The organism is Marinomonas sp. ABL3_031, from assembly GCF_056161265.1.
The window spans coordinates 1-57,671 of record NZ_JBSWYU010000015.1 but is presented as its reverse complement, the minus strand read 5'-3'; the positions used below and the strand labels follow the sequence as shown (position 1 = coordinate 57,671).

The 57,671-nt window shown below is 42.0% G+C and carries 56 protein-coding genes, 3 tRNA genes and 4 pseudogenes (1 of these 63 running past the window's edge); 17 read left to right on the top strand and 46 right to left on the bottom strand.

What is annotated here, in order from left to right; all coding sequences use genetic code 11:
• From ACXAH2_RS15155 to ffh, 18 genes are all read right to left on the bottom strand, one after another.
• Positions 1-1,430: the 5' portion of an ABC transporter permease gene (locus tag ACXAH2_RS15155; protein ID WP_475079666.1), read on the bottom strand. Its footprint begins 217 nt before the window's first position; only the first 1,430 of its 1,647 coding nucleotides appear in the window; its start codon is at positions 1,428-1,430; its stop codon lies off the left edge, out of view.
• A 38-nt stretch (positions 1,431-1,468) separates the two neighbouring features.
• Positions 1,469-2,530, bottom strand: coding sequence for a Fe(3+) ABC transporter substrate-binding protein (locus ACXAH2_RS15150; RefSeq protein WP_475079665.1), 1,062 nt, complete (start codon positions 2,528-2,530; stop codon positions 1,469-1,471).
• A gap of 190 nt (positions 2,531-2,720) precedes the next feature.
• Positions 2,721-3,548, bottom strand: coding sequence for an HDOD domain-containing protein (locus tag ACXAH2_RS15145; RefSeq protein ID WP_475079664.1), 828 nt, complete (start codon positions 3,546-3,548; stop codon positions 2,721-2,723).
• A gap of 107 nt (positions 3,549-3,655) precedes the next feature.
• On the bottom strand, positions 3,656-4,861 hold the full coding sequence (locus ACXAH2_RS15140) for a UbiH/UbiF/VisC/COQ6 family ubiquinone biosynthesis hydroxylase (RefSeq protein WP_475079663.1): 1,206 nt from the start codon (positions 4,859-4,861) through the stop codon (positions 3,656-3,658).
• Between the two features lie 29 nt (positions 4,862-4,890).
• Entirely contained in the window at positions 4,891-6,192 is a 1,302-nt protein-coding gene (locus ACXAH2_RS15135; RefSeq protein ID WP_475079662.1) for an aminopeptidase P N-terminal domain-containing protein, read from the bottom strand.
• A 32-nt stretch (positions 6,193-6,224) separates the two neighbouring features.
• The gene (locus tag ACXAH2_RS15130) at positions 6,225-6,815 is read right to left on the bottom strand and encodes a UPF0149 family protein (RefSeq protein WP_475079660.1); all 591 of its coding nucleotides are present in this window, start codon (positions 6,813-6,815) and stop codon (positions 6,225-6,227) included.
• A gap of 107 nt (positions 6,816-6,922) precedes the next feature.
• Entirely contained in the window at positions 6,923-7,765 is an 843-nt protein-coding gene (folD, locus tag ACXAH2_RS15125) for a bifunctional methylenetetrahydrofolate dehydrogenase/methenyltetrahydrofolate cyclohydrolase FolD (protein ID WP_475079658.1), read from the bottom strand.
• A gap of 93 nt (positions 7,766-7,858) precedes the next feature.
• Positions 7,859-9,583, bottom strand: coding sequence for a single-stranded-DNA-specific exonuclease RecJ (recJ, locus tag ACXAH2_RS15120; protein WP_475079656.1), 1,725 nt, complete (start codon positions 9,581-9,583; stop codon positions 7,859-7,861).
• A 74-nt stretch (positions 9,584-9,657) separates the two neighbouring features.
• Positions 9,658-10,752, bottom strand: coding sequence for a GGDEF domain-containing protein (locus ACXAH2_RS15115; RefSeq protein WP_475079654.1), 1,095 nt, complete (start codon positions 10,750-10,752; stop codon positions 9,658-9,660).
• 152 nt (positions 10,753-10,904) lie between these two features.
• Positions 10,905-11,624 (bottom strand): 16S rRNA (uracil(1498)-N(3))-methyltransferase, encoded by a 720-nt coding sequence (locus ACXAH2_RS15110; RefSeq protein ID WP_475079652.1) that lies wholly within the window; start codon positions 11,622-11,624, stop codon positions 10,905-10,907.
• Positions 11,625-11,712: 88 nt separating this feature from the next.
• Complete coding sequence (gene thrC / locus ACXAH2_RS15105; RefSeq protein ID WP_475079650.1) at positions 11,713-13,098, bottom strand: threonine synthase; 1,386 nt, start codon at positions 13,096-13,098, stop codon at positions 11,713-11,715.
• Positions 13,099-13,109: 11 nt separating this feature from the next.
• On the bottom strand, positions 13,110-14,411 hold the full coding sequence (locus ACXAH2_RS15100) for a homoserine dehydrogenase (RefSeq protein WP_475079721.1): 1,302 nt from the start codon (positions 14,409-14,411) through the stop codon (positions 13,110-13,112).
• A 137-nt stretch (positions 14,412-14,548) separates the two neighbouring features.
• On the bottom strand, positions 14,549-15,265 hold the full coding sequence (locus ACXAH2_RS15095; protein ID WP_475079648.1) for a thioredoxin fold domain-containing protein: 717 nt from the start codon (positions 15,263-15,265) through the stop codon (positions 14,549-14,551).
• Between the two features lie 102 nt (positions 15,266-15,367).
• Positions 15,368-15,730 (bottom strand): 50S ribosomal protein L19, encoded by a 363-nt coding sequence (gene rplS / locus ACXAH2_RS15090; protein WP_353669611.1) that lies wholly within the window; start codon positions 15,728-15,730, stop codon positions 15,368-15,370.
• A 69-nt stretch (positions 15,731-15,799) separates the two neighbouring features.
• Entirely contained in the window at positions 15,800-16,552 is a 753-nt protein-coding gene (gene trmD / locus ACXAH2_RS15085) for a tRNA (guanosine(37)-N1)-methyltransferase TrmD (protein WP_475079647.1), read from the bottom strand.
• 22 nt (positions 16,553-16,574) lie between these two features.
• Positions 16,575-17,120, bottom strand: coding sequence for a ribosome maturation factor RimM (rimM, locus tag ACXAH2_RS15080; protein WP_475079645.1), 546 nt, complete (start codon positions 17,118-17,120; stop codon positions 16,575-16,577).
• A 15-nt stretch (positions 17,121-17,135) separates the two neighbouring features.
• The gene (rpsP, locus tag ACXAH2_RS15075; RefSeq protein ID WP_475079643.1) at positions 17,136-17,384 is read right to left on the bottom strand and encodes a 30S ribosomal protein S16; all 249 of its coding nucleotides are present in this window, start codon (positions 17,382-17,384) and stop codon (positions 17,136-17,138) included.
• Positions 17,385-17,560: 176 nt separating this feature from the next.
• Entirely contained in the window at positions 17,561-18,937 is a 1,377-nt protein-coding gene (ffh, locus tag ACXAH2_RS15070; RefSeq protein WP_475079641.1) for a signal recognition particle protein, read from the bottom strand.
• A gap of 130 nt (positions 18,938-19,067) precedes the next feature.
• Between ffh and ACXAH2_RS15065 the strand changes: the two genes are divergently transcribed.
• The 3 genes from ACXAH2_RS15065 to ACXAH2_RS15055 all read left to right on the top strand — a co-directional run bounded on the left by ACXAH2_RS15065 (position 19,068) and on the right by ACXAH2_RS15055 (position 21,738).
• Positions 19,068-19,838, top strand: coding sequence for a cytochrome C assembly family protein (locus tag ACXAH2_RS15065; RefSeq protein ID WP_475079639.1), 771 nt, complete (start codon positions 19,068-19,070; stop codon positions 19,836-19,838).
• Positions 19,839-19,919: 81 nt separating this feature from the next.
• Positions 19,920-21,176: an HlyC/CorC family transporter gene (locus ACXAH2_RS15060; RefSeq protein ID WP_475079637.1), complete on the top strand. Its 1,257-nt coding sequence runs from the start codon at positions 19,920-19,922 to the stop codon at positions 21,174-21,176.
• Between the two features lie 10 nt (positions 21,177-21,186).
• Positions 21,187-21,738, top strand: coding sequence for an NUDIX hydrolase (locus ACXAH2_RS15055; RefSeq protein ID WP_475079636.1), 552 nt, complete (start codon positions 21,187-21,189; stop codon positions 21,736-21,738).
• Here the strand turns inward: ACXAH2_RS15055 and ACXAH2_RS15050 are convergent.
• The 4 genes and pseudogenes from ACXAH2_RS15050 to ACXAH2_RS15035 form a co-directional block, all read right to left on the bottom strand.
• Positions 21,735-22,043 carry a YqfO family protein gene (locus tag ACXAH2_RS15050; protein ID WP_475079634.1) on the bottom strand — a complete coding sequence of 103 codons (309 nt, stop codon included), beginning with the start codon at positions 22,041-22,043 and terminating at the stop codon, positions 21,735-21,737. The genes ACXAH2_RS15055 and ACXAH2_RS15050 overlap by 4 nt on opposite strands.
• A gap of 35 nt (positions 22,044-22,078) precedes the next feature.
• Positions 22,079-22,924, bottom strand: coding sequence for a DUF72 domain-containing protein (locus ACXAH2_RS15045; RefSeq protein WP_475079633.1), 846 nt, complete (start codon positions 22,922-22,924; stop codon positions 22,079-22,081).
• A gap of 14 nt (positions 22,925-22,938) precedes the next feature.
• Positions 22,939-23,280 (bottom strand): annotated as a pseudogene (locus tag ACXAH2_RS15040) (GreA/GreB family elongation factor); the annotation flags it as partial.
• 103 nt (positions 23,281-23,383) lie between these two features.
• Complete coding sequence (locus tag ACXAH2_RS15035) at positions 23,384-24,289, bottom strand: LysR substrate-binding domain-containing protein (RefSeq protein ID WP_475079632.1); 906 nt, start codon at positions 24,287-24,289, stop codon at positions 23,384-23,386.
• Positions 24,290-24,781: 492 nt separating this feature from the next.
• Between ACXAH2_RS15035 and ACXAH2_RS15030 the strand changes: the two are divergent.
• The 8 genes and pseudogenes from ACXAH2_RS15030 (at position 24,782) to ACXAH2_RS14995 (ending at position 34,219) form a co-directional block, all read left to right on the top strand.
• Positions 24,782-25,957: pseudogene (locus ACXAH2_RS15030) on the top strand (IS3 family transposase).
• Between the two features lie 517 nt (positions 25,958-26,474).
• Positions 26,475-27,761: a diaminobutyrate--2-oxoglutarate transaminase gene (ectB, locus tag ACXAH2_RS15025; protein ID WP_475079630.1), complete on the top strand. Its 1,287-nt coding sequence runs from the start codon at positions 26,475-26,477 to the stop codon at positions 27,759-27,761.
• A 21-nt stretch (positions 27,762-27,782) separates the two neighbouring features.
• Positions 27,783-28,529, top strand: coding sequence for a HalD/BesD family halogenase (locus ACXAH2_RS15020; RefSeq protein WP_475079629.1), 747 nt, complete (start codon positions 27,783-27,785; stop codon positions 28,527-28,529).
• Between the two features lie 16 nt (positions 28,530-28,545).
• Entirely contained in the window at positions 28,546-29,637 is a 1,092-nt protein-coding gene (locus ACXAH2_RS15015; protein WP_475079627.1) for a fatty acid desaturase, read from the top strand.
• Positions 29,616-30,524: a DMT family transporter gene (locus ACXAH2_RS15010; protein WP_475079625.1), complete on the top strand. Its 909-nt coding sequence runs from the start codon at positions 29,616-29,618 to the stop codon at positions 30,522-30,524. Before ACXAH2_RS15015 ends, ACXAH2_RS15010 begins: the two co-directional genes overlap by 22 nt.
• On the top strand, positions 30,517-31,875 hold the full coding sequence (locus ACXAH2_RS15005) for a phosphoribosylglycinamide synthetase C domain-containing protein (RefSeq protein WP_475079623.1): 1,359 nt from the start codon (positions 30,517-30,519) through the stop codon (positions 31,873-31,875). The genes ACXAH2_RS15010 and ACXAH2_RS15005 overlap by 8 nt, the downstream gene beginning before the upstream one ends.
• A 205-nt stretch (positions 31,876-32,080) precedes the next feature.
• Positions 32,081-33,014, top strand: a pseudogene (locus ACXAH2_RS15000) (IS30 family transposase).
• 74 nt (positions 33,015-33,088) lie between these two features.
• A pseudogene (locus ACXAH2_RS14995) lies at positions 33,089-34,219 on the top strand (IS3 family transposase).
• A gap of 483 nt (positions 34,220-34,702) precedes the next feature.
• On the opposite strand, the gene ACXAH2_RS14990 reads toward ACXAH2_RS14995, so the two are convergent.
• From ACXAH2_RS14990 to dinB, 22 genes are all read right to left on the bottom strand, one after another.
• Positions 34,703-34,831 (bottom strand): hypothetical protein, encoded by a 129-nt coding sequence (locus tag ACXAH2_RS14990; RefSeq protein WP_475079621.1) that lies wholly within the window; start codon positions 34,829-34,831, stop codon positions 34,703-34,705.
• Between the two features lie 14 nt (positions 34,832-34,845).
• Entirely contained in the window at positions 34,846-35,355 is a 510-nt protein-coding gene (gene greB, locus ACXAH2_RS14985; protein WP_475079619.1) for a transcription elongation factor GreB, read from the bottom strand.
• A 257-nt stretch (positions 35,356-35,612) separates the two neighbouring features.
• Positions 35,613-36,428 carry a prepilin peptidase gene (locus ACXAH2_RS14980; protein WP_475079617.1) on the bottom strand — a complete coding sequence of 272 codons (816 nt, stop codon included), beginning with the start codon at positions 36,426-36,428 and terminating at the stop codon, positions 35,613-35,615.
• A gap of 6 nt (positions 36,429-36,434) precedes the next feature.
• The gene (gspM, locus tag ACXAH2_RS14975) at positions 36,435-36,950 is read right to left on the bottom strand and encodes a type II secretion system protein GspM (RefSeq protein ID WP_475079616.1); all 516 of its coding nucleotides are present in this window, start codon (positions 36,948-36,950) and stop codon (positions 36,435-36,437) included.
• A complete protein-coding gene (gene gspL, locus ACXAH2_RS14970; RefSeq protein WP_475079614.1) occupies positions 36,947-38,110 on the bottom strand; it encodes a type II secretion system protein GspL in 1,164 nt (387 codons plus the stop codon). The genes gspM and gspL overlap by 4 nt, the downstream gene beginning before the upstream one ends.
• 25 nt (positions 38,111-38,135) lie before the next feature.
• Positions 38,136-39,062 carry a type II secretion system minor pseudopilin GspK gene (gspK, locus tag ACXAH2_RS14965; protein WP_475079613.1) on the bottom strand — a complete coding sequence of 309 codons (927 nt, stop codon included), beginning with the start codon at positions 39,060-39,062 and terminating at the stop codon, positions 38,136-38,138.
• The gene (gene gspJ / locus ACXAH2_RS14960) at positions 39,059-39,673 is read right to left on the bottom strand and encodes a type II secretion system minor pseudopilin GspJ (protein WP_475079611.1); all 615 of its coding nucleotides are present in this window, start codon (positions 39,671-39,673) and stop codon (positions 39,059-39,061) included. The genes gspK and gspJ overlap by 4 nt, the downstream gene beginning before the upstream one ends.
• Positions 39,670-40,074, bottom strand: a complete 405-nt coding sequence (gene gspI / locus ACXAH2_RS14955) for a type II secretion system minor pseudopilin GspI (protein ID WP_475079609.1) — start codon at positions 40,072-40,074, stop codon at positions 39,670-39,672. The genes gspJ and gspI overlap by 4 nt, the downstream gene beginning before the upstream one ends.
• Positions 40,055-40,570 carry a prepilin-type N-terminal cleavage/methylation domain-containing protein gene (locus ACXAH2_RS14950; RefSeq protein WP_475079607.1) on the bottom strand — a complete coding sequence of 172 codons (516 nt, stop codon included), beginning with the start codon at positions 40,568-40,570 and terminating at the stop codon, positions 40,055-40,057. The genes gspI and ACXAH2_RS14950 overlap by 20 nt, the downstream gene beginning before the upstream one ends.
• An 11-nt stretch (positions 40,571-40,581) precedes the next feature.
• Positions 40,582-41,037, bottom strand: coding sequence for a type II secretion system major pseudopilin GspG (gene gspG, locus ACXAH2_RS14945; protein ID WP_475079605.1), 456 nt, complete (start codon positions 41,035-41,037; stop codon positions 40,582-40,584).
• Between the two features lie 12 nt (positions 41,038-41,049).
• Positions 41,050-42,252: a type II secretion system inner membrane protein GspF gene (gene gspF / locus ACXAH2_RS14940; protein WP_475079604.1), complete on the bottom strand. Its 1,203-nt coding sequence runs from the start codon at positions 42,250-42,252 to the stop codon at positions 41,050-41,052.
• Between the two features lies 1 nt (position 42,253).
• Complete coding sequence (gene gspE, locus ACXAH2_RS14935; RefSeq protein ID WP_475079602.1) at positions 42,254-43,735, bottom strand: type II secretion system ATPase GspE; 1,482 nt, start codon at positions 43,733-43,735, stop codon at positions 42,254-42,256.
• 12 nt (positions 43,736-43,747) lie between these two features.
• Complete coding sequence (gspD, locus tag ACXAH2_RS14930) at positions 43,748-45,607, bottom strand: type II secretion system secretin GspD (protein WP_475079600.1); 1,860 nt, start codon at positions 45,605-45,607, stop codon at positions 43,748-43,750.
• A gap of 8 nt (positions 45,608-45,615) precedes the next feature.
• The gene (locus ACXAH2_RS14925; protein WP_475079598.1) at positions 45,616-46,479 is read right to left on the bottom strand and encodes a type II secretion system protein N; all 864 of its coding nucleotides are present in this window, start codon (positions 46,477-46,479) and stop codon (positions 45,616-45,618) included.
• A 9-nt stretch (positions 46,480-46,488) separates the two neighbouring features.
• A complete protein-coding gene (locus tag ACXAH2_RS14920) occupies positions 46,489-47,115 on the bottom strand; it encodes a hypothetical protein (protein WP_475079597.1) in 627 nt (208 codons plus the stop codon).
• A 277-nt stretch (positions 47,116-47,392) separates the two neighbouring features.
• Positions 47,393-48,223 (bottom strand): mechanosensitive ion channel family protein, encoded by an 831-nt coding sequence (locus ACXAH2_RS14915; RefSeq protein ID WP_475079596.1) that lies wholly within the window; start codon positions 48,221-48,223, stop codon positions 47,393-47,395.
• 29 nt (positions 48,224-48,252) lie between these two features.
• Entirely contained in the window at positions 48,253-48,567 is a 315-nt protein-coding gene (locus ACXAH2_RS14910) for a hypothetical protein (protein WP_475079594.1), read from the bottom strand.
• 53 nt (positions 48,568-48,620) lie between these two features.
• Positions 48,621-49,082, bottom strand: a complete 462-nt coding sequence (locus tag ACXAH2_RS14905; protein WP_475079593.1) for a DUF2489 domain-containing protein — start codon at positions 49,080-49,082, stop codon at positions 48,621-48,623.
• A gap of 79 nt (positions 49,083-49,161) precedes the next feature.
• Positions 49,162-49,962 (bottom strand): inositol monophosphatase family protein, encoded by an 801-nt coding sequence (locus ACXAH2_RS14900; protein WP_475079591.1) that lies wholly within the window; start codon positions 49,960-49,962, stop codon positions 49,162-49,164.
• A 28-nt stretch (positions 49,963-49,990) separates the two neighbouring features.
• A complete protein-coding gene (locus ACXAH2_RS14895; protein ID WP_475079589.1) occupies positions 49,991-50,659 on the bottom strand; it encodes an alpha/beta hydrolase in 669 nt (222 codons plus the stop codon).
• A gap of 106 nt (positions 50,660-50,765) precedes the next feature.
• Complete coding sequence (locus tag ACXAH2_RS14890) at positions 50,766-51,746, bottom strand: hypothetical protein (RefSeq protein WP_475079588.1); 981 nt, start codon at positions 51,744-51,746, stop codon at positions 50,766-50,768.
• A gap of 108 nt (positions 51,747-51,854) precedes the next feature.
• Positions 51,855-52,919 (bottom strand): DNA polymerase IV, encoded by a 1,065-nt coding sequence (gene dinB, locus ACXAH2_RS14885; protein ID WP_475079586.1) that lies wholly within the window; start codon positions 52,917-52,919, stop codon positions 51,855-51,857.
• Positions 52,920-53,306: 387 nt separating this feature from the next.
• On the opposite strand from dinB, the gene ACXAH2_RS14880 reads away from it, so the two are divergent.
• The 6 genes from ACXAH2_RS14880 (at position 53,307) to ACXAH2_RS14855 (ending at position 57,158) form a co-directional block, all read left to right on the top strand.
• A complete protein-coding gene (locus tag ACXAH2_RS14880; RefSeq protein ID WP_475079585.1) occupies positions 53,307-53,951 on the top strand; it encodes an LPP20 family lipoprotein in 645 nt (214 codons plus the stop codon).
• The gene (locus ACXAH2_RS14875; protein WP_475079584.1) at positions 53,951-55,144 is read left to right on the top strand and encodes a flagellar assembly protein T N-terminal domain-containing protein; all 1,194 of its coding nucleotides are present in this window, start codon (positions 53,951-53,953) and stop codon (positions 55,142-55,144) included. Before ACXAH2_RS14880 ends, ACXAH2_RS14875 begins: the two co-directional genes overlap by 1 nt.
• Before the next feature lie 49 nt (positions 55,145-55,193).
• Complete coding sequence (locus ACXAH2_RS14870) at positions 55,194-55,424, top strand: cell division protein ZapB (protein WP_353669670.1); 231 nt, start codon at positions 55,194-55,196, stop codon at positions 55,422-55,424.
• Positions 55,421-55,894, top strand: a complete 474-nt coding sequence (locus tag ACXAH2_RS14865) for a hypothetical protein (protein ID WP_475079582.1) — start codon at positions 55,421-55,423, stop codon at positions 55,892-55,894. The genes ACXAH2_RS14870 and ACXAH2_RS14865 overlap by 4 nt, the downstream gene beginning before the upstream one ends.
• Positions 55,895-56,078: 184 nt before the next feature.
• Positions 56,079-57,023 carry a ProQ/FINO family protein gene (locus ACXAH2_RS14860; protein ID WP_475079580.1) on the top strand — a complete coding sequence of 315 codons (945 nt, stop codon included), beginning with the start codon at positions 56,079-56,081 and terminating at the stop codon, positions 57,021-57,023.
• Between the two features lie 51 nt (positions 57,024-57,074).
• Positions 57,075-57,158 (top strand) — tRNA-Tyr (locus tag ACXAH2_RS14855).
• Between the two features lie 324 nt (positions 57,159-57,482).
• On the opposite strand, the gene ACXAH2_RS14850 is transcribed toward ACXAH2_RS14855, so the two are convergent.
• Together ACXAH2_RS14850 and ACXAH2_RS14845 are read right to left on the bottom strand one after the other, a co-directional pair.
• Positions 57,483-57,558 (bottom strand) — tRNA-Lys (locus ACXAH2_RS14850).
• Positions 57,559-57,581: 23 nt separating this feature from the next.
• A tRNA-Pro gene (locus ACXAH2_RS14845) sits at positions 57,582-57,658 on the bottom strand.
• Positions 57,659-57,671: the final 13 nt, after the last annotated feature.

Genomic DNA, 57,671 nt, shown 5'->3' with positions numbered 1-57,671 from the left:
ATAGCCGTCAGAATAGACCCTTTTAACAAAGGAAAATGGACGCGTCGTAACACCCCCCAATTATTCATACCCAAAGTACGCGCAGACATATCCATGCTCGGCTTTATTTTACCCAGACCATTTTGAACCGCGCCTAAAGAGACGGCCATAAAGCGTACAGAATAGGCAAAGAGTAAGGCAAACAAAGTGCCAGAAAACAGCAAGCCAAGTTTGTATCCTGTGAGGTCCAATGTCCAAGCAATCAACTTATGATCTAACCATGCTAAAGGCACTAACACTCCAATAGCGATAATGGTGCCGGGCAGAGCATAACCTAAACCAGACATACCAATTGATGCTTTGATCAAACTACCTTGATATAAGCGTCCAGCGTAGCTCAATAACAGAGCCATAGTGACTAATAACAAGGCGGCCATCGCGGCAAGGTAAAAAGAGTTCCAAGCCAATTGTACAAAACGCGCGCCCATAAAATCCGCTTTAAACACACTCCAATAAGCCAATACACCCGCCGGCAACAAAAAGCCCAATACAATAGGCAGGCTACAAAACAGCACAGCAAGGCAGGTCTGGGCAGAAGTCAGACGAATACGACGATTGCTGGCCTTTTTCATTCCAGAATTATGATAGCGAATACGATAACGGGAATAACGCTCTAGCAGAATCAACAGGCTAACAAACAACAATAGCACCCCCGCTAATTGGGAAGCGGCAGCAACATCACCAAAGCCATAAAAAGTACGTAAAATCCCCGTAGTAAAGGTATTTACACTAAAATACTGCACCGTACCATAGTCCGCTAGGGTTTCCATAAGCGCCAAGGTTAAACCAGTGACTATCGCTGGACGAGCCATTGGCAAGGCCAATTTAAAGAAGGCTCGACGGTTTGAGTAACCCAAGGTTTTTGCCACTTCTAAACTGTTCGCAGACTGTTCCAAAAACGCAGCACGACTCATTAGATAAACGTAGGGATACAAAACCAAAATCAGCATCGCCATAGCGCCGCCTAAGGAACGAATCTCAAAAAACCAATACTCTCCATAACGCCACCCCGTTAGATGACGAATGAAACTTTGTACCGGTCCAGCAAAATCCAATATGCCTGTATATGTGTAAGCAATGATGTACGCTGGAAAAGCCATTGGCAGTAATAAGGCCCATGACAAAAGACGGCGACCAGTAAATTCACACATACTGGTTAACCAAGCTGCTGGCACACCAATAAAAAGCACGCCAATACCAACCCCAACCATTAGCCAAAATGAGTTGCTTATGTATTCTCTAAGTACCGTATGGTAGAGATGATGCCAAACCTCACCATCACCAATCACGACATTAACCAGCACCACCAGAATTGGCAAAGAAAGAAGTGCGGCAATCAAGAATGCCGCACTAGGAAGAAAAGGAAAAGAAAAACCTTTAGAGGAGTTCAACGATGCACTAAAACCTTATTGTAAATAGTCTTCGACTGTTACTTCCAGCCACCAATGTCCATGAGTTCAACCGCTTGACGATTATTCTCGCCCAATTTGCTTAAGGACAAACTATCCGCATGGAACTGACCAAAAGGCGCTAACATTTCAGGGGCGCCAATACCTTCAACAACAGGATATTCATTATTCACATGCGCGTACCATTCTTGAGCTTTTTTACTGGTTAAGAACTCCAACAGTAATTTAGCATTGTCCAAGTTGGTCGCTGCTGCTGTAATACCAGCGCCACTCACATTCACATGGGCACCACGATCGCCTTTTGCCTGATTAGGCCAAAACGGTTTCACTTTTTGATACACTTCTCTATCACTAGCACGATCACTTTGTCCTAGACGACCATAATAGTAAGTGTTGGCTAAGGTGATATCACATACACCAGCGGCAACCGCTTTCAATAAATCCACATCCCCACCGAAAGGCGGACGAGCTAAATTTGCCATCAAGCCTTTGATCCAAACTTGTGTTTGCTCTGGACCATCCGCTTCTATCATAGACGCAACCAGTGATTGATTATAAATATTGGCAGAGGAACGTACACAAATTCGGCCTTTCCATTTATCATCAACGAGATCTTCATAGCGGCTTAGTTCACTTGCAGAAACCTTATCCGGGTTATAAAAAATGACTCGTGCACGTTGCGACAACCCAAACCAATAACTGTCTTTATCACGCAAGTGGGCTGGAATATTTTCCTCTAATACATCACTTTGTAACGGTTGCAAAACACCAGCGGCCTTAGCGCGGTGAAGACGTCCAGCGTCAACAGTAATAAAAACATCAGCAGGGCTTGCGCTGCCTTCAGCACGTAAACGACTTAACAAAGCATCGGCGGATCCTGTAATAAGATTAACCACCACATCATTTTCTTCAGAAAACGTATCCAAAATAGGAGCAATTAAAGATTCTTTACGCGCAGAATAAATATTCACTTCCCCTTTGGCGAAGCTAGCGACAGAAGTAAAAAGAGCGGAACAAATGAGAGCCAGGCTAAACCCTCGTTTCAAGCCTGCATGCTGAGTTTTTTTGTTTATTGATAGCATTCTAATCGCCATTATCTACCTTCCAAATTATTTAGCATTCTCTCGTACCTATGGATACGTCCATGCACCAAAAAAGAAAATAAGGTCGTTGAAAGAGTGATTTAGAAATTGACAATCGAAGTTAGCATAAGAAAACCATAAACACTAGCGATTCTCATTTCATAGGAAAAAGGATTATCACTTCGACAATCTAAGATATCAATTGGTTCAACTCATTACCAATCTGTAATGCTTCATCTAAATCAAACATCACACTCTCCCCCAAACCTGCCGCTTTCACCACAGCTCTTGGAAGACTCTCACGTACCAACTCAATCTCACGCTCACTGCGGATACAAGCATTCAGAAAGCAGGCAAAATTCAACACACACGCCAAAGGTTGCGGATCATCATTGATAAAAGGACGCTTATGTTCTTTTACCGCAATCCCTAAGTTGGCTGGAAATTTCCACTGTTCCATTAGGGCTTGTCCAGCTTGCTGAGTAGTAAATCCCAATAAATCCACTTCGGCTTTCATGCGACTGGCTTTACGATTATCTACTAAAGTCTGAATCTCTAATGCTGTTTCAGGTGCCGTTAAATGCAGTAATAACACGCCAATGTTATGCACTATCCCTACCGTGAAGGCTTCATCTTCATCAACCAAATTGCTACGTTTAGCAACCCATTTTGCCAACTCAGCAACACGAAAGGAGTCCGCCCAGAATTCGCCCAGATTAACGCCTTCAGCACTTTCCACTGACGCAGAAAAACCAGAAGCAATCACCAAGGTCTTTAATTTTGCCATACCGATCAATACTGTGGCTTCATCAATAGAAGAGATCTTACGCGATAAGCCAAAATAGGCTGAATTAACGATACGCAATACTTTCAGTGAAATGGTCTGATCATGAGCCACTTTGCTGCTGATATCAGAGTAATTTGCATCAGGATTACCCAACAATTGGATCAATTCACGAACCACATCGGGCACATTAGGCAGCCTATCCGTTTGCTTAATTAACTCTTCAATACGCATGTTATTTGCCTTATCAGTTAATAATCAACAGCTAAGCAGCATAAGTCAGCCGTTTTTTTTTACAACCGAAAATAAGTAGCGTTTTGAAAACGAAGAAAGGGCTTTGATTACAAAAAAGAAGACAGTCCAGCAGCACGAGCTACCACTTTGTTTTTTATCCATTGGCTATGATTAAATTGCTTCATCCCCATATTACGCATGCAGACCAATATAGGATGCTGGCTGGCAAACAGACGTTTAAAGCTTTCCATGCCAGCGGCCATAGCAATATTGTCCAGCATTCGAGCTCGCTGGTAGCGGCGCAATACCTGACAAGACCCCAAAGCCTCGCCACGTTGATGCGCTTTACTGAGCACTTCGACCAAGGCCTTTACATCACCAAATCCCAAATTAGCGCCCTGTCCGGCTAGCGGATGAATGGTATGCGCAGCGTCTCCTATTAAAGCAATACCCGCTTTTACGTACTGCTTGGCATGACGCTGACGTAATGGTATCGCTTGACGCTCACGGGTTAATGACAACACCTCAAAACGTTCATTAATGGCGTAGTTCAAACGACAACAAAAAGCCTCATCGGACAAAGCCATTAAGGCATCTACCTCAACTGGAGGAACAGACCAAACAATGGAAATGAAGTGACGCTCAGCCACACTTGGTAGAGGCAAGAAAGCCAAAATGCCTTCTTCACCAAAGCTTTGCCAAGCGGTATTTTGATGACTTTGATCTATTTCAATAGTGGCCACAATGGCGCTGTGACCATAATCCCACTCGACTGTGGCAAAATCATTCTGTTGGCGCAACAAAGACATAGCACCATCAGCACCTATCATGGTCTGTGCCAACAAAGAATAGCCGGATGTTAAGGTTGCGGAAACACCGGATTCCGCCAGCTGATAGGATTCCAATGTATCACCTAAATAAAGATCCACATTGGGCTCTTGTTTGATGCAATCCATAAGACTCTGATTAAGCACAGCGTTCTCAACAAGATGGCCTAATTCTGGCATTTTGTTGCGCTCAGCATTAAAGTCCACTAGCCCATCACCCAAGCCATCCCACACCACCATGTTGTCATAGCCTGCTAGACGCTCAATAGGAATTCGTTGCCAAACACCGGCACTTTCCAATAACTTTTTCGATTGTGCGGACAAGGCACTTACCCGGGCATCATAGGCTGGTGGCGTGGAGAGTGTGTATAACCCAGTATGCTTATCCACAAGCGCCACACGTAATGAGGATTTGGCAAGCAAAATGGCCGACAAGGAACCCACCATGCCAGCTCCCACCACAATCACGTCATACGCTTTCGCCATTAACTTGTCTCCAACTGCATTATCGAGTGTTATTGTGCCATCAAGGCTTCAATATCATGGATTTCTTTAGGCAATCCATGGGTTAATACATATGGCCCATCGGCTTTGATCAATACATCGTCTTCAATGCGAATACCAATACCGCGCCATTTTTCCGCCACTTTCGTGTTATCGGCAGAAACATACAATCCTGGTTCGATGGTTAATACCATACCTTCTTCTAGCAAACGGGATTGACCAGCCACTTTATAGGCACCGCAATCATGAACATCTAAACCTAGCCAGTGCCCAGTATTATGCATATAAAAATCGCGATAAGCTTTGCTCTCAATCAGTTCTTCAACCTTTCCTGTTAATAACCCCAGTTCAACCAAACCTTTTGTTAGGGTCTGCACTGCAGCATTGTGAAAGGCCTCATAAGGCTTGTTCACCTGCAACTCAAGCATGCCAGCCTGATAAGCATCTAATACCAGCTGGTACAAAGCCGCTTGCGGCTCCGAAAAACGACCGTTTGCCGGAAAAGTTCGTGTAATATCTGACGCATAACATGACAATTCAGCACCCGCGTCGATTAAGATAAGATCCCCATCCTGGATTTCAGCATCGTTTTTTATGTAATGTAAAACGCACGCATTTGCACCACTGGCAACAATGTTATTATACGCGGGTTGGCGCGCAGCGGATTTCATGAAGACATAGTTCAGTTCCGCTTCCAGCTGATATTCCATCATCCCTGGGTGCACACTGCGCATGGCTTGTTTATGAGCTTCTACACTAATCTGGGCAGCCGCTTCCATAATGGCGATTTCTTCCATGTCTTTACGCAAACGCATTTCAGCAATAGTCTGAGACAAGTCTAATTGACTTGCTGGTGGCTGCGCACCCATTCGTACTTTGGCAGCTAAGGCATTTCGGCAAGCCGCTAATTCTTCTCTTAAACGCGCATCGTCAAAAACATACACCAAATGATCAGCGCCATCCATGGATTCCTGTAAGGTTTCATTCAAGGCTGATAATGGATGCGCTTGAACAGCACCAAACTCGGTAATAGCACCCTCTATGCCATAGCGAAAACCATCCCACTGTTCTTTTTCAGGGTCTTTAGGCAAGGTCACTAGGGTTAAATCCCCTTGCCCATTAATGATGGCGTAAGCACTGGGTTCAGGAAAACCGGTTAGATAATAAAAATTGCTGTTGGGTCTAAATTCATAATCACAATCATTGTTGCGCACCGCCAATTCACCTGTACGAATGACCACCACGCTGTTGGCTGGTAAAGACGACATCAAACGCTCACGACGAGCTTGATAGGTTTGTAGAGAGATTTTCATTTAGACCTCGTTTGCTTATTCATCCATTGCCATTAATGCAAAGCGTTTTGTTGACTATTATCCGCGTCAGGATTCACATCATGATGCTCGGAATACATCATCATGGCAGACAAACGAACGTATTCGACCAATTCAGTTAAATCTGCTTCGTTATCATTATTGTCTTCCAAATGACGCATTTCTTCTTGCATTCCAGAGATATTGGCGAAATCGCGCAAAATTTGTTTGGTTTCTTCTGACAAGTCTTTTTTCTGCCCAGAAAGGCCATAGCCAGCTAAGAAACCGTGCGCCCATTGTGACAAGGTAACGCCTCGCTCACTCAATTCGGCATCATCATCGGCAATACTGGGTACCAAAGCGTATTCCCCGTTTTGAAATAACGTCAAAGTGGCGGTATAGAGCTCGATAATAGCCGCTCGACTGGCGTCTTCTTTCCAGCTTTCAATATCGCAAAACTCCACCACCATAGAAAGCCAGTCTTCTAATGGTAAAGTGACACCTGAAGCCAAATAGCCACATAATTGACCGTGTAACTCTGCAGGCGAAGCTGGGATGGATTCGCTGACAAACACATCGGCAATCAGATCAAAATCCAAAGCATCTTTTAGCATTTCGGTAGACATCTTCTGCCTCATATTATCTTCGTTTTTATACAAATAAAGAGCGGCTATGCAAATAAAGAAGCCGCACCAAAAACTGTGCGGCTTGTTCATTGCGTCCTATTAAGACCTTAACTTAGCTGCTTCAAGCCAGATTCTAACGTCTGTAAAATCAGTGTATTAATGGTCATTGGTCCCACACCTCCTGGAACAGGTGTGTAAGCTGATACACGCTCTGTTAATGGCGCTAATTCGATATCACCCACGCCACCTGGGTGGTAGCCAGCATCGACCACAACCGCACCATCTTTGATCCACTGCGCTTTGATAAACTCAGGTTTACCAACCGCACCAACGACCACATCCGCTTGTTTAATTAAATCCACTAGATTTTGCGTGCGTGAGTGACAAATGGTCACAGTAGCGTTAGCGTTCAACATCATCATGGCCATTGGCTTACCCAAAATTGGACTACGCCCCACCACCACTACATGCTTACCTTCTAAAGGAATCTCATATTCCGCTAGCAGACGCATGATACCAGCCGGTGTTGCAGCACCGTACGCGGGTTCTTGCATCGCCATACGACCAAAACCAAGACAGGTCACCCCATCCACGTCTTTGTGCGCAGCGATGGCGTCAAAACACACTCGCTCATCAATTTGCTCAGGTACAGGGTGTTGCAGCAAAATACCGTGAACATCTGGATTATCATTCAAATCATGAATTTTATTAAGCAACTGTTCTGTGGTTGTGCTTTCAGGCAATTCAATCGCCAAGGAGTCCATACCCACGCGGCGACAAGCATTGCCTTTCATTTTTACGTAGGTTGCCGAAGCGGGATCCGCACCGACTAGAATGGTTGCTAAAATCGGTGTGCCACCAGTGCGTTCTTTAAGCTCCGCCACTTGAGCTTGCAAACGAGTTTCGGTTTCTTTGGCGCATAATTTGCCATCAAGAACCAATGCAGTCATGAATGAACTCCAAAATATTTCGGTGATGTTTGAGGGAGGCACATTGTACCCCATGTTTACATATGATGGGCACTCAATGCTGAGATTAATCACTTACGCAGGCTCTAAATAATCCACCAGCAACTGCAAATTACGCTGACCACGAAACTCGTTAATATCCAGCTTATAGACTAATCGTAGACGCTTGGCAGATTCGTTAGGCCATTTATCCAAATCAACAAAAAAGCTAATGGCGTCTAGCAACAAGCCACTCTCTGGTTCTCTAAGCAAAAGCTTTAGATGCTTTTCTCCCACTAGCCGTTGTTGCAGCACATCAAATACACCATCAAAACTGGGTTCTGGAAAAGCTTGGCCCCAAGGTCCTGACATGCGCACTAATTCGGCAAAGCTGAGACTGAAATCCTCAGACGCCAAAGGCCCATCTGTTTCTATGCAAGCTTCTAATGCCTGTGGTGTCACCCATTCGGTAATAATGGCATCAAACGCCAATCGAAATGCCTCATAATGAGACTCCTTAATTGACATGCCTGCCGCCATAGCGTGCCCACCAAATTTGCTCAATAATTGTGGATAACGCTTAGCCAATAAATCCAAGGCATCACGAATGTGCACCCCAGGAATGGAACGGGCAGAGCCTTTTAACTCATCTTCCCCCACGCGGGCAAACGCAATCACAGGTCGATGGCATTTTTCCTTCATTCGTGAAGCCAATATACCAATAACGCCTTGATGCCATTCTGCATCATAAAAACACATACCGTTAGGCATTTCATTAGTATCTTCCAATAAAGACTCCAACAAGAACTCAGCTTGCTCTTTCATATCAGATTCAATGACTTTACGCTCTCGATTGAATTGATCCAACTGCTGAGCATAATGTTGCGCCTGGTGAGCTTGTGTTGCCAAGAGACACTCAATACCAATCGACATATCATCCAAACGCCCTGCCGCATTTAAACGCGGGCCCACAACAAACCCCAAATCCGATGCTTTTAACTCTTGGTAATTACGTCGTCCTACCGACAACAGCGCCATGATACCAGGACGCGCCAACCCCGCCTGAATCCGCTTAATACCTTGCTGCACCAAGATGCGATTATTATTGTCTAAAGGCACGACATCAGCGACCGTACCAAGCGCCACTAAGTCTAAATAATCCGCCATTTTAGGCTCTGTAATATGCTGACGTTCGAACCAATGACGGCTTTTTAATTCAGCACGAAGCGCACTCATCACATAGAAAATCACCCCAACACCGGCGAGATTTTTACTGGCAAAATGACAGCTTGGGTGATTAGGATTGACGATAGCATCCGCATTAGGCAATTCGTCTCCCGGCAAGTGGTGATCAGTCACCACCACCTTCATGCCATGGGATTTCGCCGCCGCTACACCCTCCATGCTGGCAATGCCATTATCTACTGTTACCAACACCGAAGGTCGACTTTGCTGAGCAACTTCAACGATTTCCGGGGTTAAGCCATAACCAAATTCAAATCGGTTCGGCACTAGGTATTCGGGATCAATGGCGCCCATTGCTTGCAAGGCCAATATCCCCAAACTGGTACTGGTCGCACCGTCGGCATCAAAGTCACCAACAATGAGGATTTTTTCTCCAGCTTCAATAGCATCAGCCAAAATAACGGCGGCTTTGGTGAGATCAAATAAGGCATCGGGTCTTAATAAATGCGGCAAACGGTAATCTATTTGCGCCTGATTAAATACCTCTCGTGCCATAAAGATACGCTGGAGACTGGCAGGAAAATGAGTTGGAAACTGACAAGGTGCTGAAGGCACAGATCGGCGTTCAATTCGCATAAATCACTCAACAAGAATCACAATGCCGCAAGCATACCATGAAACCTCATCATTCTGAGCGAATCAGCAATGGATTAGTTGAGTCGAGTTTGATTACGACCAGCACGTTTGGCACTGTATAAATGGCTATCTGCCAAACTAATGGCTTCACGCAGCGAGACTTTATTGTCCATGACGGCTACGCCAAAACTTAAGGTGACATGAAAGCGTTGATCTTGATAGCAAAACTCATGCTGCGCTATGGCTTCTCGCAACGATTCCGCTATGTTTAAGGCTTGTTGTTTAGTGACATCAAACACCGCAAACAAAAATTCCTCACCTCCCCAACGGGAAGCCAAGGCGGAATCGGGTAATTCTGCTTTTACAATATCGGCAATGGTTGCTAATGAGTAATCTCCAGCATCATGACCATATTCATCGTTAATACGCTTAAAAAAATCCACATCGGCCAAGAGCAAATAGGCTTTAGGACACTTTTCTAATTCTTGATACATGCCACGACGGTTAAACAAGTTGGTCAGCATATCAGTATTCGCCATGAGTTTAAGTTTGGCTGACGTGACCTTTAACTCCTGATTAAAACGAGACATGGAAAATTCGTATATACCAGATAGGAAAACAACCACCGTAAAAGCAAACAAAATACGTGACCGAAATGTAGGCGGGTAATCGTATGAAGAAAAATACCCGTCTGTAAAAAACATCAGCACCAACAAACTTGTAAAAATAGCTAACTCGATCAAACCTTTCTTCAACCCATGAAGAAACAGGGCTACGGCAGGAACACAAAACAGCCAAACATGCCCAGTTCCATTTACTCCACCAGAATAAATAAGATACAAAATTAGGGCATATAAGGGGTAAATCACAAAGTTACCCGACATTGTATGATTATAAGTACGACGCAGATATATATGATTTACCATGTATAAGAAGGCCGTCGCGATCAACACGACACCTAACAATGTTTTATGTTGAAGAAAAGCGACGATACCAAGAGGGAGTGTGAAAATTATGCCGACACTGGCAAACAAATTGATAATGAGTACACGGCGCACATCGTCGGCAGATTTGCCTTTGACATCACCTGCATAGAAATTGGTTATTCTAGGTAATTGAGCGCGCACATTAGACGAGCTGGATTGCTTTTCACGATACTGTTTTGCCATGTACTGATCCAAACCTGTGGTACCTCAATTCTTTTGAGGCGTTGTAAATTAGATTTTACCGCAAATGTATGTAAGCCTCTGTTAAAAAATGCACGTTTTTACAAACAACAAGAATGCCAAGCTTTACACTTGCTAATCAGGCTACAACCGGACTAGGCTGGATACAAACGAGACAGCAATACTGGCACAGCCGTCTCAACTTTCAGTATTCGCTCTCCAAGGTGTACGGCAGACATACCCGATGCCAGCCACTTGGAGACTTCAAATTCATTCCAGCCACCTTCTGGACCCAGAGCCAACACACAGGGTTCCTGCAAATCCACTGGACAAGCACAGGCTTGATAGGGGTGAGCTAATAACCCCAATTTCCCTAACAATATATCCGGCAATTGATCTTCTACAAAAGGACGAAATCTTGGCACCATAGTATAGCTTGGCATGATGGTGTCTTTTGCCTGTTCTAACCCTTCCAATAAAATCTGATGAATCGACTCAGGCTGTAGCACTGGACTTTGCCAATAACTCTTTTCCACCTTAGCAGAATGAATCAAATACAATTCTTTAACACCCATAGCCGTAATATTATGCAAAGTCCGTTTTAACATATTGGGTCTAGGTAATGCCATTACCAGCACCATAGGCAAGGCTTTAGGCGGTGCCTGGGTAAGTTGCAAAGAATGAATGTGTGCAGGTAAATTTGCACTTGCTGCTTGGTATATTCCTTTTCCTAGATATCCACCTAATAAACCCACCCGTAATACCTCTCCCGACTTCGCCTTAATCACTTGATGAATATGCGATTGTTGACGCTCCGTCAGTGCATAACGCCCTTCAGACAAACTCAAGTTAGGTTGCAGTAAAATCAGATTCATATTCTTAAGTTTACACGAGAGGAAGGTTCGATAAATCGCGGCCATATATTATGACCGCGATAACAGGTTGATGGATTAATGACTTTGCTTAGATTCTTTCAGCAACAAAAGACTGCACTTGCGCTAATTCATTATCCAACACAGAGTAAGACTCTGTACGCTCAAACAAGTCTTTCATATGCTCTGGCAAACTAGGCGATTCACACGCGGCTTTTTCCACCGCTTCTGGGAATTTCACAGGATGCGCCGTCGCCAAGGTAATCATAGGCACTGTCTTGTCTTTCCAACATTGGCGAGCCGCTTCTAGACCAATTGCGGTATGTGGATCCAACAAATACTGTGTCTTAGCATGAACATCAGCAATGACTTCACAAGTGCGTTTATCATCCACCTTGTAACTGTCAAAATTCTCTTTTACATAAGACCAAGCTTGATCATTTAATGACACATCACCTTGATTAAAACGTGCCATCAAGTCATCAATCGCTGCGCCATCGCGACCATGAGCATCAAATAACAGACGCTCAAAGTTACTAGATACCATGATGTCCATACTTGGCGACAAGGTCACATTCAAGGCTTGGCGACTCATGTCATTTTCAGCAATCACGCGGTGCAAAATATCATTCTGATTAGTAGCAACCACCAACTGATCCACAGGCAAACCCATTTTCTTAGCCAAATAACCGGCAAAAATATCACCAAAGTTGCCTGTCGGTACTGAGAAAGAGACTTTACGATGAGGTGCACCAACCGCCAAAGCAGAGGAGAAGTAGTAAACAATTTGCGCCATAATACGCGCCCAGTTGATCGAGTTTACCGCACCAAGTTTAGCGCCTTTTAAAAAAGATTGATCCGCAAAGCTGGATTTCACCATGCCTTGGCAATCGTCAAAATTGCCTTTTACAGCAATATTGAAGACATTGTCATCAATAACGGTCGTCATTTGACGACGCTGTACTTCAGAAACGCGTTGATAAGGGTGTAAAATAAAGATACTTAGATGATCAGAATGACGACAACCTTCAATCGCCGCAGAACCTGTATCACCAGAGGTTGCCCCCATGATAACCAGTTTCTCATTACGCTGAGCCAATACATAATCCATTAAACGGCCTAACAACTGCAATGCAAAATCTTTAAAGGCTAAGGTTGGACCACGGAACAGTTCCAATACCCATTCGTTATTCCCGACCTGTACCATTGGCGCAATGGATTCATGATTAAAACTTGCGTAAGCATCATCAATCATGGCTTTGAAAGCGTCTTGTGGGATATCTCCCTCAACAAATGGCCACATTACTTTAAAAGCCAAATCTTGGTAGCTTAAACTGGCCCAAGAAGCGATTTCTTCCTTGCTGTAATGAGGCAAGGTTTCTGGAACATACAGGCCACCATCATTTGCCAAACCGGCTAACAAAACGTCACCAAATGACAAGGCAGGTGCTTTACCGCGAGTTGAAATGTATTTCATAGTATTCTCTCTTAAGCCAAGTTTTCGACACGGATACGTTGCACAGAACCCGCAACGTCCGGCAAGGCTTCAATGGCTGTAATCGCAGCATTCATATTGCGCTCTTTTACTTCATGCGTCATAACCACTAAAGGCACAAGATCACTGCCCTCACGCTCTCGCTGAATCAAAGATTCAATACTGATACCATTATGAGACAGAATCTGAGTGATATTGGCCAATACGCCAGCACGATCTTGAATCGTCATGTTCAGGAAAAAACCACATTCAATTTCTTCCACTGGCAAAATATTCGTATCAGACAAAGAATCCGCTTGAAAAGCCAAATGTGGTACACGATTAGTCGGATCGGCTGTCAAAGTACGAGCCACATCAATTACATCAGCCACTACAGAAGAACCGGTCGGCAAAGCGCCTGCTCCCGCACCATAAGTCAAGGTTGGACCAACAGCATCACCTTGCACCATGATGGCATTCATAACGCCATTCACATTAGCCAAAAGTTGTTTACGTGAAATCAAAGTTGGATGTACACGCAGTTCAATACCTTGTTTAGTTCGACGAGCAATACCAAGATGCTTCACGGAATAGCCTAGTTCATCAGCAAAGGCAACGTCTTCCGAGGTAATACGACTGATGCCTTCGGTATACGTCTTTTCAAACTGTAAGGGAATACCAAACGCAATGGATGCCAAAATAGTCAATTTATGTGCGGCATCAATACCTTCTACATCAAAAGTAGGATCCGCTTCGGCGTACCCTAATGCTTGAGCTTCAGCCAACACATCATCAAAATTGCGTTGTTTTTCACTCATTTCAGTCAAGATAAAATTACCTGTACCATTGATGATGCCCGCCAACCAATCAATACGGTTAGCCGAAAGGCCCTCTCGAACCGCTTTGATAATTGGAATTCCGCCAGCAACCGCGGCTTCGAAGGCAACAATAACGCCTTTTTCCTGTGCCTTGGCAAAAATTTCATTACCGTGCTCTGCAATCAAGGCTTTATTGGCTGTTACCACATGCTTGCCATTCTCAAGCGCCGTCATAACTAACTCTCTGGCCACACTGGTGCCGCCAATCAGCTCAAGAACAATATCAATCTCTGGATTATTAACCACATCGAAAATATCACGGGTCACATCAATGCCTGTCGTATCACATGCCTCATTGTCACGACGAGCTCCCACCTGCTCAATAACAATGCTACGACCAACGCGTCGTGTGATTTCTTCTGCATTTTTGAGCAGAATATTAAAACTACCGGATCCTACTGTTCCCAGCCCACAAATTCCGACTTTTACCGGTTTCAAAACATTACCCCACAGAGATGATTTCATGATTTATTGTTAGGTTTATAAAGCGTCTCATTATAACGCCAGAAGCGAACAAACCCAACGCAGAAAGAACTGAACTGGGCTCATGTTCAGTGGATTATTTTACAATAAGATTATAATCCAAGCCGAGCAGCCAATTCTTTTGGCGGCAAATATCCCGGTAAGAAAGTACCATTGTCTAATACGATACTGGGTGTACCACGAACCCCCAGCTCATTACCCAACTGATATTGATTGGCAACCGGGTTCGCACATTTATTTTCTGGCACATCTTGGCCAAGTTTGGCCTTTGTCATCCAAGCTTTTGGATCGTCTGAACACCAGATACTAACCATCTTACGATAAGCCGTCGAACCAATACCTGCTCTTGGATATGCCAAATAACGCACACTAATTCCCATCTCGTTTAATGTCGCCACATCGTTATGCAACATTCGACAATAACCACAATCAACATCGGTAAACACGGTAATGTGAGCTTTTTCATTAGCGGCTTTGAAAATCACCATGTCATTTTCAGGTAAGGATTCCACCTTCGCCATCTTGACCTGCTGGGTTTCATTCACCAGACCTTGCTCGCTGATTTTGTACAAATCACCAGCAATCAAATAGCGACCATTTTTGGTGGCATGTAAAGTTGGGCCATTTTGCAAATGCACTACATATAAACCCGCTTCTTCATGCCATTCCAATGAGTCGATGCTGTATTGTGGCAAAGCCGATTGCAGTGTTTGTCGTAGTTGAGTTTGATCTGCGTAACTGGAAGAGAAAGGAAGCAAGAAAGCGGCAGCGAAAAACACTCGTGCCCATTGCGCAAGGGTATGTTTCATGAAAACCTCAAAGACATATGAATGATCTCTATTAGGCCATACGATGGGTAGTTAGTTCCACAAAAAAAGGCGACTTGCGTCGCCTTTTTAAGGAAGAAGAAATTAGCGCTTAGCCAACTTCTCTTTAATACGTGCAGATTTACCAGAACGCTCGCGTAGGTAGTAGATCTTAGCTTGACGCACGTCACCGCGGCGTTTCACTTCAATACTCTCAACCAATGGGCTGTAAGTTTGGAAAGCACGCTCAACACCAACACCGCTTGAAATTTTACGAACAGTGAATGCTGAGTTTAGACCACGGTTACGCTTAGAGATTACAACACCTTCATAGGCCTGTAGACGCTCGCGTGAACCTTCTTTAACTTTAACTTGAACAACAACAGTGTCGCCAGGTGCAAACGCTGGGACTTCTTTTGTCATTTGTTCAGCTTCTAATTGCTGAATCAGTTTAGTTTTATTACTCATGGATGTGACTCCTAATAATATGGTTTCTTATCAAATCGAAGGCTCTTCTATTTGATAAGCTCGCAATTCCTACTCTGCCGAGGTTGAATCTTCAGTTTCGCGAATAAACTCTTCTAACAACTTTTGCCGTTCCTTGTCCAACTCAAGGTTCTGCAAAAGGTCTGGCCGGCGTTGCCAAGTTCTTCCGAGCTTCTGCTTTAAGCGCCAGCGTCTTATCTCCTCATGGTTGCCACTAAGCAGTACCGGTGGTACAGGCTCACCATTAAGTACTTCTGGGCGAGTATAATGCGGACAATCCAACAAACCATCAGCAAACGAGTCTTCCTCTGCTGAAGCCTGCTTTCCCAGTACGCCTGGCACCATCCGAAAGACAGCATCCATCAGTACCATTGCCGGCAACTCACCACCACTTAGGACAAAGTCGCCGATGGACCACTCTTCATCAATCTCAGACTGAATAAGACGCTCATCAACACCTTCATAACGACCTGCTACCAGAATAAATTCTGCTTGTTTAGCAAGCTGTTGCACGCCTTCTTGCGTCAGCGTACGCCCTTGAGGGGATAAATAAATAACTTTTGCGTTGGGTACAGTATTTTTTGCACTCGCAATCGCATCTTTGAGAGGCTGAACTTTCATCAACATCCCAGGACCACCACCATAAGGTCGATCATCCACAGTCTTATGACGGTCATGAGCAAAGTCACGGGGATTGACAAAATCCACCTCAACCAACCCAGACTTAATGGCTCTGCCCGTTACTCCGTATTGAGTAATGGCTTGAAACATCTCCGGAAAGAGCGATATAACGCTTACCTTCACGTAATTGACCTCAGCTTATCGATTAAAATTCCGGATCCCAATTTACCAGCATTTCTTGTTGTTCCAAATCAACATTGAGAACATACGTCTCTGGTACATAAGGAATCAGGCGTTCTTCACGATCAAAACTGCCTTCACACGCACGGACAACGACAACATCATTCGCACCGGTTTCCATAAGTTGAGAAACCTTCCCCAAGAGGACACCCTCTTTGGTAATTACCCTAAGACCTTCTAACTGACTCCAGTAAAAATCACCGTCGTCCAATTCAGGAAGATCTTTCGCATCGATATAAATGTCTAAGCCACAAATCTCTTTTACTTGATCCCTGTCGCTGTAACCTTTTATCGAGGCAACCAAACCACGCCCTTGTAGACGGCCTTGGCCTAACTCTACGGTTTTCCACCCACTTGGAGTGTTCAACCACCAATGCTTATAATCAAAGATTCCTTGCATCGGTTCAGTGTGCGAATACAACTTCACCCACCCTTTAACACCATAAACAGATGTAATGCGTCCAACCACAAGGGCTTGCTCTGGAGCGGCCACTTGCTTTACCTTAGACATAGCACTACCTCTGAATTAAGCGTTTTTGCTAGCTTCTTTAACAAGCTGAGCGGCACGGTCAGATAGCTGAGCGCCTTGGCTAACCCAGTGATTTACACGATCTAGATCGATGCGTAAACGTTCTTCTTGACCACGAGCAATAGGATTAAAGAAACCCAAACGCTCGATATAACGACCATCACGCGCACGACGGCTATCAGCCACGTTCAAGTGATAGAATGGGCGCTTCTTAGAGCCACCACGAGAAAGACGAATAGTTACCATATGATTGGTTCCTTATTGCTTAACGAAACACCTCTTGCCGAGTCCTTTTTGACTCATACTACAAGAAGGCGGCATATTCTAGTCTATAAAGCAGAAAAACAAAAGGGCGAATCACTCGCCCTTTTAATAAAAACCGTACTTTTTTTGCTAAAGCCAGAAAAAACAAGCCAATAGGCTTAAAACTTAGGAAATCCGCCACCCGGAAGACCACCAGGCATCATCCCCCCTAAACCTCGCATCATTTTTTTCATGCCACCTTTGCTACTGAATTTCTTCATCATCTTCTGCATTTGTTTATGCTGCTTTAGCAAACGATTCAAATCCTGAATTTGCAAACCCGCACCGGCCGAGATACGTTTTTTACGCGAACCATTAATCACATCAGGATTGCGACGCTCTGCTGGCGTCATAGAATTGATCAAAGCTTCCATGCGCACAAACATCTTATCATCTACTTGATCTTGAATATTGCCCAATTGCCCCATGCCCGGCAACTTGTCCAACATAGAACTCATGCCACCCATGTTTTTCATTTGTTGAAGCTGCTCTTTGAAATCTTCCAAATCAAAGCCTTTGCCTTTTTTCAGCTTTCCGGCCAGTTTTTCGGCTTTGTCCTTATCAATTTTTTGTTCCGCTTCCTCAATCAAGGACAGCATATCGCCCATCCCTAGTATGCGCGACGCTAGACGATCTGGATGAAAAGGCTCCAAAGCGTCGGTTTTTTCGCCCACACCTAAGAACTTAATTGGTTTGCCGGTAATATGACGCACAGAAAGCGCCGCACCCCCACGTGCATCACCATCCGTTTTGGTTAACACCACCCCAGTCAACGGCAGTACTTCACCAAAGGCTTTGGCCGTATTGGCGGCATCTTGACCTGTCATGGAGTCGACTACAAACAAGGTTTCAATGGGATTGACCGCCGCATGTAAGGCTTTAATTTCGGCCATCATGTCTTCATCAATTGCCAAGCGACCCGCGGTATCGACGATCACCACATCTTTGTGCGCTTTACGAGCGTAATCAATGGCATTATTGGCAATGTCGATTGGCTTTTGCGATAGATCACTGGCGATAAAATCAACGCCAATTTCATTGGCTAAAGTTTCAAGCTGCTTGATCGCAGCAGGGCGATAAACGTCCGCACTGACCACAGAAACCGATTTTTTCTCACGTTCTTTAAGGTATTTTGCCAGCTTGGCAGTCGACGTGGTTTTGCCCGCACCTTGTAGACCCGCCATCAAGATAACCGCTGGCCGAGCAGCACGCAGGTTCAGGCCGTCATTCGCCTGCCCCATAACAGTTTCTAATTCTTGTTTAACGATTTTAAGAAAGACTTGTCCCGGACTCAGACTCTTGGTGACTTCAGTTCCAACGGCCCTATCTTTTACTGCTGCGATAAAGTCTTTAACAACAGGTAAAGCAACATCGGCTTCTAGCAGCGCCATACGCACTTCGCGTAACACATCTTTGATATTGTCTTCGGTTAATTTGGCTTTTCCTCGAATTCGATCTAAGGAGGAAGTTAAGCGTTCCGATAAATTGTCGAACATATTGCCCTCAAATTTGGCTCAAGAATGGAAAAAAACCGACCGTTTCAGTTTATCCAAGGTGAAATTGGTTTTATTATAACGGATAAATGATTATCACCCTATACCTTTACTAAGCGGACAGCACAGTTTCATGACTCAAATATCCCTATGGTTAGCGTGCATTGCCTGCTTAATTGCGGGTGCAGTGTATTATTTCCGCCCACACCATCGCTTTACGCAAATGATTGGCGCATTGACCATTGCCTCTCATACCTTTGCTTTGATGCAATTACTGCTCAATCAAGATGGCTTTAACTTTCTTACCATAGGTCTGTTAATCGCATTAATTGGCAATACCCTATTATGGTTCAGCAATCGTGATAAAGATTTATCCCTATTAATTGGCGCTGCATTTCCTTTAAGCGCTACTATGATTGGATTAAACGCGATTCAACCTTGGGACTTACAGCAATTACACAGCCACTCGTGGGGAACGAGTGCACACATTTTGATTGCTTCTGTAGCTTACAGCTTATTTGCCAGCGCTTGTGGGGTTGGCATCCTTCTTTCCATGCAGGAGTACCAACTCAAACACCATAAGCTCAAACAATTGCTGCGTGTGCCGCCTTTACAAGTACTAGAACAATTGATGTTTGAATTCATTTGGGCCGCCTTCATTTTACTCACCATCACCATTTTCACCGGCTTCTACTTTATAGAAGATATGTTTGCACAACATTTGGTGCACAAAACTTTCTTTACCATTGCTTCTTGGTTTGTTTTCGCAGGCTTATTACTAGGTCGCCACATTGCTGGTTGGCGTGGTCAGTTGGCAGTTAAACTGACACTAAGCGGATTTTTCTTATTGATGCTAGGCTACTTTGGCAGTCGTATTGCATTACAAATCATACTGCAACCCTAAAGAAAACTGCTAAAGTATGTTTGACAGTGCGTTCTTAAGAACTAATAATTCCACTATCTTAATTATTGAGGCGATCCCTTCTTGAACGAAATACCCTTAAGTTTGCTCGGCGGCATCTTGGTTTTTTTGATTTTATTTTCCGCTTTTTTTTCAAGCTCAGAAACCAGCATGCTGTCGTTAAACAAATATCGACTCAAGCATCTCGTAAAGAACAAACATAAATCGGCCATAAAAGTCAGCTCGCTACTTGAACGTCCAGATCGACTTATTGGCGTTATTTTAATTGGCAATAACTTTGTCAACATACTTGCTTCCGCCATTGCTACCATTATTGCCGTAAGACTGTGGGGCGATGCCGGTGTAGCCATCGCGACCGGCGTACTGACATTGGTGATTCTTATCTTCGCTGAGGTTACGCCCAAAACATTCGCTGCTCTGTACCCTGAGAAGTTGGCATTTCCATTCTCATGGATTCTAGCCGTCATACTAAAGTTACTTTATCCATTGGTATTACTCGTTAACACGCTTTCCAATGGCTTACTGCGCATTTTTGGCGTACAAGCTCAAAGCAACAATCATGATAAATTGGACTCTGAAGAGCTGCGCACTGTGGTAAACGAAGCCAGCGGACTGATTCCTGCGGCCCACCAAGACATGTTGCTTTCTATCTTGGATCTCGAAAAAGTTTCCGTTGAAGACATCATGATCCCTCGCAATGAAGTCGTTGGCATCGATATTGAGGATTCCATCGAAGAGATTATTGAGCAAATTTGTCAAACTCGCCATACCCGCATGCCAGTTTACAATGGTGAAATCAACAAGGTCATTGGCATACTGCACGCCCGTCACGCCGCCATCTTCTTGCGTGACCCTTCACCATCAAAAGCGGCCTTATTAAAAGCCACGGTAGAACCTTACTTCATCCCCGAAAGCACTTCCTTAAATACGGTTTTGCTAAATTTCCAAAAAGACCACCAGCAAATGGGGGTAGTGGTTGATGAATATGGTGACGTACAAGGCATTGCCGCTCTAGAAGACGTCTTAGAAGAAATTGTGGGTGAATTTACTCAACCCACTCAAGACGAAGAAGAAGAAATCAAAACCTTGGATGACGGTTCATTCCGTATTGAAGGCTCTACTCATATACGAGAGATCAACAAAGCCCTAGAATGGCATTTGCCTACCGACGGGCCAAAAACACTAAATGGCTTGATCATTGAAACGCTTGAATTTATCCCTGAGCATCCGATCAGCTTATGGGTCGAAAACTACTTAATTGAAATCCAAGAAATTGAAGATAAAGTGGTAAAATACGCCAAACTTCAATTAAAGCGGTAAGGATGTACAGATGAGATACTGCCCCAAATGCGGTCACCAAGTTGATATGATGATTCCAGCAGGTGACAACCGTCCACGAGCAGTGTGTCCAAGTTGCCATCATATTGACTATGACAATCCGCGCCTCATAACGGGCACCATTCCTTTGTATCAAGGAAAAATACTGCTTTGTCGACGCAGCATAGAGCCACGCCTTGGCTACTGGACACTACCAGCAGGCTTCATGGAAAACCAAGAAACCACCAGCGAAGGCGCGTTACGAGAGACCTTAGAAGAATCTGGCTCTATCGCTCACTGTAAACAAGCCTTCAGCATGATTAGCATACCCAAGATCAATCAAATACACCTGTTCTATATTGCCGAGTTAGAAAGAGACGACTTCCATCCAACAGAAGAGAGTTCGGAAGTTGCCTTGTTCGCTTTAGATGACATCCCTTGGGATGATATGGCCTTTAGCAGCGTCACCAAAACACTCGAATTTTTCATAGAAGATCACAAAACTGGTCAATATGGTTTCCACGAAGACATCATTCGCATTAATTCCGTGCCCGACGAATACTAGGTGCTAACTGGAATCAAATGATAAGCCACTTCCTCATAAGGGTGCGTGGCAAGTAAAGCAGTCACCACAGGGTCTTTATACTGTTCCAACAACACCATTTCCACACGATACTCTTCAACTTGCTCAACCCTTCCGACACTACCAAGGTAAGGTTCGGCACCATCCTTTGGACAGAATTGCCCTTGTCCCAGTACTTGCCAGCAACATGCTTCATACTGCCCCATACGACCCGCGCCAGCGGCAAACACGGCCTTCTTAACAACTTCAAGGTGACTGATAGGCACATAAAACACTAGCGAATACATTGCGACTTCCTTCAGTTCAAATAGCAGAGTAATGACTAAATCAAGCTCATTTGCTCTAACGTATCAGGCAAAATCAGCTGTTTTTGAATCAAAGCACCATTGGCCACCAACTTATCATCCAACCAAGATGCCAGAGTTGGCGCCGCGATATTGTCAGAGGAATGCACAAATACAGTGGGACTTAACCCTTGCTCTAACCACTGTTTTATCTTTGCAGCCCATTGATCCAGCCAAACATGATTACTCGCTAAATCAGGGTGCCCAATATAGCGAACCACGGGATGCCTTGCCGTGACAACAGGGTGACAGGGCACTCTTGGTTTCTTTTGTTGAGCGTCCGCCAGACTGTCATTATAGGCAGGCGTTGAAAATACCGGACGCGAGTCCATTATCACTCGATCCACATGACGATCGGACAAGGCATTCAAAAAAGCCGCTTCGTATTGACCTTTATCAAAAAATTCCAAATGACGCACCTCAACACATAAAGGTGTGCCGAGCTGCCATTCCTCCAACAACGCCTGAATAAAGGGCAGTCGCTCTGCTGCCAAGCGCCCCGGCAATTGCAGCATGCTTGGTCCCAACTTAGGAAGAAGCGGCGCTAACGTATCTTGAAAAGCCAACCAATCATCACGTATTGCTTGCCATGGACGTTGCGCTGAAGCATGAGAAATCTGTTGCGGCACCTTGAAACAAAAGCGAAAATTTTCTCCCACTTGACCAAACCAGCGCAATAATTGCGAATCCGCCACAGGTGCATAAAAAGTACTGCCGACTTCAACCGAGGAAAAAACCTTAGCGTATTCTGCCAGCCGCTCACCACTGGGCACGGCAGACGAATACAACCAATCCACCCAAGCTGAATGCTGCCACTGAGCCATACCGTATAAAATCGTCATAGAGTAATGGGGCGATATTCCACACGCTCAATACAATAGCGTTTTTCCCCTTGCGCACGACGAATCATCACCTCATCACCCTCTTCTTTTTTCAACAATGCTTTTGCCACTGGTGAATCCATACTGATGTAATCCACATGATGATCCAACTCATCTGGCCCCACAATCCGAAAACACTCCTGCTGCCCAACGTCGTCTTCTAGTGTGACCCAGGCACCGAAAAACACCTTACTTTGATCATCCGGAATGCGATCCACTACCTTACAATGATCCAGACGCTTTTCTAAATAACGTACCCTACGATCAATTTCTCTCAGCTGCTTTTTGCCATAAATGTATAAGAACCCCATATCGAAACATACTATGAATCGCCACTAGTTAGCTAGACACCTTTTAGTTTATTAAAACTGCTATGCATACCTATGAGTTTTTATAGGTTAATCATATATTTGAGAGATAATTAGCTTGCTCATGAATCCAATCTCTAAATAGCTTGACCTTAGGGCGATGTGCAGAAGACTCTGTAGTTACTGTGTAATAACTTAGTTCAGCAGATCTAGCTAAGTTGAGCGGACGTACTAACTTTCCTGATTTAATTAACTGCGCAATTAAAGCTCCTCGGCCTAATGCAATTCCACATCCTTCTACCGCAGCATTTATCATCAATGCTGCATTGTCAAAATATAGATTAGAAAAGGAATTTATGTCTTGATAGTGTTCATCCTTAATCCATCGCTTCCAATTCATGCTAGATTCAAATTCATTAACGTTTAAATCATGTAATAAAGTATGCTTTAACAAATCTTTGAACCCTACTACAGGATTATCAATTAAAATCGAAGGGGAGCAAACTGGGCTAACTACTTCTCGAAGGAATCTTTTTGAGTTATAGCCAGGGAAGTTTCCATTGCCATGTACTAGCCTGATATCCACATGACCTAATTTTAAGTCAGGTGCTTTCTCACTAGATAAAATATGCAAATCTATCTGTGGGTGTAACTTTGAGAAGTCCTTCAGGATAGGTAATAACCAAAACTGTGCCAAAGAGGGAGCAATATTAACAACTAACTTCCCGCTAAGTCCTTCTGATTTCATATTTGTCAGCCCTCGTTCGAAATGCTCTATGCCATTTTGGACTTCAATTAGCAACTCTGCTCCTGAATTGGTTAGTTCTAATCGCTTTGGGAACCTTAGAAAAAGTTTTGCATTTAGTAATTCTTCGAGAGACTTAATCTGATGACTGACCGCGGCTGGAGTAATATTTAGCTCATGAGAGGCGGCAGCAAACCCTCCTAATCTAGCTGCCGCTTCGAATGTCCTTAAGTAGTTAAATTTTTGAAATTTCATCTAAATATCCTTATCAAGAAATGAGTTGGTGTACTCATTGTATTGTTGAGAATTATATCTTTTAAGCTAAAGGTTGCCATGAGGCTGTAGAGTCATTCCAGTAGCATGCACAGCAGCCCTAAATTTACTGATGCGCTAAGCGATTTGATCAAAGCGAATTTTCCCAGTTTGGGGATTGTAGTGATTCTGCTTTAAGTTGCTTCCAAGCAACTGTTTCACTCGATACATAGCCTTTCAGCTATACAGTGCTTGCTGCAACCAGGCTCCTTCTTCCACATCTTATTTGAACCATGAATTTATTGTCCAGCTACAGCAACTTTTCGAGGTTGTCCTTTCTCCCAAAATGCAGTCACCTTTGTAGTGGTCAACTAATTCCGGACAGTAAATTAGGTTGGCCCTCTGCTTTGGCAGGTGGCATCTGTAGTGGCATAGTAAATTTGGCCACCTAATTAGAGGTGATACACTCACCTCATAGATAAAACAGGTGAACCAATGACTAAACCAAGACGACCGAACTTTAGCCCCGAGTTTCGCTTAGATGCTGCAAAGCTAGTCTTAGAACAAAACTACAGTGTTATTGAAGCTGCCGAAGCCATGGGGGGGGAAATCCACCATGGATAAATGGGTGAGACAATTTCGATCAGAGCTACGTGGTGAATCTCCTAAAGCAACACCAATGACGGATGAACAGTGACGAATTCGGGAGTTAGAGAAGCAAGTCAAACGCCTTGAAATGGAAAAAGACATACTAAAAAAGGCTTCAGCTCTCTTAATGTCGGACGAGCTGAAAGGTTTGCGCTAATTCAGCGGCGACAAGAGAGCTATCCTGCTAATCACTTATGTCAGCTGTTCAGCGTACACCGCAGCAGTTACAGATACTGGCGAGATGAAGCGATTGGTGAATCACCTGCACGTCTTCTGCTGAAGGAAAAAGTGCGAGAAGCCTTTGAGGTCAGTAAGGGGTCAGCAGGTGCTCGTACTATCGCAGCAATTGTCTCTCAAGATGGAACCGATTTGAGTCGTTATGTCGCAGGTAATTTAATGCGTGAACTTGCTTTGGTTAGCTGTCAGCAGTCGAAGCATCGTTATCAACGCGCATCACAAGAGCATCCTGTTGCTCCTAATTTGCTTGCTCGTCAATTTACTGTCGACGCTCCAAATAAGGTTTGGTGTGGTGATATAACCTATATTTGGACGGGCAAACGATGGGCTTACTTAGCTGTAATTTTGGATTTATACGCAAGAAAACCTGTTGGTTGGGCGATGTCCTTGAACCCGGACAGTGAGCTTGTTAGCAAGGCTCTAACGATGGCCTACGAATTAAAAGGCAAACCTAAAGAGTTGATGTTCCATTCTGATCAAGGCACTCAATATACGAGTTTAAAATATCGCCGTTTATCGTGGCGATATCAGATTAAGCAGAGTATGAGTCGCCGAGGGAACTGCTGGGATAATGCACCAATGGAGCGATTCTTCAGAAGTTTGAAGACCGAATGAATGCCGGAATTAGGCTATCGGACTTTTTTAGAAGCAAAGCAAGCAATCACAGATTATATAGTCGGCTACTTCTGTCCAATAAGGCAGCATCGGCACAACAACATGATGTCACCTAATAGAGTGGAAGAACTGTACTGGAAAAACTATAAAACCGTGGCCAGTTTTACTTGACCACTACAGTCGCACTTCGGAATTGAATCCGCGAATGACTTAGCCTTTCAAATCGTAAGTTTTATTATTTCATTTCATTAAATTACTAAAAACTTAAGTATTACTAAATGCTTCACAGCACTTGTCTTTATTAGGGTGATGTACCTCATTGAATGGGGTCTATCTAACTAGTGGCGATTCACATAGTCCAATTAGTCATCTCCTTTTTGATATTCACTGATACAGCAGACCTCAATAAGATTTATTGGATCTAGAAAAAACAGCCAGTAAAAATACAAGACTTATTTTTTCTAATGCTATAGAAAAGGATATGTAGTTCGTACATAACAATTTTCTATTGTATCGTTTATGTATAACTTTCAAACCACTTATAAATATGGTGAGTTACTCGCCCCCTGTAGTAAGGATTGTAAAGTTTATAGTATATATGGGGTGTGAAGTTGTAGAGGGTGTTTTTAGGCTCAACAAAAATAACGGTTGATTGAAGTTGTTAGTTAAAATAATGGAGCTAGATATTATGGAAGTACAAAATATCAAGGAAGTTCAAAACTTGACTATTGAGTCTGAAGTCAGAAGTTATAGTCGATATTTCTATGACACCTTTAACTCAGCAGACGGTTCTATCGTAAATGGTGAATCAGGTAAAAGTTATATAGATTTTCTTTCTGGCTGTGGAGGACTTAACTATGGCCACAATGATAGAGACATACAAGCATCAATAATCGAATATCTTAAAAGTCAGGGAATTGTTATGTCGATGGACATGTCAACAAAAACTAAGGAAGAGTTTTTAAGTAGTTTTCAACAAATTATCCTAAAGCCGAGATCATTGGATTATAAAGTTCAATTCACGGGGCCAACTGGTGCAAACGCCGTGGAAGCTGCAATAAAGCTGGCTCGAAAGGTAACAGGTAGAACAAATGTAATTGCATTTACCAATGCTTTTCATGGCTGCACTTTAGGAGCCTTATCCTTAACCGGAAATAGTCACCATAGACAATCCTCTACAAGCCTACTTAATCAGGTAACAAGGCATCCTTATGATGGATATCTTGATCCTTCAATCGACACGGCTGAATACCTAGAAAAATTAATTGAAGACCGTTCCTCAGGAATTGATCTACCTGCTGCGATAATTGTTGAATGTATTCAAGGTGAAGGTGGGCTAAATGTCGCAAGTAAAGAGTGGTTGATTAAGTTACGCAAGATTGCTACTGAAAATGAAATAATCTTAATTGTCGATGATATTCAAGCTGGTTGTGGGCGTCGAGGTACTTTTTTTTCTTTTGAGGAGCAAGGTTTTATACCGGATATAATTGTCTTAGCAAAGTCATTATCTGGATATGGTTTGCCACTTTCCTTAGTTCTCTTTAAGCCAGAATTAGATCTATGGGAACCAGGAGAGCATAACGGTACGTTTAGGGGAAATAACCTAGGATTCGTGTCAGCGACAGCCACATTAAAGAAACATTGGACCACAAACTATTTGACTTTAGAGGTCAAGCGAAAAGAAAAAATATTCAAGTCATATTTGAAAGAGCTGGAAATAAAATATGGCTTTGAAATTAAAGGTTGTGGATTAATTATCGGAATTGATACGAAACTCTCAGAATATAGTAAAACTATTAGAGATGTTTGCTTTCAAAATGGATTAATTATAGAGACTTGTGGCCCTGAAGATACAGTAATTAAGTTTCTTCCCGCTTTAACAATACCCGACAAGCTATTAAATGAAGGCTTAAAAATATTATCAGAAAGTATAAAGATTGTAATGGATTTATACTCTAAAAAAATTAGTGTATAGCAAAATTATCGTGAGAGTTTTATGAAAATTGAATTAGAAAAAGAAGTGGTCAAAAAGTCAACATTAGGGCTGAATAAATACTCGCTTGAAGAAATAGCTTTTTTTCAAAAGGAATTTTTATCGAAAGGTTTTACTCGTCTGCCAAAATTATTATCAACCGAACTTTTAAAAGAGTTACTTATTGAGAGTGAAAATATTGTGAAGCTCAATGGTAAAAATAAAAACTTACTAATGAAAAGCACAAATGACACGCCAAGAATTATGCGGACAGTTGGGCAAGATGTTATTTCTAAAAAAAGTAAAATAATACCAGAGCTTTATGCATCTGACTTCATCCCGGATTTAATGTCTGCCATTGTCGATGAGAAAGTGTTCAGAGCACCCTGGCCACCAGAAGAGTTCGTTTTGTCTAATCTAGTTAGAGACGGCGATACTCACGGTTGGCACTGGGATGATTATTCCTTTGCTATCGTTTTATACCTTAAGTCTCCTGAAATTAATCAAGGTGGTTTTGTTCAGACATGTGCTGGAGGCACTTGGGACAAAAGTAACCCTAAAGTAAACGAAACGCTATTAAATGGATCTATTCTAACGCATCGATGTGAGGCAGGAGATGGATATATTCTTAACGCTAAAAAAAACCTTCACCGTGTTACTCCAATTTGTAATGGTGGGGAGAGGTTGATTATAAATATGACATGGGCAAGTTCTGAAGATCTCAAAGAAAATTTAACCCATGAGACTAACGACATTTTATTCGCAAATTAATACCAGGACTAATTTAATGAAATATAAGAAACAACCTAGGGAAGAACTTTATGAAAGACTCCATAAATACTTACAGCCTTATATAACTTGGCTTAGTGGAATACCATCAGGCTTTGAAAAATATAACTTAAAACTAAACTCATTTGCAGTTATAGCTCTGGCTGTATTGTCAATATCAATTGGCTTTTTATTTATTTATTCAGCAATTAGTGTAGCCGGTTTATATGGTGGTCTGAGCTATTTTATCGGTTTTTGCTTTGTTTCAGGCGGGATGAGAAGACTTGATGTTTTAATAATACATCAGTCTTTACACAACAAAGTATTTTCTTCAATAAAATGGAATAAATATATTGGAGAATTTTTAACAATAATGCTTATTAGGACACCGTATGAAAATAATAAAAAAGGACATTTGGGACACCATCGTTCACCTTGTGATGAAAGTGATGAAGATATTATTTTTCTTAAAGAAGCGGGTATATATCTTCAAAAAAGCAGAGCAAAACTTTATATAAAAATACTTTTAACAGTGTTTTCTCCTTTTTTTCATTTTAGGTTTATCTGGTATAGATTGAGCGCTAATTTATTTTCTGACACATCTAAATTAAGAAAATTATTTTTTGTGTTCTACCTGTCTAGTCTGATAACTATATCTGTTACCTTTGGTTATGAATTAAATATACTACTCTACTGGATAGTGCCTCTAATTTTTGGATTTCAAATTTCTAATTTCCTATATACATTGACAGAGCACAGATGGTGGTTGTTTAAGAATGAAAAAGCTAGAAGTAGGGAAAATAAAGACCAACTTTCATTTGCCAGAGTTTGTTGTTCTATTCCGCCTAAAAATGGTAACTGGGTTCTTTGGTGGTGTGAGGCTATATTTATCCATACACCTGTAAGATTGTTTATCGTTGTAGGTGACACTGTTCAACATGACTTACACCATGTTGCTCCTGGCTGCGATTGGCCCAATTCAATGATAGAGCGCGCTTATCATTTTAATAAAACACCGGAAAGATTTACGGAAGTTTGGGGCGGTTTTTTTGCTCATGTAGAAGAAGCTAATTTGGAAAAGGGGGTAACATGTTTAAAAGTAGTTCAATAGAACAACCATATGTATTTTCAACCTTAATAGGGATTATATCAGGATTATGTGCAGCAATTATTTGGGGGTTATGGCCTGTTATAACTAGATATGGTGTGACAAATGAATTCTCAGCTGAAGATATTGTAGTAGTAAGGTTTATATTTGCAGGTATCGCATTAACTCCTTTTTATTTTAGTAGAAAAGTATATAAGAGCATTTCCATTTCACGTTCAATTATTTTGTCTACAACTGCTGGTGCTATATATGTATATGTTTCATCTCTAGGATTGAAATTTGTTCCAGCTGGACACTTAGGAGTAGTGGAAACTGGAACAATGTTAGCATTGAGTGCTATAGGTGGTTTTTTTATTTTGAAAGAGGAAAAAAGCCAAAACCAAATTTTTGGTTATATTTTAGTTTTCTCTGGAATGTTAACTATCAATTGGCAAAGCCTCTCTATCTCTGACAAAAATGTAATTCATGGAGATATGTTACTTGTTTTAGGTGGTGCTTTATGGGCTGTATATACCGTTCTATCTAATAAATGGGCTCTAAATTCTTGGGATGCTGTTATTGCAGTTTCCTTTTGGTCACTTATAACATGGGTTCCATTTTTCATTATTTATTCTGACATTTCATTTACCACTAAAGACTTAAATGGTTGGTTAGCTCAGGGAATAAGTCAGGGACTTGTGGCTGGGATTTTAGGTTTATGGTCTTATTCATTGGCAGTTAAGAAGCTTGGAGCAGCCCGCGGATCTCTTTTTGGTGCTTTAGTTCCTGCAATAGCATCAATAGGTGGCTTTTTATTTTTATCTGAAGTTCCTACTATTTATGAATTTATTGGTGTGGTTCTAACAACCATTGGTATTGTTATTTCTATGAAAGGGAAAGTTAATGAGTAAATTTATAAACATCGCAGTTATAGATAAAACAGGTCGAGGCCATGCGATTTGTGAGAGCCTACTATCTAATAATGAAAATTTATATATTCATTATATACCTGGAACTGGAGGGGTATTCTCACCAAGAATAAAGGTGGTTGATGATATTATAGTTGAAGATGCAAAGGCCATTTCTTATTACTGTAAAAATAATAAGGTTGAGCTTATATTTGTTTCTCATATAGATGCATTAAAAAATGGCGTTACCGATACCTTAAGAGAAAACGGTTTTAAAGTATGTGGGCCTTCTAAATCAGCAACTTTGCTAGAAAGTAGTAAATTGTTTTGTAAGGAAATTTGTGAGAGTGAAAATATCCGAACACCACTTTCAAAAGAATTTAATTGTCTATATGAACTTGTTGATTTTTTAAAAAATAGAGGCAGTGTAGATTATTTTGTCAAAGCCGATTGGCTAACAAGGAATGGGAATGGGGCATTCTTAGTTAAACCAGATGAGAAATTACATGTTATTCTAGAAAAAGTAGATCTAATATGTAGTCAAAACCCAGATAATCCATTTAAATTTATTATCGAGGAATATCAAAACGGAGTTGATTTTTCTGCTCACTATTTTTTAAACACACATAGCATTATTGAGCTTCCATCTTCTATGGATTATAAAAAAAGTCTAGAAAAAGATAAGGGCGATAATTGTGATGGAATGGGAAGTATATCTCCACATCCTTTTGACAGTAGTAGCATTAGAAATAAGATCAAAGAAAATATACTGAAACCGCTGTTATCCGGACTTGCAAAGAGAGGAGTGACATTTAACGGTCCAATATATTTGGGATTGAGAATAGACAATCAAGGAGCCCCCGTTTTAATTGAAGTTAATGCAAGGCTTGGTGACTCAGAGTCGGAAGTTATTTTCCCAAGGATTAATTCAGATTTATCTAAATTAATTTATGATATAGCATCTGAAAAAGGAATAAGAAAATCAATAATTGTAAATGAAAAACATTGCATGACAATAAGTCTGGTTACTGGATCAGTGACTAGCGATAATAATGAAAAAGAGGACAAGTCTACTTTTTGGCCAAATAGCAATGTTCCAACCAATGAAGTAGTTAATTATAGGCCACATCTACTAAAAAATGATGTTAGAGTTTATTGGGCCAATGTTAAGATGAAAAATGAATCATGTATTGAGACAACAGTAGGCCGTATTGCTCATATTTCAGCTTTAGGGCAGACTCTAGAAGAAGCAGCTTATTCAATATATAGCTCCACAGATTCAGTAGACTTTAAGAGTAAGCGTTTCAGAACAGATATTGGTAATTTTTATTTTGAAGTTCCTAGTGTCGCGTGATGTAGTATACAAGCTTAAACATTTATTTAAGAGATGTGTAAGCTTACTTTAGTAATTGAAATTGATTCAAAGGGTGAATCGCCACTAGTTAGCTAAACACCCGCAAATTCAGATAATAAGTGCACCACTCATGGTTGAATAGGTGGCGAGAGATCAACTGCCCATAGGTGGTATTCTAACGTCGCCAAACAATTAAAGTATTACCATGAGCTATAAGCAGTTGATCGAAGGACAAAGATACCAGATTCAAGCCTATTTAAGCGAACGTTTAAGTTACAGAGAGATTGGCAGGCGACTTAACGTCAGTCATTCCAGCATCAGTCGAGAGTTAAAACGCCATACTATCAATGGCACTTATGAGCCAAGTGTTGCGCAGCGGCGTGCTCAATATCGACGATACTATGCAGCGAAAAGTCAGATCTCACAGAAAACCATCGACTATGTTGAGTTTTGTCTATCGCTAAAGTGGAGTCCTGAACAAGTATCAGGCGTCAGCAGAATGATTGGTTTACCCGTTAGCCATGAATGGATTTATGGTTATGTGCAGAGAGACAAGCGTGAAGGGGGTAAGCTCTATAAGCATTTACGACATAATGGTAGGCGATACCGAAAAGGAAACCGTGCCAAACGGGTCATTATTCCTAATCGAATTGGTATCGAAGAGCGCCCTGAAATCGTGGATACAAAACAGCGTTTTGGTGACCGGGAGGTCGATACCGTTTTAGGTAAACAAGGTACTGGAGCGATTGTTAGTTTGGTTGAGCGAAAGAGTAAGATGTACTTAATCCGTAAAGTGCCCAAGAAAAGTGCAGAAGACGTATGTCGAGCCGTCGGTGCTATGCTGTGGCGTTATCGTCGTCACGTGCATACGATTACCGCCGATAACGGAACAGAATTCTGTGCTCACGAAAGTATCGCCCAGAAGCTCAAGGCCGATGTGTATTTTGCTAACCCCTACGCCTCTTGGGAGCGCGGTTTAAATGAAAACTTTAACGGCTATTCCTAAGGGAACGAATCTCAGAACGGTGACTGATGAAGAGATTGCGAAGGTGCAAAGGTCGATAAACCTTAGACCAAGAAAGTGCCTTGGCTATAGACAACCTGCGGTCGTGTTTGATGAACTACGAAGCGCAGCATAATTTAGAGAGTGGTGCACTTCGGAGTTGAATTCGCGCCTTTTAGTTAGATAAAATGATCTAATTGAGAGGTATTTATGAGCAAAACACGTTACCCAGAACAATTCAAAATTGAAGCGGTTAAGCAAGTGACTGAAGCAGGCTTTAGTGTTGCTGAAGTCGCTAATCGCCTAGGCACCACCACTCACAGTTTATACGCTTGGATTAAACGATATGGCCATGAGGCAGAATCGTTTGCAGAGGCTTCTGCTGAGTCGAGCGAGATTCTTCGTCTTCGGAAAGAACTCAAGCGAGTGACGGAAGAGCGCGACCTGTTAAAAAAAGCCGCGGCGTACTTCGCAAGCCACCCAGACTAAGATACGCCTTTATCAGGGGTCACTGTGCCGACTTTTCCGTAAGGCAACTATGCAATCTCTTTGATGTTCACCCTAGTGGCTATTACGTTTGGTTGAAAGAGCCAAAATCAAAACTTGCTAAGGAAAATGAACGGCTAACAGGTCTTGTCAAACAACTCTGGCAGGAATCGGGTTGTGTCTACGATTATCGAAAGATCTATCAAGACCTGAGATCCTTGAATGAATCTTGCGGTATTAATCGAGTAGATTATCTGATGCGAAGAGCGGGACTCAAGGCTCAGGTGGGTTATCGTAAGCCTAGGGCTCGGTCAGGAGAAACTCATACGATAGCCAGCAACATACTTGAAAGACAGTTTAATCCGGAAAGCCCGAATACAGCGTGGGTTACTGATATTACGTATATCCGAACACATGAAGGCTGGCTGTATTTATCCGTCGTACTCGATCTCTATTCGCGTCGAATAATAGGCTGGAGTATGGGGTCAAGAATGGTGAAGGAACTTGTTCTTGATGCACTGATGATGGCAGTATGGAGAAGAAAGCCAAAGCGTAGGGTGACGATTCACTCAGACCAAGGCAGTCAGTTCACGAGCTATGATTGGCACAGATTTTTGGACGACCACAACTTACAAACCAGTATGAGTCGACGTGGAAATTGTCATGATAATGCTGTTGCTGAAAGCTTTTTCCAGCTTTTAAAGAGAGCGAGTGAAGCGAAAGATTTACTCGACAAGGGGAGAAGCAAAACAAGACATTTTTAATTATAACGAAATGTTTTATAACCCTGTAAGACGCCATAGTGCTAATGATATGTTGTCACCTGTTGAGTATGAAAAGCTGTTCGAAAGATGACTGAGAAGTGTCTACTGAACTAGTGGCGATTCATACACTGATTATCAACGGGGCCCGAGCTTTGGTCATTCATATTTAAAGAGAAGACAGACAGTTTGAGTTGTTGGGTGAGACAATTGCTCAGTACGAAAGGATTCAATAAAACGGTAGTGGCCGTCGCCAATAAACTGGTCAGAATAGCGACAGCCATGCTGAAAAGTAGGCTTGAATATCGTCAACCTGTCGCACAGTAATGACGATGTAAAACAACCCTGTAAATAAAGAAAGTACCAACCTAGACAGTTAGCAATATAGATTGAACCGAATGAACAGCTAGCAAGCAAACCAAATTAAACCTGAATAGGTCTGCGGCTCTTGAAGCCGTTAATCCGATAAGGCGTTTGGTTCACAGCGAATAAGAGCCGTTGAGGTCTGGTGTAGCTCTCCATAATAAGGCCGAATATACGAAAGCTAACGCAAGTTTGTGATGACTGTTGATCAATATTATGAATAAAAAGTACTGCCGACTTCAACCGAGGAAAAAACCTTAGCGTATTCTGCCAGCCGCTCACCACTGGGCACGGCAGACGAATACAACCAATCCACCCAAGCAGAATGCTGCCACTGAGCCATACCGTATAAAATCGTCATAGAGTAATGGGGCGATATTCCACACGCTCAATACAATAGCGTTTTTCCCCTTGCGCACGACGAATCATCAGCTCATCACCCTCTTCTTTTTTCAACAATGCTTTTGCCACTGGTGAATCCATACTGATGTAATCCTCATGATGATCCAACTCATCTGGCCCCACAATCCGAAAACACTCCTGCTGCCCAACGTCGTCTTCTAGTGTGACCCAGGCACCGAAAAACACCTTACTTTGATCATCCGGAATGCGATCCACTACCTTACAATGATCCAGACGCTTTTCTAAATAACGTACCCGACGATCAATTTCTCTCAACTGCTTTTTGCCATAAATGTATTCTGCGTTTTCCGAACGATCCCCTTGTGCAGCCGCTTCTCGAACCGACTCCGTCACGGCGGGTCGCTTCTCTTTCCACAGATACTTCAATTCTTTTAACAGAATCTGCGCGCCTTCGTGGGTAATGTAATTGGATTTCGGTGCCGCTGGCGGTCGATAACGACTCATATGACTTTCTCTTCGGACAAGGAATCAAGGTTAGTGGACATAAAAAATACCTCTATGCATTCATACTTAGCAGCAATACATAACAGCATTTTAAGACCAACTATTTTAATGCCAACAAAAGGCGATTGAAAAATGTTCTGATGAAAAAACCTTCGTATTTGACTATAAAGATCAAACAATCCGCAGTAATACATACAACCACTTGCAAAAAACATCCAAAGTTGTTTTTAGTGAACTGCCATCCGTTACGAATATCTTCACCCGTAAAATTGCCGCCAATAATAAAGGGTCACACTTGCTAATGCGATGAAAGGGCCAAATGGCAGAGGATTGTGTTTAGAAAGCCCCCTAACCAGTGAGAAGAATATGGCACTGGTTGAGGCGATTAATACGATATTAGCCAATTCATATACGCCTAACCAAGCACCTGTTACCGCCAACAGTTTCACATCTCCAAGGCCTAACATGTCTACTTTTCTGACCAGCAAGTAGACAAAGCGAATCAGATAGAAAACGCTGTAGCCAATGATCATGCCCAAAATATGCGCTGTTAGATCATTTCCACTGAGTAACGCGAGCAGTAAACCACAGCCCAATATCAATACATTGCATTCATCTGGTATGAAAAAATGTTCAATATCAACAATACTCACCATGCTTAGACTTGAAATAAGAATAACCAAGAGTAACCATTCAAGAGGAGATTGAACAATCCAAAGTAACGGCAGCAAAACAAGGACGTAGCTGATTTCAATCAGTGGATAACGGTATGAAATTGGAGCACGACAGAAGCGGCAACGCGCCCTATTAACACAAAAACTAACAATGGGTATGAGGTCTCTTATGGCTAACCTTTTTAAACAAGAAGGACAGAATGATCTGCCTTTTGTAAAAGAGGGACTATTTGGAAGCACTGTATCACTGCTGTCTTTTATCTCTAATAAATGCCTTGCTTCTTGTTGCCACTCTGCTGCTTTGTGCCTAGGGAAACGCCAAGTTAAACAAGCTAATGCGCTGCCTAGACAAAGTAATGTGACAAAATAGATGAGAAGAATCGTCGGGGTAACTTCCATACTGTACTAATCCAATACAAGGTTAATGTTTACTATTCCCGGCGCTACCGATTGTATTTGCGCATTATCGATTCTGACTTCAGATTGATTAAGTTCAGTAAACCAAGCTGCGACTTTTTCGTATGGTGTGTTTGAAAAACTAAGGCGTAATTGATTTTGGCCTTCACGACTGATGACTTCGGGGGTCAATTGAATACGCCGCAAGGTGGTGGTAACAATTTGTCTTAATTCTATTGGATCCCTATCTTGACGATTTTCTTGCTGATATTGTGTCTGCGCCACTAAATGAGCATTATTATAGAGCTTGTAATACAAGACTTCGGCTTCTTCAGCACGATTTTTTTCATCTTGGTAATGGTCGTAAATTGGAATAAGAGTATGGCCAATAATGAGATAACTGATCAAAAGCAATAAAGAAACAACAATCAGGCGCTTTTCTCTAATGGTCCGATTTATATAAGCATAATACACATTTTTTAGCAGTGCGCTGTTATGATATTGTTCAACCAACCACTCTCTCATTGCACCATTCCTTGAATCCTAAATGAGGCGATATAGGCCTGATTATTTTTCATAACCTGATCTAAGTATACATTTAACTCTTGATCTTTAAGACGATGACCTAGAGTTTCTAATGTTTCTTGAGAGTCAGCTTTCCATTCTAAATAAACCACTCCGTCTCTGTAGGAAAGTAATTGTAATTCATGAGGCGACGGAACCAGGCGTTGTGCTTTGTCGATCAAATGCAGGGCTTTATATAATGTTAACTCTTCCTTTATTACTGAATTTGCATCCAGTTGACTTCGAATTCGCCCTTCAATTTGCCGTTTTAAGTTGATAATTTTCCCTTCATCAGGCGCGAGGGTAAGAAAATTGGCTGATGTCTTATTTTCAATATGATTGGCTATTTCACGGAATTGAATGGCTTGATAATAGAACCAACCGCAAGATAACAATAGAATCAATGTGCAAACACAACAAAGAGTTTTCCAATAAGGAATTGACATAAAACGGTTATTTTTATCGGCAAAACGCCCTTGTAGCAAATTCAATGGGAGAGAAGTGTGTAAATCTAAGTATTCAGAGAGTTCTTGACTATCTAGTGTGTCCTGAGACTCTTTGGTTGCTTGATTTGCGCTTGGTAAAGCAAAAACCTGTCCATCAGATAATCGATATGTCTCTCCCATAAATCGCACATCATGATCAGAATGAATGGCTTCTTTTTCGCACAATAAGGCTTGTGGGAGAGTTAAAATACGTCGTTCAATCGAAATTAAACTAAACGCTTCTAACCATTCTTGTATATGCTGTTTACTGATTGCTGCAACAAGCAGCTGATCTTTTCCAAGCATTTTATGGGCAAAATGTAGGTCTTCCAAAGGCTGTGCTAAGTAGCCCTCCATTAACGCAGGTATAATTTCATTTTTGTATTTTACTTGGCCTTTTTTGAGCGCCAATATTCTCACATGCGCACGGATTGAAGGGGCAAACACGATTGCTTGGATGTTATTAGATGCATTTTCAGAAACTGGTTGGGAGGCGATAAAAGCATGTAATGCTGTTATCGGAAGGCTTTTTTCAAACGCTAAAAGTTTAGCATTCTTATCATATAACCAGACCGTTACTTGCCATTCTGCCTCTTCTATTTTCGGTTCAATTAATTGCACTATAAGCTGATTCAAAGACGGCCAACCTTACAAAAAATGTCTAATTTAACGATTTTATAGGAGCAAAAGTACGATAGTAAGAGGCAATTTGATCACCCTTACTTTTTTGCAATTTAGAATACAACCAATACTGTCTATTCTGATAATTAAGCTTAACTAACACTGAGAAAAATTGACTATCAGTACGCCAATCTGAAGCGGACAAATTTGCCATTTTAATACTGTCGTCGGAAAACAGAATAGAAAGATCGGTAACAGGTTCAGCCTTTATGAGCGTTATGAATTGCTCAATATGTTCTTCATTGGCATCTGGATAATACGCTTTTATAACCATTTCAGAAACACGGTTAATATTAAGAGTAGACACATCTGAAGGAAGTGCACAAATATAGGGTAAAAGTGCCTCGCTTTGGTTCGGGTTGATGGCGATCAAACGCCACTCCTCCATCGATGGTAAGGGTGTATCAGCGGTTCTATAAGGCGTCTCTTGGCTTAAATAATAATAGTCTTCTTTGCCATCATCAGAAGACAAAACTTGATTATCATCAAGCCAGTCAGTTAATACATCTATCCAGTCATGATTGATGCCAAGCTCAGCAGATAAACGCTCAAAACGAAGTCGCGTCACCTCTCTATGGGCAGCATTATGCAATAAATTCACATTAAAACAGCTATTTTGGTCAAATATCCTAATGTCTATTTCACCCTGATCTGTTACCAGCCTTTGTTGGACGAGTAGGTGATTTGATGCTTGTATTTCTTGTTGCTCCACCTCTTTGTACAACCAAGCTTGCGCCCAGGCTTCTCCGCCAAGTAATTCTTGATGAATTTGACTCAATGACTGCAGTTGCTGGGAGAATACAACATCCTTATGAACCCCAGATAGCATGTTTGCCGCTATGCCACTGATTATAGCTAATATCATTAACGCCAATATTAATGCAGAACCCGATTGACGGGAGATCATGGCGTTCCCTCACCACTCATGTAGGACGGAATGATAAATATCCGACTTATTTCAGGTAGATTATCAAACTCTAGGGTTAGTCTGATGGCTATTGGCAAGGCTTTTTCTTCTAGACCATTCGTATACCTCGGCCAAGTATCCACCCACTCCCTTTCGTTGGTAAGCACTTCCGCCTTAAAAGACTGAACAGACGAAAAATTTTGCACCATAGTTTCACTGCTTGGCGATCTATCCACCTCTTGCCAAAAAGATCGTTTGAGTGAGTTTTCTGCTTGTCGATAATCCACTCTCAAATAGGAAGATCGCTCCGCATTTAAAGGGTCGAGCCACCCTGTGCGAGTGAAAGACAAATGATTTCTGTCTAGCATTAACGCTGGTTCACCTTGACCCATTCCATTTTTGATTGGCCGATCAATAACTTGCTGCAGGTCGGTTTGCAGTTTCCACCATGTTCTTGCCATGGTATTAAATTGCTCTGAGTCCTGAGTCAGTTTGTTCTGCATCTGTAGACCCGCTCCTACCATCTGAAATGATACGACACCTATGCCTGCCATAATGGACATCACAATCAGTAACTCAATTAACGTAAATCCGCCTTGCGTGGTTTTCATTGAGATACCCGCAATAACTGATAAGTAGGCAAATAAGCATCCAACGAATACATTACCTGATTAGGAAACTCAGCCTGTGAGACCTCTATCACCAACCTAGAAAGAGAGTCGGTATTTTTTTCTATCTTGACACGTGATAGCCATACTATGCCCGCTTGCTCTGTTATCTTATTTGTAAATGAGATGGGCCACTGATGATCAAATGCTAAGCGTATTTCATTAATACGATTCTCCGCCACCCAAAGGGCGATGATTCGCTTTGAGAAGTGTTGCGTGTTCAGCCGTGTGGTAGCACTAATATTCATAAGCACGACACTTACCGCCGCAATAATGACTAATGCAATCAAGACTTCAATAAGAGAGAAACCTCTTTGCTGCAGACTACTCAATCTTGAGGTCATTTATGCCATCCCCGCGCAAAGTGAGTGCTTCCTCATTACTTGCTATGGTAATAGTAAAATCTAAATATTGACCATTAGCCAAAAAAACAAATAATGCAGATTGCGAAAAAGCGAGACTTTTTAAGGCCTTTTGCTGTTCTAATACATTGATCTTTATATCCGTAATTGTCTCTGGTTGTTTTTCATAAAGTGTATCAACGTGAACCCAGCCTTTTTCTTGTTTTTCCCAAAGTAACCATTGTCCCTCTCGGTCTTTCGAAACAATCAACGGCTTGCCAGTAAAGATACTCTGATCCGCAATTTCTTGTAATTGAAACCGCAAGGCATTTGCTTGTTTGTATAAGGATTTAGAAAATGCACTCACCGTAATCTTAGGAGTAACAACCGCAATCAGTAACGCAAAAATAGCAAGTACAACAAGCAGCTCTAATAAAGAAAAGCCTGTTAATTTTTTATTTATTACCCTTAAGGGTAACGCGTTACTGTTTGCCATCATGACAATACACGCTACAAATCATTTTGCGAAAGGTCCGCGTCATCACCTGAACCGCCTTCCACACCATCTGCACCCAATGACATCAGGTCATAATCACTTGTTGCGCCAGGGCTAACATAGAGAAATTCCTTACCCCAAGCATCTAAAGGAAATTTCGGTAAATACCCACCACTTTTCCAGTTCTTAGCTTCTGGATACCCTGAAGGTTTCGAAATTAATGCCTCTAATCCTTGCGCTGTTGATGGGTAGCTATTGTTATCTAGCTTATAGACGTCCAATGCCGTAACAATATGGCGCATCTGCACCTTGGTCACGGTGATTTTGGCATCATCGGAACGACTCAGTAAATTCGGCGCAATAAAGCCAATGAGTGACGCTAAGATCACTAATACAATCAACATTTCTAATAAAGTAAAACCTGATTGCTTATGCGGTAAAGTACGCTGGCGTAACACTGGGTAATTCATCTCATTTCCTTATTAGAGAAGTAATTGGTTAAGGTTCATAATGGGCAACAAAATAGCAGTCACAATCAACATCACTACTGCCCCCATAATGAGCAACATTGCAGGTTCAAATAAACCAACTAACGTACTGATCCAAGCATTTGTGTCTTCCTCTTGTTGATAAGCTGCTTTGGATAACATGAGGTCTAGCTGGCCACTTTGTTCACCATTTATGATCAACTGTAACATCATGGGTGGCAATAATTCCGTTGCCTCTAATGCCTTCCATAATGGCGTCCCTTCTTTTACCTGCCGACACGCCTCAGCAAGCTTTTTTTGAAGCACTTTATTAGCCAAGACTTGAGCAGCAATTTTCATCGCGTCCACCAGTGGCACTGCACTTTTGCTAAGCATGGCCAGTGTGCTGATGTAACGGGTAATTTGTATCGTCTTAATGGCTTCTTTTACAAAAGGGATCAATAACATGATTTGATCTCGTTTTGCTTGTAAGGCGTCTTTTCTCATCAGCCATTTGTATAACACTCCCACCAATAAAAAAAACACTAATAGGCTAAGCCCATGCTGTTTTAACGCATCACTGAGATTCAGCATAAATAAGGTCACGCTTGGAAGTGCTGTATTTTGCTTTTGAAAGGTTTCGACAATATTCGGCATCACTGAGGTCAGTAAAAAACTGACAATAGCAATGGCAACTATGCTTAAGATAGCCGGATAGAGCATGGCCATTTTAAGCTTTTGTTCATTGCTGTTAGCTCGTTCACTAAAATTGGCAAGTTCCACCAAAACATCGGCTAGATGACCTGATTCTTCACCCGCCTGAATACTGGCACAGTACAAGCTAGAAAAAGCATTGGGGTAATCTTGCAAGGCCCTAGCAAAAGAGTGACCTTCAAGCACTTTAGAGCGGACCGATAATAAAATACTCACTATCTTGCGTTTGTGGTTTTGTTTGGCGACCCCTGAAAGGGCCTCTTCTATTGGAAATCCAGCACTGATAAGGGTGGCAAGCTGCCTGGTAATTAACGCTCTTTCTTTTACTGATAGCTTTGGCGAAAACAACTGAGCGCTTTGAGTATGTTTACTTTCTTTGCTGGCCAGTAAAATCAGCCCTTTTTCACTGAGCCTTTTTCTAAGGTGTCGTTCATTCTCAGCTTCCAAAACTCCTTTTTGCTTTTTCCCGGATCCATCCAGTGCTTGATAGTCATAGGCCGCCATATCACACCTCATCCTGAGAATTTTGTGCCACTCGCAGTACTTCCTCAACAGACGTGGTACCCTCAGATACTTTATTTAGGCCGCTAATGAGAAGACTTGGATGTTTTGTTCTGGCATGTGATTCAATATCCATTTCACTGGCTTTTTGATGGATCAGGCGTTTCAACACCGCATCCATTTCAATAATTTCGTAAATACCAAAGCGTCCTTTATAACCCTGGTGAAAACACTTTTCACAGCCATTAGGTTGGTACACCGTCATAGTTTTCTCTAGCGCAATCCCCATTAATTGCTTAATGTGATCAGAGGCTTGAATCGGCGTTTTACAATGATCACATAATTTTCTTACTAAGCGTTGAGCAATAATGCCTTCCAAGGAAGAAGCAAGTAAAAAAGGTTCAATGCCCATATCGACCAGTCGAGTTATGGCTCCCGCCGCACTGTTTGTGTGCAAGGTTGACAGCACCAAATGCCCCGTAAGCGAGGATTGAATGGCAATATCTGCGGTTTCTTGATCGCGAATTTCACCAATCATGACCACATCTGGATCTTGACGAAGAATGGCCCGTAACCCCTTTGCAAAGGTTACCTTAGCTTTTGTGTTGACTTGCGTCTGACCAATACCGTGAATGTGATATTCAACCGGGTCTTCAATTGTCATGATATTCCGTCGACCATTATTTAACTGGTTAAGAATGGCATAAAGACTGGTGGTTTTACCCGAGCCGGTCGGCCCCGTAACGAGCAAAATACCTTTAGGTTTGTGAATAAGCCCTTCAATGGTGGAAAGTTCATTATGAGGAATACCTAAACTGGCTAAGTTAAGTAAGTTATGCTCTTTACGCAGTAAACGTAACACTACCCGTTCACCTTGAGTGGACGGTATGGTAGAGACGCGCACATCAATATCTTGTCCTGACAGTCGCAATTCAAGACGACCATCCTGTGGAAGGCGTTTTTCAGCAATATCCAACTTTGCCATGACTTTAATTCGAGAAATCAACATGGGTGCCAAAGCGCGAGTGGGTTTGATAATTTCCTTTAGCACCCCATCGATCCGAAAGCGAACACGCATACTCGTTTCAAATGTTTCAATATGCACATCAGAGGCATTTTCTTTAATCGCTTCACTGAGAATGGCATTCACTAGACGAATAACTGGAGCACTGTCTTCATTAGCTAGTAAGTCTTCACTTCGTGCAAGAGAGTCTGCCGCCTCACTCAAATCAATACTGTCATCTATGCCTTGCGTTAATGTATGACTACCCTCTTGTTGATAAAAGATAATCGTTTGCTGCTCAAAGTCTTTATCTGAGAGCGCTTCTATTTCTGGGTAACTAGGGCATACTCGTATGGCTTCTGAAAGAGCATTCAAAGAGGCTGCCTCTTTATGAAGTAAGCGCCATTTTGCTGTTCCTTCTGATAGGTTTTGTTCAATAAGAAGAACACCATATTGTTCTACGAAAGCAAATGGAAGCTTCATATAAAGTCCCCATTACTCATCAAAAAAGGAGCTTAAGTTCGCAGGTCGAACCAAACCAGTTGGCAGACCTAACTCAATAGAGCGAAACTCTTGAAAGGTTTCTTGTGATAGGGCATTGACATGCTGTTTATTGCGCAAAATTGTCGGCTTAATAAACACTAGAAGATTTTGTTTTTCTTTCTCAATTGAAGTACTTCTAAATAAAGGTCCAAAAAAGGGTAAATCCCCAAAAACAGGGACTTTTTGTTTGATCTCAGTCACGTTATCTTTCATCAATCCACCGAGAACGATGGTTTGTTGATCCCCAGCGATGACTGTTGTTGTGACTTCTCTTTTGGTGGTGATCACCCCTAGGTCACTTTGCTCTTTAGACGCCGCTTCAACAATTTGTGTAACATCCATTTTCACTTCATCTCCAGCATTAATATGTGGCGTTACTTCAAGTGTTAAACCTATATCGTGTCGCTCTGTGGTGACAAAAGCATTACTAGAAGAGTCTGCATAGGCACCTGTTTGAAACGGGCGCGTCTCACCTACCAAAATTTTGGAGGTTTTATTATCTAAGGTCATAATCTTAGGAGTAGACAATAAATTGGCATTAGAGTTACTTTCAATGGCTTGCAGTATGCCTAAAATATTAAAGCCATTATCATTTAATTGGCCAAAACCCGCCGTAATGCCTGATGCAAGACTGGGATTGTCAGAGTCAGAATTCGCTATACTGGAAATGGATTGTCCTGCATTGGAAAAATTGATGCCAGCAGCAGGATTGGAAGAACTTTCCGTGTCACCAATAATCCACTGGAAACCAAATTCATCGGTACCATCCATAGTAATCTCTACTATAATCGCTTCAATAAGTACTTGTGCACGTGGAATATCCAAGGCTTGAATGATAGGCCGTAATTCCACCATGACATCAGGCTCTGAACTAATCACAAGCCGATTCATACCTACATCAGGCTTTACTATAGGCGCATTTTTTGGGTCACCAGAAGCCGAGCTGGTTTCATTGACGAGTAAACTGGAGATCAGATCAGCCGTTTCCTCAGCGTCTGCATATTGTAAAGGAATCACATGCAATCGATTAGTACGTTGAGCTGGCTGATCTAGGCGTTTTATTAAATTTTCAAAAAAGTCTAGGCTACTTATTTGTCCTTTTAGAATGATCCTATTGGTACGCTCATCTGCAATTAACTTCGTCTTTGTAGCGCTTATGTCATTGCGATTACTGGTCTCATTTGATCCTGACAAATTGTTTAAAAGGTTTAAAAGATCGCCAGCCCATGCATGAGTCAATGAAACAATGCGAATTTCTCCTTCAGAAGTATTTTCTAAGCGCTTAATTAAACTTTCTAACTGCCTAATATTTTCCGCATGATCACTAACAACTAGTGCATTGACCGATCCAATTGCAGCTAAATGGCCGTATGGTGGCACTAAAGGGCGCAGAATGGGAACCAGCTCAATTGCTGATGCACCTGTTAAAGGAAGTACTCTGGTGACAATTAACCCATTAAGGGCATCTCCTGACTCATCAAACATCAGTCCATTTTGTTTGCTACCGTCTTGCGGCACAATTTTTATGCCATTTGACGTTTCCAATGCAGCATATTTGTGCACGCTCAACACTGAAAACATCAGCTGTAGAACACCTTCTTTATCAAGTTCTGTATTAGCAATCACAGTGATTTTACCTTTGACTCTTGGGTCAAGGATAAAATTCTTGCCTGTTATTTCTGCAACCTGATTTAAGAAAGTACCTATATCTGCCTGCTTTAGATTAATCTTCCAAGTTTGCGCAAACACAAAGTATGAACTAAAAATGCAGACAACAGTGAATAATATTTTGAAAAAATAGAGAATACGCATCCTAGCCCTTATTCAAAATTGTATCTCAGTGAAACACGTTTTTGCGCCCTCACCACATCTACTCGTGCTTTTCCAAGTGAAATAACAGCTAAAATAGCCTTGCTATTCATCAATAATGATTTAACCGGCTGCCCATTAATAGACACAATTTGGTCCCCTGGCTGAAAGCCCGCCAATCTTAGAGGACTTTCATTTTCAACTTGGTATGCTCTCGACACCTCAGACAACCCGACCTTCTTTAACATATCCTGAGGGGCCACTTTAAAGGCTGCTGCATATTCCTCTAGTGACACTTTACTAAGATTATATTTTTGTTGAGAAGAGGCCACTTCATCAGATAATTGTAGTTCATTCTGGGTGGCAATAAACAATGCTGAAGCCTCAGCGTTATCATTCGCAAAGCGCAGCTCTTCTTTCGTCTTCAACCCTTCTAAAATGACATAATCACTATATACTTCAACTAACTTCATATCGTTCAGCACAGTATCGCCAATTCTAAAAAGAGCCTCCTCCTTTCTGTCAATTGTAATAGCAGCCATGGCTTGACTCGGTTGAGAAGAGGGAAAAGTACCATTCAATGTCAAGTTTAACCCTGTCGGGATAACTTGTTTTTTGACTGGCTTTATTCTCTTTTCCGTCCGCGATGGAGGCTCTCCAAAAAGTTTCCCAGAAAGAATAGGAAGAGAGGCTTGCAATTGGTGCTGTGGTTGAAATATCTCAGGAAGTACAACAGGAGGCACCACAAATATTTGAGCAATCACAGCAAATGAGTCTTTCATTTTTTGACTGAAAGTCATTCCACTGTAAATAAAGGCAGTACCTAAGAACAAGATAATAAGCAAACTCCATGTTTTAAAATTTCTAACTAGCATGATCAACCTTTAATAAAATAAGGACATACCAATTTGAATGTCATCTTGAACTGTCTCAAATTCAAATTCCTTCGACACAAACCCATCATACCGATAATAAGCAAAAAAATTAACATTAGCATGGGGGCGATAATTTACCCCTAGCGAGGCATTCATTTCCATGAATTCACTATTTTCATAATCCAATGACAACCAAGTTAATCGATATCCGCTATCAAGATACCAAGAAAAGTCACCTGCAATAGGAAAATATGCCCCAATTCCCAAATCGATTCCTGTTCTTTCATATTGCAAGAGTTCAGTTTTACTGATCCCCAAGGACACTCTTGCTCCATAGATACTTTTCTCCTGCGCCAGCTTCAAAGCCATAATCCCTACACCCATAATGTCACCATTTAGTGTCAATGAGTCTTGGCTCAAGTACAGCCCACCGAAACTGTGCTGACTCGCATCTTGTTCTAAACCAAGTGCAACAAGTATATGTTCGGCGTCTTTGTTGCCCTGTGAATACTCTAAAAACCAGGTTGGAGGGATACTTTCAACATCATTTTCTAGGGCTTCATTATCAGCCCAAGCAGATATTGTAAAAAGAGTTAACTGACTAAACAGCAATAGTGACTTAAAACTAAAACGCATCCATACTCCAGCAATTTATCCTCTACTATTTTATCTACCCATATACTTGCGTCTTCAAAACAGAGACAAACTATTTTTCTTGTGTAGATAATACAGCCAAGATAAAGAAAGTCGAACAAGTCCACTCTCTACAGATAGGAGCTACTGCATTGCTCTAATCACCTACTACTATGTAGGTTCTCCTTCAAGTCTTTCAGAAGACTTATTCGCCCCCTAGCAGGTAAACTTATTTAAGTGTATATGCTTAACAAGATTTTTCCACCTGCCAAGTTAGTTCCTAGGATTCAGATTTAAAGAGGTGAACGTCCATTTGAGGGTAAGGAATGCCAATGCCCTTTTCATCAAAAGCATATTTGATCTTCTCTAACAAATCAGCCCTAACATCCCAGTAATCCCCTGACGCCAGCCAAGGTCGCAAGTTAAAGTTCACTGAACTGTCAGCCAATTCTGCAACGGCAATAACACAGACAGGATCTTTCAGAATACGCTCATCTGCGTTCACAATATCTTCCATGATTTGCTTAGCCAAACGAATATCTGCGTCGTAGCTGATACCAATCACTAAGTCTAAACGCCGAGTAGACTCACGTGAAAAGTTAACAATGGATCCATTCATAATAGAAGAATTTGGTACAATAATCACACGATTATCCGGTGTTTTTAGGTATGTATGAAAAAGCTCAATGCGATGTACAGTACCCATCTGACCTCCAGCGTCAACAAAATCGCCTGAACGGAAAGGACGTAATAAAATAATCAACACACCAGACGCGAAATTTGACAAAGAACCCTGTAATGCCAGCCCTACAGCCAAGCCTGCCGCACCCAAAATAGCGATAAAAGAGGTGGTTTCGACACCAATTTTCCCCAGCGCCATGAGCACCACAACCGCAAACATTAGGGCATATAAAATACTCGATGCAAACCCCGCAACCGCTTCATCGACCGAAGATTTTAACAAACGATTTTCACACCAATTGGCTATTTTCGCAGCAATGAATTTACCAACAAAAAATATGACTAGCCCAATAGTCAGATTAATCGCGCTATCGATCAACCAAGGAGCCCACTCAGCACCCCGATCAAATAACTCCTGAATGTCGTTCATAGACTGTACCCTATCCTTAACAAAACAAATCAGACGAAATAATCCGTCTTATGCTGCCATTCATCTAACAACTTTTCTAACGCTTTCCTACCTTCTTTACTAAAAGACACACAAGCACGTCCATTCACAGACTTGGTTCCCAAGACAGCCACGTCATCAAGCCAACAACATTGCTCTCTAAGAGCTTCTAAATTGTCGTTATCTCGAATGCTCATGCCAATAAACGCATGCCATTCAAACTCAGGCAAATTACCCTGCAAAGCTTTCTCTAACATAGCAACACAGTCTGCCTGAGTGATTCGATAATAGGGCATTTTGGATTGATGACGAATGAAAAATATCATCAATCCCATTAGCAAAAGAAAAAGAATGAGAGCGGATAGGATAAGCTCAAGCATTATTTAGAAAAGTCAAAGGCCAGCAAGGAAACTTTGGCTTGCTGCAAGGCATCTGCATAATCCTTTTCATAGGTTTCCATTTCTTTTTGAAAATTACGCTTCGCCTGCTTTGGCAAGGAACGCCATTGATCATGAGTCGGAATGTGCTCTGTTTTAGCCGTGATATCGTAAATCACTGAGATAGCGTCATGAGATGATAAATCCATACTCAATCGGTCCAACAAATTCTTTACTCGAATACAGGCCTCTACCCAACTCACTTCATCTGTGCCAGCTACTTTTAGCAAAACCTGAATACTGTCAATGGCTTTTTGACGCTCTTCTTGATAACGCGCCTCACCTGCTTTGATTCTTTCCTCACGCTGCTTATTGGCTTTCAACTGTTGGCGAATGAACCAGATAGAAATCGCCATCACCACCAAAGAGACCAATAGGATCCCAAAAAATACCGTCAACGACATAAGCTTCTCACTTTTCTATTACCAAATTCTTACTTAGCTGAACGCTTCAACAAAAGACCATTTCACTCATTTAAACCGGCTACAATGTTGCCAATAAAGACTCATATAATTCCGGCGTAGCCACCAATAAAGCGTCACCACTGATGACCTCTGGCCAACGATCAAGCATGGGTAAAAAGTGCCCAACTCTGGCCCCCGCTTCTTCCGCAATTAACGCACCTGCCGCCATATCCCAAGGCTTTACACTCTCGTAATAGGCATCCAATCGACCAGCCGCAACCCAACACAAATCTAATGCCGCTGAACCATTGCGACGTACATCCTGACAAACCGCTAACACCCGAGACAAGCGCTCAAGCAATTCAGGTAAAACATCTTTTTGATAAGGAAAACCTGTCGCGACCAGAGCATTGCGCAGATGCTGGGAATGAGAAACCTTGATTGGTTGCTCGTTACAAAAGGCGCCATGGCCTTTTATTGCATAATAGGTTTCTTGCAGAAAGGGAGCATGCACCACACCTAATATACGTTGTGAGCCAATAAAAAGACCAATGGACACTGCCACATGCTTGTGACCATGAGCAAAATTCACCGTGCCATCAATCGGATCGATCACCCAAACCACTTGCTCCTCAGACAGAGAATCAAACGACACATCAGGAAAAGTTTCTTCCGACAATATGGTATGCTGCGGATAATGTGCCTGGATTTGCGCACACAAATACGCATCAACTGCCATGTCAGTAGAAGTGACCAGCTCATGATGTAATTTATATTCTCGCTCAAAACTTGCTGTTTGTCGGGCCTCTGAAATCATACTGCCAGCTTGTACTGATATTTTTTTAGCAAAAGCCAACCAATCGTGATATTCCGAGGACATGACTCTTCTCCTTAAAGACTGCCAAGTATTAGGCCAAACGCTCATTAAGCCAAGCTGAGATATCTGTCACTTGCTCAGGACAAACGGCATGCGGCATAGGGTAACTTTGATACCTTACTTCGTACTGCTCGGCAGACAGTAATTGTTCTGCCTGCACACCTAAACTTGGGGCCACTATAGGGTCTTGACTACCGTGATGAATAAGAAACGGCGTTTTACCGTTTGGACAAAACTCCGCTGAGGGAATATTTTCATGATTCACAAGATAGGTTGATAGCGCCATGACACCAGCAAGTTTATGCGGTGTATGCAAGGCAACCTGATAAGCAATGACACCACCTTGGGAAAAGCCCGCCAAAACAATTCGATCCGCGGCAATGCCTTTACCAATCTGATCTTCAATCAAGCCTTCAATTTGTTGAGCTGATTCTCGGATATTGTCCATATCGACTTTGCGCTCTAAAGTCATTTCCAAAATGTCATACCAAGCGCGCATTGTCATTCCACCATTAATGGTGACGGGGCGATGTGGCGCATGGGGAAACACAAAACGCACATGTAAATCTTGCTTTAAGGTTAATGCTGGCACTAAAGCTTCAAAATCATGGCCATCTGCTCCCAAACCATGCAACCAGATAACGGCTGCATCCGGATTCGCGCCAGTTTCTACCTCCACTCGGGGTAACAAATCAGACATTTTTTTCTCTCTTTCTGTTAATACTAATGTTCCAGTAAAAAAATAGGCTATTACCAAACGGCAATAGCCTATCATATTGTGGTTTTTCATGGTCATTATAGATAGATTAATGCTCCGTAGGGTACTTTACTTCCAATACAGATTGGGATTCATCTAGCCGCATTAACACATCGGCTCGTTCTGGCATGACAGATAACAAGTGACGTGTAAGGCGCTCATAATATTGCATAAACCCCTTCAACTCCTCAGCAGACATGACTTTTAAATCTAAGGTGTCCAAAACACCGCCATGGATATCATACAAATGCGCTTCCAATAAACGCTCTTGCTTATTACGCCATTCATACACCACATCGTAATTTGGAGCCTGCATCCACACTATCAAATCAATCATATTAAAAAGAGGCTGGTAATCATCCGCCAACAAGTCATTCACCTTATTTCGCCAAATGCCATCAACATCTTTCTCTTGCTCTAAGGCATTAATTGGCGAAGTTAAATCCTGTTTCATTACTGGGGAGCCAACACACCAACCTTCAAATAAAATGACGTCTATTGGCCCCTGCACTTCCTGCCATAAATGCACCGCTTTCCTATCATCAATGGATTTATCAAAACGGGGAAATTTCATGACCTCACCATCTTTAAGCTGCTTTGCCCGTTCAAATAAACTGATTGCTAAATCCACATCATGGGTACCTGGCACCCCTCGTACCTTAAATAAAGGGGAATGTTGTGCGGCGAATTTCAAACGATCTTGTCGACTGCTATACAAATCATCCAGACTGATGACCACAGCATTTAATTCAAACCCTTTAATCAAAATCCTGCTGACCACATTGGCAAAGGTGGTTTTTCCACACCCCTGAGGCCCAGATAGTCCAAGTATTAATGGCTCCTCTCTCTTACCCAATTTGCTGCTTAACCAATTCGCAAAAGGCAGATACAAAGAGTCAATTTGATCAGCCAAATCAGCTTCAGCGTATAAACTATGAAGCGTCTGCTCCACTTCAAATCTCAAGCGATGAGATAAGGGGTCGGGCAAATTCGAACGATCAATGTCTGAACGTCTATCTTGCTTCCACATAATCAATACCTCCAACAACAGAGTGAAACAAAACAAGAATCCGCTTTGTTTCCGAGTTATGATTATAGACAGAGAAAGATGAAATTATTCATTTTTTAACCGCAACAATCAATCAAAAGGCAATAGCAATTGCGCTGGTGCAGGATTAACCAAACGAAAGCCTACTCCAATTAACCGCACTGGCCGCTGCACTCTCGCATAAGCCTGTTCTAGTAAAGCAATAAAAACCTCATCTGATAATTTCTTTTGAATAGGCTGCTCTATGGTGGTTTGCTTAAAATCATCAAACTTAAGCTTGAGGTAATATTTATGCAAACGCGACTCATAACCTCGCCCTTGCATACGCTTGCGTAAACTGTTCAATAACTCTGGCAAAACAGATCGACAAGTATGAAGTCCTTTTAGATCCTCAGAAAAAGTATGCTCCACAGAAATGCTTTTTCGCTCTCTTGAAACCTGCACTGGTCGCTCATCAATACCTTTTGCAAACTGAGACAAACGAAACGCCATGCTACCAAAACGTTTTTGCAACAAAGCAAAGTCGACCTTTTGCAGATCGGCACAGGTAAAAACATCCAAAGCGGCTAATTTGTCTTGCGCCACTTTACCAATACCTGAAATGCATTTAACTGGAATGTTGGCAACAAATTCGTCTTGATCATCCGGCGAGACCAAAGTTAAACCATCTGGCTTATCCCAATCGCTGGCCACTTTCGCAATAAATTTATTCGTCGCCACTCCAGCAGATACCGTAATACCTACCTTGGTATAAATTTGTTTACGAATTTCTTTCGCAATCAATGTCGCACTGCCCTGCAATAACTCCGAATCCGTTACATCCAAATAGGCTTCATCCAAAGACAAAGGTTCGATTAATTGGGTATAACGACGAAAAATTTCGTGCATTTGCTGGGAGGCTAAGCGATAAGCTGCCATGCGCCCAGGTAAAATCAATAAATCAGGACACAAGCGTTTTGCGATTGCCACAGGCATGGCGGAACGAACACCAAAAGCTCGGGCGGGATAATTGGCTGTCGATAACACACTACGCCTTTCAGAAGAACCGCCTATCGCCAGGGGACGATCTCGCAAAGAAGGATCATCACGCATCTCTATTGCAGCATAAAAACAATCTGCATCTATGTGAATGATTTTGCGTGCCGAGTAAGACATGTATCAAGACCAAAATACTGTATATAAAAACAGTATATATCAACTTATTAGCCTTCTCAATTGTAAATTTTCCAACCATACAGATAAGAATTGATAAACTTTATAGTCGTTATTAACGAGTCAAGAGGTAAACAAAAAAGCACTCCAATATTGTATAGCGGCATTTTTGTTATATAAAACAAAGAAAATTACTTATTAAAGACGTTTAAAATAGACGCTAGCACATAAAATAGTTTACATTTTAGGCATTGGAACAATATCTCTGATGAAGTACTTCATTTATGTGTGAAACTCAGGGGTATGGCTTTGTCGTCCTACCGAGCACTTTAGAAAAGTAATACAGGGTCGACAATAAAGAGATGAGAATCGCACACAAAGGGCACCACCATGACACATTTCACTCAAATTCTGTTGATTACTGCAGGAGCAATCCTTATCACTGGCTGTCAAACCTATAATCAACAAGGTGTGGCCAACTCAGGTACCTGTACGTCTATAGCGCCTTGTAATGGTAACCAAATTGGTGGTGATGGCACGACAACCAATTACACACCAGCTGCTACTGCTGGCGCACTGAACGCCAACAACACCATCGCTGTTATCAAACAAGAACCCATCGTAGTAACAGCAACAGGTTATGCTGCCCTAACGACCAATAAGCGTCTGACCAAATCACAAGCTCGAATCATGACCTTGCGTAGTTCTATGTTGGACGCTTATCGAAATCTTTCTGAACGTGTTTACGGTTTGAAAATTGATGGCTCCAGCTCTTTGAGCAATATGGTCATCCAAAACGATGAGTTACGTACTTATGTTGACGCTTATTTGGTTGGAGCCAAAGTGGTTTCACAAAGAGAGCATGAAGACGGCACCTTTGAAACCGTGGTTGAAATGGCCTTACAAGAAAACTTCCGTCAATGCGTTTCATCAGATAACGTAGCAAACGACCCAAACTGTCAAGTTCAACCAGGTTATCGTGCCATCAATGTACAAAGCTCTACTCCTACGACGAATTTCTATAGTATTGAATAATGCGATTGCCATTCTTTAACATACTACTCAGTTATGTTTTATTGAGTCTCTCTAGCGCCAGCTTTGCGGTTACCATTGACGCCGTCGGTGAAGCTATTATTTATGATAATGACATCACCGACGCGCGTTATCGAGCCACTCAACAAGCTATTAAACAAGCGGTCTTAGAATCCAGCTCCAGAGTGAAAGTAAGCGATGAAATGACCAACGGGGACGTGACCTCAAGCGTGGCAATTCGTAGCTCTGGCTATGTGCAACGAGCGAAGATTATTTCCGAAGAGCAAAATGGTAACTTCCTAAAAGTCGTTGCTCGCATTGATGTGACAGAAGATTCCCAATGCAGCACCGGCCCAACTAGCTATTACCGTAAGACTCTTGGTGTTACAGGCTTTGAGCTGCAAGTTCCTCAGCAAGCACAGCTTGGGGCAATCAGTAATATTGCGCGTGAATTACCCAAGTACTTGGCCGATGAAATTAATAAACAAGGTTATTTAAAAGCCCTTACTGCAACCAACATCGCCATTTACCCTGATCTTATTAACGCACCGTCTTCAACCAACTACGATGGTTCACTCACTGACGTCACTCGTATTAGTGAACAATTAGGTGTCCAATATATTATCAGTGGCGTTATCCGTGACATTGGCGAACTCTACCAACGTCGCCCCAATGATAAAACCAATAAGGACCCTTTACCCAATGAAGATAAAGAAAGAAACTTTGTAGTCGATATCTACTTATACGATGGCTTCAGTGGCGCTTTATTATTCGAAAAAAGGTACAGCGAAATCGGCAGCTGGGACATAGCAGACAATAAAAGAGTCGGCTTTGGTAGCGCTAAGTTCTGGACCATCAACTATGGTAAGGTGGTACAACAAGCGTTAAAAGAAAGCGCACTGGATACCAGTGAAGAATTGAGATGCCAACCATTCATTGCCAATATTTTTCGTACGGAAGGTAATCGCATACATATTGCGGCGGGGTCCATTGCAGGCATCAAACCAGGTGACACTTTTAATGTATACCGTCGTTATGAAGTATTTGATCAGCTACAGTCTGCACAGACTCAGCTGAACAATGCCAATATCAGTGTTACAATTAAGCAAGTACAACCTAATTTTTCGGTAGGTGAATTGGTTGTCGATTCACGCATTCTGAATGTACAAAAACAAGATGTGGTCATCGCCTGGTAAAGAATGTAACTACTGTCGCCAACATCAGCGATTTTTTTAGGAATAAATTATGAACAACGAACTACTTCATCACTTAGAACAACGCATCAATGAAGCAGTAGATGAGATAAGCTCTTTACGCAAAAAAATATCAGAACTAGAAGTACAAAATTACGAATTAAATGAAGAAAAAACCGAGTTACAAAACTCACTGAATCAAACCAAAGAACAGCAATCTAATTGGGAAAGCTCTCTTTCACAAATGCTGAGTCGCTTAAATCAAATGGATAATAAACAATGAGATCATTATTACTGGCAGCACTGGTATTAGTGAGTGCTAATGTATCTGCAAATGAACAGCTTGCAAGTCTACTAACATTTGAATCGGCAGCTGCACGACCAGACGGCAGAGATGAGCAAAAAAATGTTACCTCAATTATCAATGCCAATATGGAGTTTGTGACGCCAGAAAATATATCTTTTCACGGTGGTCTTGCTTTTGTGTTAGGTGAAGATTTTGAGAGTTCCGTTAATTTAGGCTCTCGCTTCTACAGCTCAAGCCCTGCCTTTCAGATTTTTCCTAATGCCCCTGTATGGTCATTTATCGGTGGCGGCATTTCATTCTTAGATGAGACTGTCTATTACCCTGAAGCGGGATTCCGCATCGCGATATCAAATGTTTCGCGTTTTGACCTATTTATTAAAATATTCAATAGTGATAGTGCCACTTACGACAAACACATTATGGTCGGTGCCGGACTCACTTTCTAACATTTATGAAACTAGCACCTATTATCATTGCAGGTCTTTTAATAACAAGCACTTACACATGGTGGCAAGGTAATAATGACATTGAAATTATCTTACCCAACGAAGCACAGAAAAAAGAAATGCTTGGCACCAGTAATACGCCCAGCATACCATTAAGCCCATTACAGCACTGAGCCTCGTGTTTATGGAACATTTGATTGCCCAACTCGAAGCACGGATAGGCCAGCTGGCCAAACAGCTGGAAGAAGCGAATGAAGAGATTGCAAAGCTAAAGGACAGCAAACATACTGCTAATGAGCATAACGCCTCTTTGGATCTATTAACCCAAATGGAGAGTCACTCTACGGAAGATCAGCTACAGTTTTATATAGAAGACTCACTGGATCTGTTATCACCGACAACGACCCCCTCTCCAAAACGCAATGTAAATACAATTGTTGAGCAACAACTTAACTTTGATTTACTGTACGAAGGTGCCGATAACGACACCACCAATACGACAACTGAACAGACGAATTACATGACTACACAACAACCAGAGCCTAACAAGCTAGCGGAAGAAGAGACAAATACGGATATCGAGCAAATGACAAGTGATGCTCCTAACAAACAAAGCGCTCCTGAGAAACAAGAAGTGACGCTCACGCCTGAGCAAAAAAAACGTCAGCGCAATCAAAAAAATAACCGCCGTCTTATTAAGATGCTGGAAGATCGATATCCTAAAGCCTTTAACTGGAACCAACCAAAACCTCTGAAAGTGGGCATAGATAAAGACATGGTTCTAGACGATGACTTTAATGCCAGCAAACAAAAACGCGCTCTGGCGGCTTACACTCGCTCTGATCGTTACAAGAAATGCCTATTGTCAGGCCAACCTCGCATTGACCTTGATGGCGTAGCGGTAAACGACGAACCCGCTTTACCTGAATCCATGATGCCAGCAAAACCTAAGGCAACCACTAATCGCCCAACGAAAGACAAGACGCCTCGCACAAACAAAACCAAATCAAAACCTCAACACAGTAAAAAAACCAAAAAAGCCGAAACCAAAGAAGACAGTATCTACGATAACCTGTCTCCTGAAGAGCGTATGAAGGCTAAGCTGGAAAAATTATTAAATAAATCATAAAAAATGGTTTACATACTTTAGCGCGATATATATGATATGCCGCGCTGCTGTGGAGGGGTTCCCGAGTGGCCAAAGGGAGCAGATTGTAAATCTGCCACGAAAGTTTCGGTGGTTCGAATCCACCTCCCTCCACCATCTCTTTAATAGCGTCTTTACACCTTCAAGAAATCTCACTAACTATTTGTTTTAAATATTTTTAGCAGTTAATTAAATAATTAATCGCATCACCTCAATTTCATACCAACAGCACCACTCTGCTTTCATAACCCCATATATACACTCTAAGAAAGCACCCACAACTCTCTCACGAAAGCGCTTACCCTATCACAAACAACACAGAGGCTAACTGAACTGTAGAAAAACCAATACCAACAAGAAATACAGAATAAAAAGAGAAAATTGCACAACACTATACATTAACAAGAAATTCAAGAAGAACACACAGAAAAGAAGGAAGAATGGTGGGTCGTACTGGATTCGAACCAGTGACCAATTGATTAAAAGTCAACTGCTCTACCAACTGAGCTAACGACCCATTCTTTGAGATTTGCAAACTGATGGTCGGAGTAGAGGGATTCGAACCCCCGACATCCTGCTCCCAAAGCAGGCGCGCTACCAGACTGCGCTATACTCCGATGGCTCCTCGAA

Excerpts from the sequence above, each read along its gene's own strand:
- gspJ (WP_475079611.1), bottom strand. The coding sequence starts at position 39,673 with ATGAAAACCACGCAAGGCGGATTTACGTTAATTGAGTTACTGATTGTG.
- ACXAH2_RS15065 (WP_475079639.1), top strand. The coding sequence starts at position 19,068 with ATGACTCAAATATCCCTATGGTTAGCGTGCATTGCCTGCTTAATTGCG.
- ACXAH2_RS15045 (WP_475079633.1), bottom strand. The coding sequence starts at position 22,924 with ATGGCTCAGTGGCAGCATTCAGCTTGGGTGGATTGGTTGTATTCGTCT.
- ACXAH2_RS14915 (WP_475079596.1), bottom strand. The coding sequence starts at position 48,223 with ATGAACGACATTCAGGAGTTATTTGATCGGGGTGCTGAGTGGGCTCCT.
- ACXAH2_RS14990 (WP_475079621.1), bottom strand. The coding sequence starts at position 34,831 with ATGGCTCAGTGGCAGCATTCTGCTTGGGTGGATTGGTTGTATTCGTCT.
- ACXAH2_RS15020 (WP_475079629.1), top strand. The coding sequence starts at position 27,783 with ATGAAAATTGAATTAGAAAAAGAAGTGGTCAAAAAGTCAACATTAGGG.
- greB (WP_475079619.1), bottom strand. The coding sequence starts at position 35,355 with ATGAGTCGTTATCGACCGCCAGCGGCACCGAAATCCAATTACATTACC.
- ACXAH2_RS15015 (WP_475079627.1), top strand. The coding sequence starts at position 28,546 with ATGAAATATAAGAAACAACCTAGGGAAGAACTTTATGAAAGACTCCAT.
- ACXAH2_RS15055 (WP_475079636.1), top strand. The coding sequence starts at position 21,187 with ATGAGATACTGCCCCAAATGCGGTCACCAAGTTGATATGATGATTCCA.
- ACXAH2_RS14980 (WP_475079617.1), bottom strand. The coding sequence starts at position 36,428 with ATGGAAGTTACCCCGACGATTCTTCTCATCTATTTTGTCACATTACTT.
- ACXAH2_RS15010 (WP_475079625.1), top strand. The coding sequence starts at position 29,616 with ATGTTTAAAAGTAGTTCAATAGAACAACCATATGTATTTTCAACCTTA.
- ACXAH2_RS15050 (WP_475079634.1), bottom strand. The coding sequence starts at position 22,043 with ATGTATTCGCTAGTGTTTTATGTGCCTATCAGTCACCTTGAAGTTGTT.
- ACXAH2_RS14865 (WP_475079582.1), top strand. The coding sequence starts at position 55,421 with ATGAGATCATTATTACTGGCAGCACTGGTATTAGTGAGTGCTAATGTA.
- rimM (WP_475079645.1), bottom strand. The coding sequence starts at position 17,120 with ATGTCTAAGGTAAAGCAAGTGGCCGCTCCAGAGCAAGCCCTTGTGGTT.
- ACXAH2_RS15005 (WP_475079623.1), top strand. The coding sequence starts at position 30,517 with ATGAGTAAATTTATAAACATCGCAGTTATAGATAAAACAGGTCGAGGC.
- ACXAH2_RS14880 (WP_475079585.1), top strand. The coding sequence starts at position 53,307 with ATGACACATTTCACTCAAATTCTGTTGATTACTGCAGGAGCAATCCTT.
- ACXAH2_RS15135 (WP_475079662.1), bottom strand. The coding sequence starts at position 6,192 with ATGAAAATCTCTCTACAAACCTATCAAGCTCGTCGTGAGCGTTTGATG.
- ACXAH2_RS15095 (WP_475079648.1), bottom strand. The coding sequence starts at position 15,265 with ATGAAACATACCCTTGCGCAATGGGCACGAGTGTTTTTCGCTGCCGCT.
- ACXAH2_RS15140 (WP_475079663.1), bottom strand. The coding sequence starts at position 4,861 with ATGGCGAAAGCGTATGACGTGATTGTGGTGGGAGCTGGCATGGTGGGT.
- gspG (WP_475079605.1), bottom strand. The coding sequence starts at position 41,037 with ATGAATTACCCAGTGTTACGCCAGCGTACTTTACCGCATAAGCAATCA.
- folD (WP_475079658.1), bottom strand. The coding sequence starts at position 7,765 with ATGACTGCATTGGTTCTTGATGGCAAATTATGCGCCAAAGAAACCGAA.
- gspM (WP_475079616.1), bottom strand. The coding sequence starts at position 36,950 with ATGAGAGAGTGGTTGGTTGAACAATATCATAACAGCGCACTGCTAAAA.
- gspE (WP_475079602.1), bottom strand. The coding sequence starts at position 43,735 with ATGAAGCTTCCATTTGCTTTCGTAGAACAATATGGTGTTCTTCTTATT.
- ACXAH2_RS14900 (WP_475079591.1), bottom strand. The coding sequence starts at position 49,962 with ATGTCCTCGGAATATCACGATTGGTTGGCTTTTGCTAAAAAAATATCA.
- ffh (WP_475079641.1), bottom strand. The coding sequence starts at position 18,937 with ATGTTCGACAATTTATCGGAACGCTTAACTTCCTCCTTAGATCGAATT.
- ACXAH2_RS14925 (WP_475079598.1), bottom strand. The coding sequence starts at position 46,479 with ATGCTAGTTAGAAATTTTAAAACATGGAGTTTGCTTATTATCTTGTTC.
- ACXAH2_RS14950 (WP_475079607.1), bottom strand. The coding sequence starts at position 40,570 with ATGATGGCAAACAGTAACGCGTTACCCTTAAGGGTAATAAATAAAAAA.
- ACXAH2_RS14895 (WP_475079589.1), bottom strand. The coding sequence starts at position 50,659 with ATGTCTGATTTGTTACCCCGAGTGGAGGTAGAAACTGGCGCGAATCCG.
- ACXAH2_RS14910 (WP_475079594.1), bottom strand. The coding sequence starts at position 48,567 with ATGATATTTTTCATTCGTCATCAATCCAAAATGCCCTATTATCGAATC.
- gspD (WP_475079600.1), bottom strand. The coding sequence starts at position 45,607 with ATGCGTATTCTCTATTTTTTCAAAATATTATTCACTGTTGTCTGCATT.
- ACXAH2_RS15110 (WP_475079652.1), bottom strand. The coding sequence starts at position 11,624 with ATGAATCTGATTTTACTGCAACCTAACTTGAGTTTGTCTGAAGGGCGT.
- ACXAH2_RS14860 (WP_475079580.1), top strand. The coding sequence starts at position 56,079 with ATGGAACATTTGATTGCCCAACTCGAAGCACGGATAGGCCAGCTGGCC.
- ACXAH2_RS15145 (WP_475079664.1), bottom strand. The coding sequence starts at position 3,548 with ATGCGTATTGAAGAGTTAATTAAGCAAACGGATAGGCTGCCTAATGTG.
- ACXAH2_RS14875 (WP_475079584.1), top strand. The coding sequence starts at position 53,951 with ATGCGATTGCCATTCTTTAACATACTACTCAGTTATGTTTTATTGAGT.
- ectB (WP_475079630.1), top strand. The coding sequence starts at position 26,475 with ATGGAAGTACAAAATATCAAGGAAGTTCAAAACTTGACTATTGAGTCT.
- rpsP (WP_475079643.1), bottom strand. The coding sequence starts at position 17,384 with ATGGTAACTATTCGTCTTTCTCGTGGTGGCTCTAAGAAGCGCCCATTC.
- ACXAH2_RS14890 (WP_475079588.1), bottom strand. The coding sequence starts at position 51,746 with ATGTGGAAGCAAGATAGACGTTCAGACATTGATCGTTCGAATTTGCCC.
- gspK (WP_475079613.1), bottom strand. The coding sequence starts at position 39,062 with ATGATCTCCCGTCAATCGGGTTCTGCATTAATATTGGCGTTAATGATA.
- ACXAH2_RS15130 (WP_475079660.1), bottom strand. The coding sequence starts at position 6,815 with ATGTCTACCGAAATGCTAAAAGATGCTTTGGATTTTGATCTGATTGCC.
- ACXAH2_RS15035 (WP_475079632.1), bottom strand. The coding sequence starts at position 24,289 with ATGAAATTTCAAAAATTTAACTACTTAAGGACATTCGAAGCGGCAGCT.
- gspF (WP_475079604.1), bottom strand. The coding sequence starts at position 42,252 with ATGGCGGCCTATGACTATCAAGCACTGGATGGATCCGGGAAAAAGCAA.
- ACXAH2_RS15115 (WP_475079654.1), bottom strand. The coding sequence starts at position 10,752 with ATGGCAAAACAGTATCGTGAAAAGCAATCCAGCTCGTCTAATGTGCGC.
- recJ (WP_475079656.1), bottom strand. The coding sequence starts at position 9,583 with ATGCGAATTGAACGCCGATCTGTGCCTTCAGCACCTTGTCAGTTTCCA.
- gspI (WP_475079609.1), bottom strand. The coding sequence starts at position 40,074 with ATGACCTCAAGATTGAGTAGTCTGCAGCAAAGAGGTTTCTCTCTTATT.
- ACXAH2_RS15150 (WP_475079665.1), bottom strand. The coding sequence starts at position 2,530 with ATGCTATCAATAAACAAAAAAACTCAGCATGCAGGCTTGAAACGAGGG.
- dinB (WP_475079586.1), bottom strand. The coding sequence starts at position 52,919 with ATGTCTTACTCGGCACGCAAAATCATTCACATAGATGCAGATTGTTTT.
- ACXAH2_RS14870 (WP_353669670.1), top strand. The coding sequence starts at position 55,194 with ATGAACAACGAACTACTTCATCACTTAGAACAACGCATCAATGAAGCA.
- thrC (WP_475079650.1), bottom strand. The coding sequence starts at position 13,098 with ATGAAATACATTTCAACTCGCGGTAAAGCACCTGCCTTGTCATTTGGT.
- rplS (WP_353669611.1), bottom strand. The coding sequence starts at position 15,730 with ATGAGTAATAAAACTAAACTGATTCAGCAATTAGAAGCTGAACAAATG.
- ACXAH2_RS14905 (WP_475079593.1), bottom strand. The coding sequence starts at position 49,082 with ATGTCGTTGACGGTATTTTTTGGGATCCTATTGGTCTCTTTGGTGGTG.
- ACXAH2_RS14920 (WP_475079597.1), bottom strand. The coding sequence starts at position 47,115 with ATGCGTTTTAGTTTTAAGTCACTATTGCTGTTTAGTCAGTTAACTCTT.